The organism is Cellulomonas sp. P4_D11, assembly GCF_056401915.1.
This window is the reverse complement of sequence record NZ_JBFUIK010000033.1, coordinates 1-55869: the sequence shown is the minus strand read 5'-3', so window position 1 is coordinate 55869 and position 55869 is coordinate 1. Positions and strand designations below refer to the sequence as shown.

The 55869-nt window shown below is 73.1% G+C and carries 58 protein-coding genes and 2 pseudogenes (1 of these 60 only partly in view); 31 read left to right on the top strand and 29 right to left on the bottom strand.

Going from position 1 to position 55869, the window contains the following annotated elements; genetic code table 11:
• The 3 genes from AC1DT4_RS16935 to AC1DT4_RS16925 form a co-directional block, all read left to right on the top strand.
• Positions 1-141, top strand: partial view of an amidohydrolase gene (locus tag AC1DT4_RS16935; RefSeq protein WP_477090955.1) — the end only. Its footprint begins 1488 nt before the window's first position; 141 of the gene's 1629 nt are visible here — the last part of the coding sequence; the start codon falls outside the window, past its left edge; it ends in the stop codon at positions 139-141.
• A 399-nt stretch (positions 142-540) separates the two neighbouring features.
• Positions 541-2106, top strand: coding sequence for an apolipoprotein N-acyltransferase (gene lnt / locus AC1DT4_RS16930; RefSeq protein WP_477090954.1), 1566 nt, complete (start codon positions 541-543; stop codon positions 2104-2106).
• Positions 2103-2873, top strand: coding sequence for a polyprenol monophosphomannose synthase (locus AC1DT4_RS16925; protein WP_477090953.1), 771 nt, complete (start codon positions 2103-2105; stop codon positions 2871-2873). Before lnt ends, AC1DT4_RS16925 begins: the two co-directional genes overlap by 4 nt.
• 19 nt (positions 2874-2892) lie before the next feature.
• Here AC1DT4_RS16925 and AC1DT4_RS16920 read toward each other — a convergent pair whose 3' ends face one another.
• Positions 2893-3237 (bottom strand): RNA polymerase-binding protein RbpA, encoded by a 345-nt coding sequence (locus AC1DT4_RS16920; RefSeq protein ID WP_055914529.1) that lies wholly within the window; start codon positions 3235-3237, stop codon positions 2893-2895.
• A 210-nt stretch (positions 3238-3447) separates the two neighbouring features.
• Here AC1DT4_RS16920 and AC1DT4_RS16915 point away from each other — a divergent pair, with 210 nt between their 5' ends.
• Positions 3448-4398, top strand: a complete 951-nt coding sequence (locus tag AC1DT4_RS16915; RefSeq protein ID WP_477090952.1) for an aldo/keto reductase — start codon at positions 3448-3450, stop codon at positions 4396-4398.
• Between the two features lie 3 nt (positions 4399-4401).
• Here the strand turns inward: AC1DT4_RS16915 and AC1DT4_RS16910 are convergent, their stop codons facing one another.
• The 3 genes from AC1DT4_RS16910 to AC1DT4_RS16900 all read right to left on the bottom strand — a co-directional run bounded on the left by AC1DT4_RS16910 (position 4402) and on the right by AC1DT4_RS16900 (position 7770).
• Positions 4402-4905: a hypothetical protein gene (locus AC1DT4_RS16910; RefSeq protein WP_477090951.1), complete on the bottom strand. Its 504-nt coding sequence runs from the start codon at positions 4903-4905 to the stop codon at positions 4402-4404.
• Positions 4906-4994: 89 nt separating this feature from the next.
• A complete protein-coding gene (locus tag AC1DT4_RS16905; RefSeq protein ID WP_477090950.1) occupies positions 4995-5471 on the bottom strand; it encodes a heme-degrading domain-containing protein in 477 nt (158 codons plus the stop codon).
• 4 nt (positions 5472-5475) lie between these two features.
• A complete protein-coding gene (locus AC1DT4_RS16900; protein WP_477090949.1) occupies positions 5476-7770 on the bottom strand; it encodes an LLM class flavin-dependent oxidoreductase in 2295 nt (764 codons plus the stop codon).
• Between the two features lie 85 nt (positions 7771-7855).
• On the opposite strand from AC1DT4_RS16900, the gene AC1DT4_RS16895 reads away from it, so the two are divergent.
• The 4 genes from AC1DT4_RS16895 to AC1DT4_RS16880 all read left to right on the top strand — a co-directional run bounded on the left by AC1DT4_RS16895 (position 7856) and on the right by AC1DT4_RS16880 (position 11706).
• Entirely contained in the window at positions 7856-8305 is a 450-nt protein-coding gene (locus tag AC1DT4_RS16895) for a helix-turn-helix transcriptional regulator (RefSeq protein WP_477090948.1), read from the top strand.
• 5 nt (positions 8306-8310) lie between these two features.
• Positions 8311-8721: a VOC family protein gene (locus AC1DT4_RS16890; protein ID WP_477090947.1), complete on the top strand. Its 411-nt coding sequence runs from the start codon at positions 8311-8313 to the stop codon at positions 8719-8721.
• A 106-nt stretch (positions 8722-8827) separates the two neighbouring features.
• The gene (locus AC1DT4_RS16885) at positions 8828-11218 is read left to right on the top strand and encodes an ATP-binding cassette domain-containing protein (RefSeq protein ID WP_477090946.1); all 2391 of its coding nucleotides are present in this window, start codon (positions 8828-8830) and stop codon (positions 11216-11218) included.
• A gap of 56 nt (positions 11219-11274) precedes the next feature.
• On the top strand, positions 11275-11706 hold the full coding sequence (locus AC1DT4_RS16880; RefSeq protein ID WP_477090945.1) for an iron chaperone: 432 nt from the start codon (positions 11275-11277) through the stop codon (positions 11704-11706).
• Here AC1DT4_RS16880 and AC1DT4_RS16875 read toward each other — a convergent pair.
• On the bottom strand, positions 11687-12022 hold the full coding sequence (locus AC1DT4_RS16875) for an HNH endonuclease (protein ID WP_477090944.1): 336 nt from the start codon (positions 12020-12022) through the stop codon (positions 11687-11689). The genes AC1DT4_RS16880 and AC1DT4_RS16875 overlap by 20 nt on opposite strands.
• A gap of 125 nt (positions 12023-12147) precedes the next feature.
• On the opposite strand from AC1DT4_RS16875, the gene AC1DT4_RS16870 reads away from it, so the two are divergent.
• Complete coding sequence (locus tag AC1DT4_RS16870; RefSeq protein WP_477090943.1) at positions 12148-12711, top strand: GNAT family N-acetyltransferase; 564 nt, start codon at positions 12148-12150, stop codon at positions 12709-12711.
• A 21-nt stretch (positions 12712-12732) separates the two neighbouring features.
• Here AC1DT4_RS16870 and AC1DT4_RS16865 read toward each other — a convergent pair whose 3' ends face one another.
• Positions 12733-13263 carry a GNAT family N-acetyltransferase gene (locus AC1DT4_RS16865; RefSeq protein WP_477090942.1) on the bottom strand — a complete coding sequence of 177 codons (531 nt, stop codon included), beginning with the start codon at positions 13261-13263 and terminating at the stop codon, positions 12733-12735.
• 461 nt (positions 13264-13724) lie between these two features.
• On the opposite strand from AC1DT4_RS16865, the gene AC1DT4_RS16860 reads away from it, so the two are divergent.
• Both AC1DT4_RS16860 and AC1DT4_RS16855 read left to right on the top strand, forming a co-directional pair.
• On the top strand, positions 13725-14228 hold the full coding sequence (locus tag AC1DT4_RS16860; RefSeq protein ID WP_477090941.1) for a hypothetical protein: 504 nt from the start codon (positions 13725-13727) through the stop codon (positions 14226-14228).
• Positions 14229-14257: 29 nt separating this feature from the next.
• Positions 14258-15241 (top strand): ketopantoate reductase family protein, encoded by a 984-nt coding sequence (locus AC1DT4_RS16855; RefSeq protein WP_477090940.1) that lies wholly within the window; start codon positions 14258-14260, stop codon positions 15239-15241.
• On the opposite strand, the gene AC1DT4_RS16850 is transcribed toward AC1DT4_RS16855, so the two are convergent.
• The 3 genes from AC1DT4_RS16850 to AC1DT4_RS16840 form a co-directional block, all read right to left on the bottom strand.
• Complete coding sequence (locus AC1DT4_RS16850; protein WP_477090939.1) at positions 15238-15738, bottom strand: GNAT family N-acetyltransferase; 501 nt, start codon at positions 15736-15738, stop codon at positions 15238-15240. The two genes, AC1DT4_RS16855 and AC1DT4_RS16850, sit on opposite strands and share 4 nt — an antisense overlap.
• Before the next feature lie 35 nt (positions 15739-15773).
• Positions 15774-15935 (bottom strand): hypothetical protein, encoded by a 162-nt coding sequence (locus AC1DT4_RS16845; RefSeq protein ID WP_477090938.1) that lies wholly within the window; start codon positions 15933-15935, stop codon positions 15774-15776.
• Between the two features lie 81 nt (positions 15936-16016).
• On the bottom strand, positions 16017-16670 hold the full coding sequence (locus tag AC1DT4_RS16840) for an MBL fold metallo-hydrolase (protein WP_477090937.1): 654 nt from the start codon (positions 16668-16670) through the stop codon (positions 16017-16019).
• Between the two features lie 109 nt (positions 16671-16779).
• On the opposite strand from AC1DT4_RS16840, the gene AC1DT4_RS16835 reads away from it, so the two are divergent.
• Entirely contained in the window at positions 16780-17544 is a 765-nt protein-coding gene (locus AC1DT4_RS16835) for a ParA family protein (RefSeq protein WP_477090936.1), read from the top strand.
• 53 nt (positions 17545-17597) lie between these two features.
• On the opposite strand, the gene AC1DT4_RS16830 is transcribed toward AC1DT4_RS16835, so the two are convergent.
• The 8 genes from AC1DT4_RS16830 to clsA form a co-directional block, all read right to left on the bottom strand.
• A complete protein-coding gene (locus tag AC1DT4_RS16830) occupies positions 17598-18191 on the bottom strand; it encodes a MerR family transcriptional regulator (protein WP_477090935.1) in 594 nt (197 codons plus the stop codon).
• Between the two features lie 168 nt (positions 18192-18359).
• Complete coding sequence (locus tag AC1DT4_RS16825; protein ID WP_477090934.1) at positions 18360-18884, bottom strand: bifunctional nuclease family protein; 525 nt, start codon at positions 18882-18884, stop codon at positions 18360-18362.
• Between the two features lie 67 nt (positions 18885-18951).
• The gene (gene ftsR, locus AC1DT4_RS16820) at positions 18952-19716 is read right to left on the bottom strand and encodes a transcriptional regulator FtsR (RefSeq protein ID WP_477090933.1); all 765 of its coding nucleotides are present in this window, start codon (positions 19714-19716) and stop codon (positions 18952-18954) included.
• Between the two features lie 40 nt (positions 19717-19756).
• Complete coding sequence (locus AC1DT4_RS16815; protein WP_477090932.1) at positions 19757-20221, bottom strand: FHA domain-containing protein; 465 nt, start codon at positions 20219-20221, stop codon at positions 19757-19759.
• A 143-nt stretch (positions 20222-20364) separates the two neighbouring features.
• Positions 20365-21561: a DUF881 domain-containing protein gene (locus AC1DT4_RS16810; protein WP_477090931.1), complete on the bottom strand. Its 1197-nt coding sequence runs from the start codon at positions 21559-21561 to the stop codon at positions 20365-20367.
• The gene (locus tag AC1DT4_RS16805; protein WP_477090930.1) at positions 21558-21890 is read right to left on the bottom strand and encodes a small basic family protein; all 333 of its coding nucleotides are present in this window, start codon (positions 21888-21890) and stop codon (positions 21558-21560) included. Before AC1DT4_RS16805 ends, AC1DT4_RS16810 begins: the two co-directional genes overlap by 4 nt.
• Positions 21887-22837 carry a DUF881 domain-containing protein gene (locus tag AC1DT4_RS16800; RefSeq protein ID WP_477090929.1) on the bottom strand — a complete coding sequence of 317 codons (951 nt, stop codon included), beginning with the start codon at positions 22835-22837 and terminating at the stop codon, positions 21887-21889. Before AC1DT4_RS16800 ends, AC1DT4_RS16805 begins: the two co-directional genes overlap by 4 nt.
• A complete protein-coding gene (gene clsA, locus AC1DT4_RS16795; RefSeq protein WP_477090928.1) occupies positions 22834-23427 on the bottom strand; it encodes a cardiolipin synthase ClsA in 594 nt (197 codons plus the stop codon). Before clsA ends, AC1DT4_RS16800 begins: the two co-directional genes overlap by 4 nt.
• Positions 23428-23534: 107 nt before the next feature.
• On the opposite strand from clsA, the gene AC1DT4_RS16790 reads away from it, so the two are divergent.
• Positions 23535-23948, top strand: coding sequence for a CoA-binding protein (locus tag AC1DT4_RS16790; protein ID WP_477090927.1), 414 nt, complete (start codon positions 23535-23537; stop codon positions 23946-23948).
• A 283-nt stretch (positions 23949-24231) separates the two neighbouring features.
• Positions 24232-25998, top strand: coding sequence for a DEAD/DEAH box helicase (locus tag AC1DT4_RS16785; protein ID WP_477090926.1), 1767 nt, complete (start codon positions 24232-24234; stop codon positions 25996-25998).
• A gap of 51 nt (positions 25999-26049) precedes the next feature.
• Here AC1DT4_RS16785 and AC1DT4_RS16780 read toward each other — a convergent pair whose 3' ends face one another.
• On the bottom strand, positions 26050-28746 hold the full coding sequence (locus tag AC1DT4_RS16780; RefSeq protein WP_477090925.1) for a substrate-binding domain-containing protein: 2697 nt from the start codon (positions 28744-28746) through the stop codon (positions 26050-26052).
• Between the two features lie 212 nt (positions 28747-28958).
• On the opposite strand from AC1DT4_RS16780, the gene AC1DT4_RS16775 reads away from it, so the two are divergent.
• Both AC1DT4_RS16775 and AC1DT4_RS16770 read left to right on the top strand, forming a co-directional pair.
• Positions 28959-29948, top strand: a complete 990-nt coding sequence (locus AC1DT4_RS16775) for a LacI family DNA-binding transcriptional regulator (RefSeq protein WP_477090924.1) — start codon at positions 28959-28961, stop codon at positions 29946-29948.
• A 200-nt stretch (positions 29949-30148) separates the two neighbouring features.
• Positions 30149-32683: pseudogene (locus AC1DT4_RS16770) on the top strand (glycoside hydrolase family 6 protein); the annotation flags it as partial.
• Between the two features lie 39 nt (positions 32684-32722).
• On the opposite strand, the gene AC1DT4_RS16765 reads toward AC1DT4_RS16770, so the two are convergent.
• Positions 32723-33769, bottom strand: coding sequence for a threonine aldolase family protein (locus AC1DT4_RS16765; protein WP_477090960.1), 1047 nt, complete (start codon positions 33767-33769; stop codon positions 32723-32725).
• Between the two features lie 93 nt (positions 33770-33862).
• On the opposite strand from AC1DT4_RS16765, the gene AC1DT4_RS16760 reads away from it, so the two are divergent.
• Positions 33863-34351 carry a DUF6328 family protein gene (locus AC1DT4_RS16760; RefSeq protein ID WP_477090923.1) on the top strand — a complete coding sequence of 163 codons (489 nt, stop codon included), beginning with the start codon at positions 33863-33865 and terminating at the stop codon, positions 34349-34351.
• A 4-nt stretch (positions 34352-34355) separates the two neighbouring features.
• On the opposite strand, the gene AC1DT4_RS16755 is transcribed toward AC1DT4_RS16760, so the two are convergent.
• The 5 genes from AC1DT4_RS16755 to ku form a co-directional block, all read right to left on the bottom strand.
• Complete coding sequence (locus tag AC1DT4_RS16755; RefSeq protein ID WP_477090922.1) at positions 34356-35126, bottom strand: DinB family protein; 771 nt, start codon at positions 35124-35126, stop codon at positions 34356-34358.
• A gap of 58 nt (positions 35127-35184) precedes the next feature.
• A complete protein-coding gene (locus AC1DT4_RS16750; RefSeq protein ID WP_477090921.1) occupies positions 35185-35589 on the bottom strand; it encodes a Fur family transcriptional regulator in 405 nt (134 codons plus the stop codon).
• Between the two features lie 93 nt (positions 35590-35682).
• Positions 35683-35964 carry an HU family DNA-binding protein gene (locus tag AC1DT4_RS16745; RefSeq protein ID WP_055914607.1) on the bottom strand — a complete coding sequence of 94 codons (282 nt, stop codon included), beginning with the start codon at positions 35962-35964 and terminating at the stop codon, positions 35683-35685.
• 144 nt (positions 35965-36108) lie between these two features.
• A complete protein-coding gene (locus AC1DT4_RS16740; RefSeq protein ID WP_477090920.1) occupies positions 36109-37155 on the bottom strand; it encodes a PHP domain-containing protein in 1047 nt (348 codons plus the stop codon).
• Complete coding sequence (ku, locus tag AC1DT4_RS16735) at positions 37152-38060, bottom strand: non-homologous end joining protein Ku (RefSeq protein ID WP_477090919.1); 909 nt, start codon at positions 38058-38060, stop codon at positions 37152-37154. Before ku ends, AC1DT4_RS16740 begins: the two co-directional genes overlap by 4 nt.
• 92 nt (positions 38061-38152) lie before the next feature.
• Between ku and ligD (AC1DT4_RS16730) the strand changes: the two genes are divergently transcribed.
• The 4 genes from ligD (AC1DT4_RS16730) to AC1DT4_RS16715 all read left to right on the top strand — a co-directional run bounded on the left by ligD (AC1DT4_RS16730) (position 38153) and on the right by AC1DT4_RS16715 (position 41765).
• Positions 38153-39073, top strand: a complete 921-nt coding sequence (gene ligD, locus AC1DT4_RS16730) for a non-homologous end-joining DNA ligase (RefSeq protein WP_477090959.1) — start codon at positions 38153-38155, stop codon at positions 39071-39073.
• On the top strand, positions 39070-39948 hold the full coding sequence (gene ligD, locus AC1DT4_RS16725) for a non-homologous end-joining DNA ligase (RefSeq protein WP_477090918.1): 879 nt from the start codon (positions 39070-39072) through the stop codon (positions 39946-39948). The genes ligD (AC1DT4_RS16730) and ligD (AC1DT4_RS16725) overlap by 4 nt, the downstream gene beginning before the upstream one ends.
• A gap of 90 nt (positions 39949-40038) precedes the next feature.
• A complete protein-coding gene (locus tag AC1DT4_RS16720; protein ID WP_477090917.1) occupies positions 40039-40599 on the top strand; it encodes a Dps family protein in 561 nt (186 codons plus the stop codon).
• Positions 40596-41765: an App1 family protein gene (locus tag AC1DT4_RS16715; protein WP_477090916.1), complete on the top strand. Its 1170-nt coding sequence runs from the start codon at positions 40596-40598 to the stop codon at positions 41763-41765. The genes AC1DT4_RS16720 and AC1DT4_RS16715 overlap by 4 nt, the downstream gene beginning before the upstream one ends.
• Here AC1DT4_RS16715 and AC1DT4_RS16710 read toward each other — a convergent pair.
• Positions 41762-41968 (bottom strand): hypothetical protein, encoded by a 207-nt coding sequence (locus AC1DT4_RS16710; RefSeq protein WP_477090915.1) that lies wholly within the window; start codon positions 41966-41968, stop codon positions 41762-41764. The genes AC1DT4_RS16715 and AC1DT4_RS16710 overlap by 4 nt on opposite strands.
• A 390-nt stretch (positions 41969-42358) precedes the next feature.
• Between AC1DT4_RS16710 and mqo the strand changes: the two genes are divergently transcribed.
• The gene (gene mqo / locus AC1DT4_RS16705) at positions 42359-43843 is read left to right on the top strand and encodes a malate dehydrogenase (quinone) (RefSeq protein ID WP_477090914.1); all 1485 of its coding nucleotides are present in this window, start codon (positions 42359-42361) and stop codon (positions 43841-43843) included.
• A 23-nt stretch (positions 43844-43866) separates the two neighbouring features.
• A complete protein-coding gene (locus AC1DT4_RS16700) occupies positions 43867-44130 on the top strand; it encodes a hypothetical protein (protein WP_477090913.1) in 264 nt (87 codons plus the stop codon).
• Here the strand turns inward: AC1DT4_RS16700 and AC1DT4_RS16695 are convergent.
• The 3 genes from AC1DT4_RS16695 to AC1DT4_RS16685 are packed head-to-tail and all read right to left on the bottom strand — an operon-like array spanning position 44127 to position 45563.
• Positions 44127-44483: a DUF2277 domain-containing protein gene (locus AC1DT4_RS16695; protein ID WP_477090912.1), complete on the bottom strand. Its 357-nt coding sequence runs from the start codon at positions 44481-44483 to the stop codon at positions 44127-44129. The genes AC1DT4_RS16700 and AC1DT4_RS16695 overlap by 4 nt on opposite strands.
• 10 nt (positions 44484-44493) lie before the next feature.
• Positions 44494-45099 (bottom strand): methylated-DNA--[protein]-cysteine S-methyltransferase, encoded by a 606-nt coding sequence (locus AC1DT4_RS16690; protein WP_477090911.1) that lies wholly within the window; start codon positions 45097-45099, stop codon positions 44494-44496.
• Positions 45096-45563, bottom strand: a complete 468-nt coding sequence (locus AC1DT4_RS16685) for an RNA polymerase sigma factor (protein ID WP_477090910.1) — start codon at positions 45561-45563, stop codon at positions 45096-45098. The genes AC1DT4_RS16690 and AC1DT4_RS16685 overlap by 4 nt, the downstream gene beginning before the upstream one ends.
• 62 nt (positions 45564-45625) lie before the next feature.
• Between AC1DT4_RS16685 and AC1DT4_RS16680 the strand changes: the two genes are divergently transcribed.
• The 8 genes from AC1DT4_RS16680 to AC1DT4_RS16645 all read left to right on the top strand — a co-directional run bounded on the left by AC1DT4_RS16680 (position 45626) and on the right by AC1DT4_RS16645 (position 55361).
• Entirely contained in the window at positions 45626-46606 is a 981-nt protein-coding gene (locus AC1DT4_RS16680) for a pirin family protein (RefSeq protein WP_477090909.1), read from the top strand.
• The gene (locus AC1DT4_RS16675) at positions 46603-47088 is read left to right on the top strand and encodes a YbaK/EbsC family protein (protein WP_477090908.1); all 486 of its coding nucleotides are present in this window, start codon (positions 46603-46605) and stop codon (positions 47086-47088) included. Before AC1DT4_RS16680 ends, AC1DT4_RS16675 begins: the two co-directional genes overlap by 4 nt.
• 69 nt (positions 47089-47157) lie before the next feature.
• A complete protein-coding gene (locus tag AC1DT4_RS16670) occupies positions 47158-48840 on the top strand; it encodes an NAD(P)/FAD-dependent oxidoreductase (RefSeq protein ID WP_477090907.1) in 1683 nt (560 codons plus the stop codon).
• A complete protein-coding gene (locus AC1DT4_RS16665; RefSeq protein ID WP_477090906.1) occupies positions 48837-50324 on the top strand; it encodes an ATP-binding protein in 1488 nt (495 codons plus the stop codon). The genes AC1DT4_RS16670 and AC1DT4_RS16665 overlap by 4 nt, the downstream gene beginning before the upstream one ends.
• A complete protein-coding gene (locus AC1DT4_RS16660; RefSeq protein ID WP_477090905.1) occupies positions 50321-50665 on the top strand; it encodes a UBP-type zinc finger domain-containing protein in 345 nt (114 codons plus the stop codon). Before AC1DT4_RS16665 ends, AC1DT4_RS16660 begins: the two co-directional genes overlap by 4 nt.
• Positions 50666-50807: 142 nt before the next feature.
• Positions 50808-51812, top strand: a complete 1005-nt coding sequence (locus tag AC1DT4_RS16655) for an ANTAR domain-containing protein (RefSeq protein WP_477090904.1) — start codon at positions 50808-50810, stop codon at positions 51810-51812.
• Between the two features lie 9 nt (positions 51813-51821).
• Complete coding sequence (locus AC1DT4_RS16650) at positions 51822-53717, top strand: ATP-binding SpoIIE family protein phosphatase (RefSeq protein ID WP_477090903.1); 1896 nt, start codon at positions 51822-51824, stop codon at positions 53715-53717.
• Positions 53718-53810: 93 nt separating this feature from the next.
• The gene (locus tag AC1DT4_RS16645) at positions 53811-55361 is read left to right on the top strand and encodes an esterase/lipase family protein (protein ID WP_477090902.1); all 1551 of its coding nucleotides are present in this window, start codon (positions 53811-53813) and stop codon (positions 55359-55361) included.
• 3 nt (positions 55362-55364) lie between these two features.
• Here AC1DT4_RS16645 and AC1DT4_RS16640 read toward each other — a convergent pair.
• Positions 55365-55869, bottom strand: a pseudogene (locus AC1DT4_RS16640) (anti-sigma factor family protein); the annotation flags it as partial.

The window sequence follows — 55869 nt, the reverse complement described above, 5'->3', positions numbered from 1 at the left end:
GCGGCCGAGGGGCGGTTCTCGTCGTGGAGCGCCGACGCGCGGGCCGGCATCCCGCTCCTGCCGGACCTGTCCCCGGACGCCCCGGCCCCGACGTGCCTGCGCACGGTGCGCGGGGGCGTCGTCCTGCACGACACGTTCTGATCCTGGACGCTCGTCCGACTGGGTGAATTCTGCGCGCGTCGTCGGACGCTCAGCGCCGACCGGAACCGCCCGCTTCGACCTGATCCGACGACACGCGCGACGACACGCCGAACCGAACGGTACAGACGGGACCGATGGTGCGCGGGTGACCTGCAGGGACGGCTCCGACCTGCATCGACGCGACCTTGACAGGCCTGTGGATCTCGGTAGGTTCCTCAGGAGATCCACCGCTGCGACATGCCCACCGATGACGTCGGGCCTGTCGGCAGAGGTAGGGGTAGGGCTCCGACCGGGCCCGCGTGTTCAGTAGACAACGGTCCGTGCGCCTGCACGCCGACCGGTACGAAGGACACGCGGGCCGGTCGGTCGGAGCTCAGCCGACTGACGTACCCTCCTGGGGTGCCCGCCCGTGAACCCGCCCGCTGGTGGACTCTGATCCTGGCCGTCGCGGGCGGCGTGCTCACGCGCCTCGCGTTCCCGGCTCCGGGTTGGTGGGGGGCCGCGTTCGTCGGCGTCGCGCTGCTCTACCTGGCCCTGCGGCGTGACAGCGCGCGCTGGAACGCGCTCGTCGGTCTCGTCTGGGGCCTCTCGTTCGTCGCGCCGCTCATCACGTGGGCCGACGAGGCGGTCGGCCAGGTCCCGTGGATCGCGCTGAGCACGCTCGAGGCGCTCTTCTTCGCCCTCTTCGGTGCCGCGTGGGCGTGGGCGCGCCGGGGTAACGCGGTCTGGCGCAGCGCGGGCCTGCAGGTCGTCGTCTTCGCCATCCTGTTCGTCGCGACCGAGGAGCTCGCCGCCGCGTGGCCGTTCGGCGGCTTCCCCTGGGGTCGGCTCGCGTTCTCCCAGGCGGACTCCCCGCTGGCCCCCCTCGTGTCGCTCGGCGGGACGCCGCTGCTCACGGGCGCCGTCGTGGTGGTCGGGGTGCTGCTCGCGCGGCTCCTGCTGGCCGCGCGTCGCCTGCGGGTGGGGCAGATCGTCGCCTCCGCGGCCGTCATCGCCGCCGTCCTGCTCGTCGGGCTCCTCGTCCCGCTCGACACCCAGGCCGAGAACGGCACGCTCAAGGTCGGCGCCGTGCAGGGCAACGTCCCGGGCACGGGGCTCGACGCGTTCGGGCAGCGGGAGGCCGTGCTGGACAACCACGTGGAGGGCACGCTCGCGTTGCTCGACCAGGTGGAGCCCGGCGAGCTGGACCTCGTCCTGTGGCCGGAGAACGGCACCGACATCGACCCGCAGGTGGACCAGAAGGCGGCGGACCTGATCGACGGCGCGGCCCAGGCCGTCGACGCCCCGATGCTCGTCGGGACCGTCCAGTACCCGCCGAGCGGCGGCCGGTACAACACGGCGGTGCTCTGGGAGCCGGGCATCGGCGTGACCGCCACCTACACCAAGCAGCACCCGGCGCCGTTCGCCGAGTACATCCCGCTGCGGAACCTCGTCCGACCGTTCTCGTCGGCGGTCGACCTCGTCACGCGGGACATGCTCCCCGGCGACAAGCCCGGGTACGTCCCGCTGGACTCGGAGCGACTCGGTCGCACGGTCGGCATCGGCGACGTCATCTGCTTCGAGGTGGCCTACGACGGCATCGTCCGCGAGGCGGTGCGCGCCGGGGGAGAGGTGCTCGTCGTGCAGACGAACAACGCCTCGTTCGGCGTCTCCGACGAGTCGACCCAGCAGCTCGCGATGTCCCGCATCCGCGCGATCGAGCACGGGCGCGCGACCGTCCAGATCTCCACCGTCGGGGTCAGCGCGGTCATCGAGCCCAACGGTGTGGTCAGCCAGCAGACGGGCCTTTTCACCGCCGAGCAGATGGTGGCTAGTCTTCCTCTGCGCGACACGCTGACGCCCGCGACGCGGCTGGGCTCGTGGCCCGCGTGGATCATCGACGCCCTGGCGGTGTGCGTGGTGCTCGCCGGTGCAGCCGGCGCCCGCCGCGTCCGTCGCTCCGACCGGAACGAGTCAGCAGCATGACCTCGTCGCAGCGCGTGCTCGTCGTCGTCCCGACATACGACGAGCGCGAGAACCTGCCGGGCGCGCTCGAGCGCCTCCGCACCCACGTGCCCGACGCCGACGTGCTCGTGGTCGACGACGGCTCGCCCGACGGCACCGGTGAGCTGGCCGAGAAGATCGCCGAGCGCGAGGCGGCCGAGGACGGCACCCGCCGCGTCCACGTCCTGCACCGCGCCGGCAAGCTCGGGCTCGGCACCGCGTACGTCGCCGGCTTCGGCTGGGCGCTCGAGCGCGGCTACGACGTCGTCGTCGAGATGGACGCCGACGGCTCGCACCGCGCGCAGGACCTTCCGCTCCTGCTGGCCGGGATCGCGGACGCGGACCTGGTGCTCGGTTCGCGCTGGGTGCCGGGCGGCAGCGTCCTCAACTGGCCGATGAGCCGGCACGTCCTGTCCCGCGGCGCGAACACGTACACGCGGATCGTGCTCGGCATCCCGCTGCGCGACGCGACCGGCGGCTTCCGCGCCTACCGGGCCGGCCTGCTCGGCTCGCTCGGCCTGGACGACGTCGCGTCGCAGGGCTACTGCTTCCAGGTCGACATGGCGTGGCGGGCGGTGCGCACCGGTGCCCGCGTGGTCGAGGTGCCCATCACGTTCGTCGAGCGAGAGCTGGGCCACTCGAAGATGAGCCGCGCCATCGTCCTGGAGGCGCTGGTCAGCGTGACCCGGTGGGGCATAGCAGAACGCTCCCGCCGGGTGGCGGGAGCGTTCCGTCGTTCGAAGGGCTGAGCGGGGGCTCAGCGGTGCGTCAGGCGCTGCGGCGCAGCTTGCCCGAGCGGAGCAGGTCCAGGCGCTCGTCCAGCAGCTCCTGGAGCTCGCCGACCGTGCGGCGCTCGAGCAGCATGTCCCAGTGCGTGCGCGGCGGCTTGCCGGCCTTCACCTCGGGCTTGGACGCGTCACGCAGGAGCGCCTCCTCGCCGCACCGGCACTCCCACACCACCGGGACGTCGGCCTCGACCGAGAACGGCAGGATGATCGTGTGCCCGTTGGGGCAGTCGTAGTGAGCCTGGAGCCGGGGGGCGAACTCGACGCCGTCCTCGGTCTCCATGCTGTGGGACCCGATGCGCATGCCGCGCAGGGACCGGTTTGCCATCTTGGGGAACCTCCGTGCCGTTGTACGGCCGTCGAGAGTGAGAACTTCCACCGATGTCAACGGTGGTCGCCCCTCCAGTGTTCCAGGTCCACGTGAAGGTCTGGTGAACGCCGGTGGTGCGCGGGGGAGAGGCTTAGGGTTGCCCGGGTGAGCAATCCTTCCACAGCAGCCCCCACGTCCACCTCTCCAGCCTCCCGCACCGGCGGCGAGATGTCCTTCCGACAGCTCGGCGACAGCGGCCTCGTCGTCTCGGTGGCGGGTCTCGGGTGCAACACCTTCGGCGCCACGCTGCCGCCCGAGGGCGTGCCGGCGCTGGTCTCCGCGGCCCTGGACGCCGGGATCACGTTCTTCGACACCGCCGACGTCTACGGCGGTACCGCAGGTCAGAGCGAGGAGCTCCTGGGCGCCGCTCTGGGCAGGAACCGCGACGGCGTGGTGGTGGCGACGAAGTTCGGCATGGACACGGGCGGGCTCAACGGGCCCGACTGGGGCGTGCGCGGCTCGCGCCGCTACGTGCGACGCGCCGTCGAGAGCTCACTGGCGCGCCTCGGCACCGACCACGTCGACCTCCTGCAGATGCACGCGCCCGACCCCGTGACGCCGATCGAGGAGACCCTGGCCGCGCTGCAGGAGCTGGTGACCGAGGGCAAGGTCCGCTACCTGGGCTCGTCGAACTTCGCCGCGTGGCAGGTGGTGGACGCCGACTGGACGGCCCGGACCGCCGGGACGACGCCCTTCGTGTCGGCGCAGAACCGCTACAACCTGCTGGACCGCAGCGCCGAGGCGGAGCTGGTCCCCGCGCTCGAGCAGGTCGGGGTCGGCCTCATCCCGTTCGTCCCGCTGGCGTCGGGACTGCTGACGGGCAAGTACCGCCGCGGGCAGTCGGCGCCCGAGGGCTCGCGGCTCACCCGGATGCCCGACCGGCTGGCGCGGGCCGACTTCGACCGCATCGACGCCCTCGAGGCGCTCGCGCAGGAGTGGGGGATCGACCTGCCGACCGTGGCGCTCGGCGGCCTCGCCGCGCAGCCGGCGGTGGCGACCGTGATCGCGGGGGCCCGCACGCCCGAGCAGCTGCGCGCCAACGTGGCCTCGATCGCGTGGGAGCCCGACCTCGAGCAGCTGGCGGCCATCGACGAGGCGGCGCCCGGCCCCACGTCCTGAGCCTCACCACTCCAGGACCCGGGCTCGGCTCTCGCCGAGCGCGACGACGGCCCACAGGCGGACGCCGGCCTCGTCGGCGGCCCGTCGCAGCGCCGGCACCCACGAGGCCTCGAACGCCCCCCTGTCTCCGCCGGCCGCACGCACGAGCCCGACGACCACCGACCCGCCCTCGTCCTCCGCACGCAGGACGGAGGCGAGCACCTGGAGGAGCTGGCGGGCGACGGYGCGGTCCGCCCGCAGCGGGACGTCCGTGATCGGCAGCACGACCGGCAGGGTGCGGTCGTGGGCGTCGAGCAGGAGGAACCAGAGCGCGGGCGGGCCGGCACGCTCGGGACCGACCAGCTCGAGCAGCACGGCGAGCGCGTCGCCCGCCGAGGTCAGTCGTGCGCCGGGTGCGTCCGGCAGGTCGTCATCGGGCCCGCCGTCGTCCACGATCCACGGCTCGTCGGCCCAGGCGTCGTCCTCGTCGTCGTGCCAGTCGTCGTCGAACCACCCGTGCTCCGTCATGCCGGAGACCCTCGCCCGGCCTGCGCCGTCGGAGCGGTCGGGGCGGCAGTCTGGGGATCCGCGGCCGGTGCGTGGGGGCTGCGGGCGGCTCAGGCCAGGTGGGCCGCGACGGCCTCGGTGACCAGCGCGTGGTCGTCGGCCTGGGGCAGGCCGGACACGGTCACCACGCCGACGATGCCGACATCGCGGACGCGGACCGGGAACGCCCCGCCGTGGGCGGCGAACTGCTGGAGCGGCAGGTCGTGCTGCTCGGCGAACGTCGTGCCCTTGGCCGTGGCGCGCAGGCCGACGAGGAACGACGACGACCCGAACCGCTCGACGACGCGCACCTTGCGCTCGATCCAGCTGTCGTTGTCCGGGGTCGTGCCGGGCCGGGCGGCGTGGAACAGCTGCTGCGTGCCCCGCCGGATGTCGACGGTGACGGGCAGGTCGCGCTCCTGGGCCAGCTCGACGAGGAGGCAGCCGAGGCGCCACGCGTCGTCGTTGGTGAACGTGGTGAAGACGAGGTCGTGCTCCTGCTGCTCGACGTGCGCGATGGTGCTCGAGATGTCGTCCAGGGTGCTCATCCGGTCATCGTGGCACGGAGACCGCATCGGCCTCGGCGATCACCGGGGCGACGCCGAAGTTGCCGTCGAACACGTGCTCGGGGTCGTACTGCGCCTTGAGCCGCCCGATCCGCGCGAGCGTCGCCGGCGGGAACGCCTCGGCGATCCGCGCAGGAGACTGGTCGGTCTCGAAGCTGAGGTACACGCCGTGCAGGTGGGGCGCCAGGAGCTCCCACCAGGCGTCCATCTGCGCGCGGCGCCTGCCCCGGGCGGAGGCGAGCAACGAGAAGTTCTGCGTCCGGTGCGCGTACGCGGTGGCGGCAGGGTCGATGTCGTTGACGGCGCCGCCGACGGCCCGCAGCTGCACCATGTCGGCGTCACCGGCGCTCACCAGCCGCGCGAGGATCTCCGCCAGCTCGGGCGTCACGTGCTCGATGAGCCCGCCGCGGGAGGCGGGGTCGGCGCCGCCCGTGTGCTCGCCGTGTTGCGGGGCCACCGTCGCGGCGTACGGGACCAGCTGCGCCTGCTGCTGGAGCACCGGCGCGAGGTCGAGGAACCGCTCCAGCGCGACGACGGCGGCATCCGTGTCGTCGTCGGCCCACACGAGGATCGCGTAGCCGATCGTCGGGTTCTGGCCGCGCGGGGGCACGAGGGTGAGGAAGCTGGTGAGCTGTCGCGGAGACTCCTCGACCAGCGCGGCCCACGCTGCCGCGAACGCGGCGGTGTCCGTGGCGTCGTACACGATCGTCGCGTGGACGACGTTCCCGACCTCCGCGGCCTCGATCTCCACCGCGGTGAGGATCCCGAAGTTCGCGCCGGCGCCGCGGATCGCCCACAGCAGGTCGGGCTCGTGGTCGGCGTCCGTGCGCACGATCCGCCCGTCGGCCAGCACCAGCTCGGCCGCGACGACGTGGTCCAGCGTGAGGCCGTAGGAACGGCCGAGGAAGCCCTGCCCGCCCGCCGTGACCAGCCCGCCGACGCCGACGTCGCCGTAGTCGCCCGAGCTGATGGCCAGCCCGTGCGACGAGAGGGCCGCGGCCACGTCGCCCCAGCGCGCACCGGCGCCGAGCCGGACGATCCGTCGCTCGCGGTCGAGCACCTCGACCGCGTCGAGGGCGCCGACGTCGATGACGATCCCGCCGTCGTTGGTCGACCGCCCGCTGATCCCGTGGCCGCCGCTGCGCACCGCGAACGGCACCTCCTGGGCGCGTGCGAACGCCAGCGCGTCCCGGACGCCCTCGGGGTCGCGGGGGCGGAGCACCAGGCCCGGGGACCCGGCGTAGACGTACGACGACCGGACGCGCCCGTACTCCCGGTCGCCGGGCTCCACCGCGGTCGCGACGAGAGATGCGGGCACGGCGTCGTAGTCGATCCCCGGACGCCGCTTGGCCAGCGCGATCGAGGGTCGGACCGAGCCCGTCGCGGTGCCGGAGCTCGCGCGGGCCGCAGCGACGGCCTCCCGCAGGGCCGGTGCGACCTCGGCGCCGAACACCGCGATGGCCGACGGGTCGTCGCCACCCAGGATGAACGTCGAGATCCCGTCGTCGAGGACCAGAGGCAGCAGGTCCTCGACCCAGCGCTCGGGCGGCCCCTGGAGGAAGCCGCTGCCGCTGAACGAGCCGCCGCCAAGGTTCAGCAGCCGGCGGATCTCGCGCGGGTCGCGCCCCGCGGACCGCGCGGCGTCGTCGATGCGCTCGTTGCCGGCCGCGAGGTCGCCGTCCTTGAGGTAGCCGAGGCTCGGGAGCCAGCCGTCCGCCTTGCGCCCGACCAGGCCGAGCATGCGTGGCTTGTAGGCACCGAGCCAGATGGGGATGTCGTGGGCCGGCGCCGGGCCGCGCTTGGCGCCGTCGGCGCGGTGGTAGGTCCCGTCGACCCGCAGCGGGCGGCGCTCGTCGGCGTCCCAGATGCCGCGGACGATGTCGATCGCCTCGTCGAGAGCGTCCACGCCCTGGCCGGGGGTGAGTCGCGGCGATCCCATCGCGACGATCGCGTCCCAGAAGGCGCCGGACCCGAGACCGAGCGCGAACCGGCCGCCCGAGAGCAGGTCGAGGCTGGCTGCGGCGCGCGCGAGCACGGCCGGGGGACGCAGCGGCAGGTTGAGGACGTTGCCCGCGACGTGCACGCGCTCGGTGGACGCGGCGACCCAGCTCAGGAGCGTCCACGTGTCGAGGAACGCCGGCTGGTACGGGTGGTCCTGGAACGTCACGAGGTCGAGCCCGGACTGCTCGCTGGCCCGGGCGAGCGCGACGACCTGCTGCGGGTCCTTCGCCGACGGCGTCAGGAAGCTGCCGAAGACGAGGTCATGGCCGTAGTCGGGCATCCGGGCGTCCCTTCCGAGTATTGATTGACGATTCAACTATATACGGACCGGGAACGTGGTGGAGCGGCGTGGCACGATCGGGCAGGTGACCCACGATCCCGCCTTCGAGCAGCGGCTGCGCGATCTCGCGCGGCTGCGCCGGGTCCGCGACCGCATCGACCGCGAGTACGCGCAGCCTCTGAACGTCGAGGCGCTCGCGCGCGGGGCGCACATGTCGGCGGGCCACCTGAGCCGTGAGTTCAAGCTGGCGTACGGGGAGTCGCCGTACTCCTACCTGATGACGAGGCGCATCGAACGGGCGATGGCGCTGCTGCGCCGCGGCGACCTCAGCGTCACCGAGGTCTGCTTCGCCGTCGGGTGCTCGTCGCTCGGCACCTTCAGCACCCGGTTCACCGAGCTGGTCGGGATCCCGCCGAGCGCCTACCGTGCGCGGACCGCACCGCCCAGGCCCGAGCTCCCGGCGTGCATCGCCAAGAAGGTCACCAGACCGGTCAGGAATCGAGAAGCCGAGCCCGTGGAGCCGCAGCTAGCGTGACTGCCATGGACATCAGCATCCACTACACGTTCCTCCCGCAGACCGACCCGGACGCCGCGCTCGCGTTCTACCGCGACGCGCTCGGCTTCGAGGTCCGCAACGACGTCGGGTACGAGGGGATGCGCTGGATCACGGTCGGCCCGGTCAACCAGCCGGGGACGTCGATCGTGCTGCACCCGCCGGCAGCCGAGCCGGGCATCACCGACGACGAGCGTCGCACCATCCTCGAGCTGATCGCCAAGGGCAGCTACGGCGCGATCACCCTGGCCACCGACGACCTCGACGGCGTCTTCGACCGGCTCCAGGCCAGCGACGCCGAGGTCGTCCAGGAGCCCACGGACCAGCCGTACGGCGTCCGCGACTGCGCGTTCCGCGACCCCGCGGGCAACCTCGTCCGCATCAACGCCCTGGCCTGACGCCGGCCGAGCGAGAACGGGTCGGTCCGGCCCGAAACATGGTGAGATCGAACGAGGCGACGCCCGACGGGGTGCGATCGCGCCCCGCCCGACAGACGGAGACACGATGAGCATCGACACGAGCACGGGGACGCGTGCGCCCGTGCGCCACCCTGCCGACAGCCACGACCTGATCCGTGTCCAGGGCGCCCGGGTCAACAACCTCAAGGACGTCAGCGTCGAGCTGCCGAAGCGGCGGTTGACGGTGTTCACGGGGGTGTCCGGCTCGGGCAAGAGCTCGCTGGTCTTCGGCACCATCGCGGCCGACTCGCAGCGCATGATCAACGAGACGTACAGCGCCTTCGTGCAGGGGTTCATGCCGACGCTCGCGCGGCCCGACGTCGACGTGCTCGACGGACTGACCACCGCGATCATCGTCGACCAGGAGCGGATGGGCGCCAACATCCGCTCGACCGTCGGGACCGCCACCGACGCGAACGCGATGCTGCGCATCCTGTTCAGCCGGCTCGGGCAGCCACACATCGGCTCGCCCCAGGCGTTCTCCTTCAACGTCGCCTCGATCTCAGGGGCGGGCGCGGTCACCATCGAGCGCGGGGGCTCCACGACGAAGGAGCGCCGCAGCTTCACCATCACCGGTGGCATGTGCGCCCGCTGCGAGGGCACGGGCAAGGTCAGCGACATCGACCTCACCCAGCTCTATGACGACTCCAAGTCGCTCAACGAGGGCGCCCTGACCATCCCCGGCTACAGCATGGACGGCTGGTACGGCCGCATCTTCGCGGGCTGCGGGTTCTTCGACCCGGACAAGCCGATCCGCGAGTTCACCAAGCGGGAGCTGCACGACCTCGTCTACAGGGAGCCCACGAAGATCAAGGTCGAGGGCATCAACCTCACCTACGAGGGGCTGGTCCCGCGGATCCAGAAGTCGTTCCTCTCCAAGGACGTCGAGGCGCTGCAGCCGCACATCCGGGCGTTCGTCGAGCGCACGGTCGTGTTCGGCACCTGTCCCGACTGCGGCGGGACCCGGCTCAACGAGGGTGCGCGCTCGTCCCGGATCGGCGACGTCAACATCGCCGACGCCTGCTCGATGCAGATCAGCGACCTCGCCGAGTGGGTGCGCGGCCTCGACGAGCCGTCGGTCGCGCCGCTGCTCGTGTCCCTCCAGGAGACGCTCGACTCGTTCGTCAGCATCGGCCTCGGCTACCTGTCGCTCGACCGGCCGTCCGGCACGCTCTCGGGCGGCGAGGCGCAGCGCATCAAGATGATCCGCCACCTCGGCTCGTCGCTGACCGACGTCACCTACGTGTTCGACGAGCCGACCATCGGGCTGCACCCGCACGACATCCAGCGCATGAACGAGCTGCTGCTGCGGCTGCGGGACAAGGGCAACACGGTGCTGGTGGTCGAGCACAAGCCCGAGACGATCGTCATCGCCGACCACGTGGTCGACCTCGGACCGGGCGCGGGCACCGCCGGCGGCACCATCTGCTTCGAGGGCACCGTCGACGCCCTGCGGACCAGCGGCACGCTCACCGGCCGGCACTTCGACGACCGCGCCCAGCTCAAGGACGCGGTGCGCACGCCGACCGGCACGCTGGAGATCCGCGGCGCCACGGCCCACAACCTCCAGGACGTCGACGTCGACATCCCGCTCGGGGTGCTGGTCGTCGTCACCGGCGTCGCCGGCTCGGGAAAGAGCTCGCTGGTCCACGGGTCGATCCCCGCCGGCGCGGGCGTCGTGTCGATCGACCAGGGCGCCATCAAGGGTTCCCGCCGGAGCAACCCCGCGACGTACACCGGCCTGCTCGAGCCGATCCGCAAGGCGTTCGCCAAGGCCAACGGCGTCAAGCCGGCCCTGTTCAGCGCCAACTCCGAGGGCGCCTGCCCCACCTGCAACGGCGCGGGCGTCATCTACACCGACCTCGCGATGATGGCGGGCGTGGCCACCCCGTGCGAGGAGTGCGAGGGAAAGCGTTTCCAGGCGTCGGTGCTCGAGTACAAGCTCGGCGGCCGCGACATTAGCGAGGTGCTGGCGATGTCGGTGGTCGAGGCTGAGGAGTTCTTCGGCGCGGGGGAGGCGCGGACCCCGGCGGCCCACGCGATCCTCGACCGGCTCGCCGACGTCGGGCTGGGCTACGTGAGCCTGGGGCAGCCCTTGCCGACGCTGTCCGGCGGCGAGCGCCAGCGGCTCAAGCTGGCGACGCACATGGGGGAGAAAGGCGGCATCTACGTCCTCGACGAGCCGACGACCGGCCTCCACCTGGCCGACGTCGAGCGCCTGCTCGGCCTGCTCGACCGGCTGGTCGACTCCGGCAAGTCGGTGATCGTCGTCGAGCACCACCAGGCGGTCATGGCCCACGCCGACTGGATCGTCGACCTCGGCCCCGGCGCGGGTCACGACGGCGGCCGCATCGTCTTCGAGGGCACGCCCGCGGACCTCGTCGCCGCCCGCTCCACGCTCACCGGCGAGCATCTCGCGGGCTACGTCGGCGCCTGAACCACCCACCCGGGAGAGTGGTCCGCCACCCTCCACCGTCTGAGAGGAAGCGAGCCATGGCAGAGACGAAGAAGGGCACCACGTCCGAGGGGTTCTCGGCCGAGGAGCGCGCCGCGATGAAGGAGCGCGCCAAGGAGACGCGGGGCAAGAAGTCCGGCGACGGCGAGGCAGACCTGCTGGAGAAGATCGCCGAGATGGGCGACGCCGACCGCGCGATGGCGGAGCGGATCCACGCCGTCATCACCGCGGCCGCCCCCGACCTCGAGCCCAAGACCTGGTACGGGCAGCCGGCCTACGCCAAGGACGGCAAGGTCGTCGTCTTCTTCCAGGCAGCCTCGAAGTTCAAGACGAGGTACGCGACCCTGGGCTTCAACGACGCGGCCAAGATCGACGACGGCACCATGTGGCCGACCGCCTTCGCCCTGACCTCGCTGACGGCCGCCGACGAGAAGAAGATCGCCGCGCTGGTCACGAAGGCGGTGAGGTGACCGCCTCGGGCTCGACGGCCGCCGGGAAGCGCCGGGCGAGCTCGGTGCGGAGCTCGACGTAGCGCGCGAGGAACGCGCGCTCGTCGAGGCGCTTCCGGCGGATCCAGCCGGTGACCTCGTCGTTGCACTTGCTCGTGTTGCACGACCGGCACGCGGGGACGACGTTCTCCAGCGTGTAGCGACCGCCGCGGGAGATCGGCAGGACGCAGTCGCGCTGCATCGGTCCGTCGGTGGCGCCGCAGTACGCGCAGCCCGCCCAGGCCTCCTGCAGCGCGGCCCACTGTTCCGGCGTCAGGTCGTGCTCCACGCCGTCCATGCGGCGCTTCCGGCGCCGCGCCGCGCGGGCTCTGCGACTCCCACCGACGGCCATGCCGGGAGCGTACGGTCGACCGGCCGCAGGTCGGAGCAGGCGCTCCGGCCGCACGACAGACAGGGAGGACGATGAACCCCATCGAGCTGGAGACGGGCGCACACCTCGACGCGCTCGAGCCGTGGCGCGCGGCGGAGTTCGCCGCCCACATGGAACGCGCGCGCGAGCACATCCGTCCGTGGGTCGGGCCGTCGTTCCTCAGCGACGACGTCGACGGCGCGCACGCCACCCTGACCCGGTACGCCCAGCAGCTCGCGCTCGACGGGCCGCGCATCTACGGCATCTGGGTGGAGGGCGTCCTGGTGGGCGGGGTGATGTTCGTGGCGTTCTCCGCGGCCGCCGGCGTCTGCGAGGTGGGCTGCTGGTCGGAGCCCGCGGGGGAGGGGCACGGGCACATCACCGCCGCCGTCACGCACCTCCTGCAGTACGCGTTCGAGGTGCGAGGGCTCCACCGCGTGGAGTGGCGCTGCCGCAGCGACAACCTTCGCAGCATCGCGGTCGCCCGACGGCTCGGCATGGTGCACGAGGGTGAGCTGCGCGAGGCATGGCTGGTCGACGGCACGTTCCACGACAAGTCGGTCTGGTCGCTGCTGAGCCACGAGTTCGACGAGCAGAGCCGTCCGCAGCGCGGCTAGGTGACGACGTTCTCGCCAGAGTCAGAGCTCCCGGACGGTCAGCAGGCTCCGACCGTGGATCGACGTGCGCTCCACCCGACCCGTCTCGCGGAACCCGAGCTTCTCCAGGACTCGCCGCGACGCCACGTTCCAGTCCCAGACCGACGCCCACAACCGAGGAACGTCCGCCTCTGCCGCCGAGTCGACCACGGCGTGCCCTGCCTCGGTGGCGTAGCCGACGCCGTGGACGGCGCGCAGCAGCTCGAACGCAAGCTCGGGCTCGTCCGGCGAACCGTTCCCGTGGGCCGTCAGCCCGCAGTACCCGATGACGTTGCCCGTGTCCTTCCGCGCCACCGCGCGCAGCCACGGCCCGGCCTCGTCACCCTCGACGCGGATCTGCGCCGCGATGTCCTCGACGGTCGGCCGGCCCTCGGCATCGATCCGCCGGTGCACCGGAACCCGTGGGTCCCGCTCGGTCCACAGCCGGTGGTAGACGCCCGCCTGGCTCGCGCTCCGGGGCCCGAGGACGAGGCGATCGGTCTCCAGGACGTCGGGGAGGCGGATCAGGGGCATCCCTGAATTATGTCAGCCAAGCCCACGCGCCCGCGATCGTCGGCGAGCCACGCGGCGGGGTTCTCGTCGTCACCGAGCTCGATCGCCCGATCGCGCACGGCCGCACCCTTCGAGGACTCGAGTCGGATACGGGAGCCATCACGCCGCGCGGCCCATGATTGCCTCGTGGTGATCGTCCGGCGTGCGCCCGAGCCAGACACGGATCAGCTGGAGAGACCCGACGTCTGGAAGCATCCGCAGCCATTCGCGCAGCGTGGAACAGGCTCGTCGCGTGGATCCTGAGGCACAGTCCCGCGAAGCCAACTCAGACACAGGTCTACGCCGATAATGCACATTATGACATTCCAGCGATCGTGACCCGCTCGACCCACCTGATCGGCTCCCCTACTTCCCTACCCCGGAGATCCCGGCACGCGGCGATCTGACCGAGCGCCGGCCGGGACTGTGCGAGGCTCCGTGCCGTGAGGGTTCTCCGACGCGTGCTCGGCGACGCCGACGCCGTCGGGTCGCCGCCGTCCATCCGGGTCGACGGCCCCCACGAGGCGTTCCTCGTCTACCCGGTCCTGCGCGGGACGGTGCCCGGGGCGCTCTTCCACGCCTGCAGCGTCAGGGTGCGGGAGCCGCTCACGCCACGCGAACGACGCAAGCGCGTGGTCGAGGATCGTCAGGCTGCGAGGCAGGTGCTCACCAGCACGTCGCTGGTGTCACGGGCAGTGCTGCTCCTGCCGGTCGTGCTTCTGTTCATCCCTGTGATGCTCGCGGACGCCTGGGACACGTGGGCCGCCCAGCTGGTCCTGGCGGTGCTGGCGGTCCTGATCCTGGGCGCTGCGACGGCTGCGGTCCGGCTGCTGGCGCTGCAGATCGCGTCCGAAGCCCGCTCCCGTCCGCTCGAGCCGTGGAACGGCGACCTGGTGTGGCAGTCCGTCGCGATCGCCGCGGCCTGGGTGCTCGTCTCGTTGCCGTGACTCCCCCGGACTCCGCGTAACGTGCGCTCGTGCGCTACATCATCATCGGGACGGGTGCGGTCGGCGGGGTCATCGGCGGGCTGCTCGCCGCGGCTGGACGCGACGTCGTCCTCGTCGCCAGGAACCGTCAGCTCGAGGCGCTGAGCGCCGATGGTCTCGAGGTCGCCACGACCGACGGCATCCATCACGTGCACCCGGCCACGGCGGCCGGGCCGGACGCCGTGGACCTCCGGCCGGACGATGTCCTCGTGCTCGCCGTGAAGAGCCAGGACTCGGCCGCCGCGCTGCAGGCCTGGGCGGACCGGCCCGTGGCGGGTGGCGGCACGGCAGCGACCCAGCTCCCGCTGGTGTGCGCCCAGAACGGCGTCGACAATGAGCGGGCCGCCCTGCGCAGGTTCGCCCACGTCGTCGGCATGTGCGTGTGGCTGCCTGCGACGCACCTGGAGCCCGGCCGGGTGTCGGCGGGCAGCACACCGGTGCCCGGGGTCCTCTGGCTCGGGCCCGTCCCTGTCGGTGGTCCGGCTCCGACGGCGATCGCGGCCGACCTCGTGGCCGCGGGGTTCCGGGCGCCGGTCGTGGACGACGTCATGGCGTGGAAGTACTACAAGCTGATGTCGAACCTGGGCAACGCCGTCGAGGCCTTGTGCGGCACGGTCTCCGACGGCCCCGCCCGTCAGCTGACCGCCGCAGCCACCGCGGAGGGTCGGGCGGTCCTGGCGGCGGCCGGCGTGCGGGTGGTCCCCGATGCCGAGCACGACGCGGCCCGCGCCGACTTCCACATGGGTCGCCTGCCCGGCGAGGACGGCGGTGGGTCGTCCTGGCAGTCCCTCGCGCGCGGGACCGGCTCGATCGAGGCGGACTACCTCAACGGCGAGGTCGTGCTCCTGGGTCGCCTGCACGGCGTCCCGACGCCGGTCAACGGGATGCTCCAGCAGCTCGCGCGGCAGGCCGCCGCGGCGGGCACCCCGCCGGGCACGTTCGACGCCGCCGAGCTGCTCGAGCTCGTCGGCTAGGACGCCTCCGCCGCGCGGAGCGTCAGCACGTACCGCTCCTCGGTCTGCGACGGGTCGCGCGGCAGCACCTGCCGCTCCCCCGTCCGCGTGAACCCGGCGCGCACGTACAGGTCGCCGGCGGCGTGGTTCCCGTCCACCAGCCACAGCGAGACCGTCCGGGCTCCCTCGGCGATCGCTGCGGTGCGGACGGCGTCGAGGAGCGCCCACCCGACGCCGTGCCGGCGCGCCTCCGCAGCCACCCAGAGCGAGACGACATGCCGGTCGTCCACCGGCGACCCCGGCTCCTGCATCATCGTCACGATCCCGCGGCCCGCGCCGTCGTCGTCCACGGCGATCCAGGTGGTCGACGTGCGCAGGCGCATCCGCCAGTGCGACTCGACGAACCGCTCCTCACGCGCCAGCGACGCACCGAAGACGTCCGGGTCCTCCCGGAGGGCGCGCAACCGGACCTCCTGGACGAGTCGCCAGTCGTTCTCCCCCACCTGTTGGACAATCACCTGCACAGGATGCCTCACGTCCGGCGACGAAGCCCTCAGGGCTCGTCGCGCGCCGTCACCTGATCGGCAGGCGAACCGCCGTGACCCTCCGGATCGGGCACCGACCGGGCGGCGTCGGCGATCTCCTCCTCCGGGCGCGGCGGGACGTTCTCGTCGTACTCGAGCTCGGGCACCTCGTGCCCCACGGACTCCGTCACGGCGGTCTCCTTCCGACGGGTTCACGCTACGGTCGGGCGACCCGACGCGAAAGCGGTCATCGGGTCGGGAGCGGGCGCGTCCTACAGGTCGAGGTCGATGCCCTCGCCGGAGTCGAGCGAGATCGGGTCGCCCGCGCCACCGATGCGCCCGAGCAGGTTGATCGCCATGCCCTGCCCGATCGCGCTGAGCAGGGCGTCGTGGATCACGACGAGCTGCCCGGGGTTGACACGGCGCACGAAGTCGACGACCTCCCCCAGCTTGAGCCACGGCGCGCCGATCGGCGTGCACAGGACGTCCACATGGGCGTCGCCCGTGTCCACGTACGCGTCGCCCGGGTGCAGGACCCCCGCCACGAGGTACCCGACGTTGTGGACGCGCGGCACGTCCTGGTGGATCAGCGCGTGCCACTCCCCCAGCACCTCGACGTCGAAGCCGCCAGCCGTGAAAGCGTTTCCCGCGCTGACCGCGTTCACCTTGCCCGACGGCGCGCCGGCGCCGACGAGGGCGTCGACCACCGACTGCGGTGCCCACACCTCCACGCCGCCCGCCTGGATCGCCGCGACCAGCGGTTCGGTGGCCAGGTGGTCGGGGTGCTCGTGCGTGACGAGGACCGCGGAGACGCCGTCGAGGGCGCCGGGCAGGTCGGAGAAGACCCCGGGGTCGATGACCAGACGGTCGTCGCCGCGGTCGAGGCGGATGCAGGCGTGTCCCCAGCGGCTCAGTCGGATGCTCATCTGCCCAGTCTGTCCTGACCTGCGGGTCCGTGCCCCCGGAACCGCCACGCGAGTGGTTCGTCGTCACCCGTTTTCGTCGCGGACCCGTCGCCCGGCTACGGTGTCGCACGTGCTGGTGCTCGGGGTGTGCAGTCTCAAGGGTGGCGTGGGCAAGACGTCGATCACCCTCGGTCTGGCGTCGGCTGCGCTCGAGCGCGGCCTGCGCACTCTGGTCATCGACCTCGACCCCCAGGGCGACAGCACGATGGCGCTCGGCGCGCGCCCGCAGACCGGTGACGTCGCCTCGGTCCTCGACGATCCCGGCGAGGCGACGATGTCCGCCGCGACCGTGCTGTCCTCGTGGGCCGACGACGGCCTCGACGTGCTGGCGGGGTCGGAGCGGTCCGCGGCGCACGACCGGCTCGAGGGCGACGACATCGACCGCCTCCGCTACGCGCTCTCGTGGGTGCACGGCTACGACCTCGTCCTCGTCGACTGCCCCCCGTCGCTCGGTGGCCTGACCCGGACCGGCCTGGCCGCGTGCGACCGCGCCCTCGTCGTCACGGAGCCCGGCCTGTTCGCCGTCATGGCCGTCGGCCGGGCCATGCGCACGATCGACGAGCTCAGACGCGGCCCGGCCCCGGCACTCCAGCCGCTCGGCATCGTCGTCAACCGGGTCCGCGCCCGTTCCCTCGAGCAGGCGTTCCGGCTCGAGGAGCTGCAGACGCTCTACGGCCCCCTCGTGCTCACCCCGCCGGTCCCGGAGCGCGCCGCGCTCCAGCAGGCCCAGGGTGCCGCCCAGCCCGTGCACGCCTGGCCCGGCGCCGCGGCGGCCGAGCTGGCCAGGACGTTCGACGCGCTGCTCGACCGCGCGCTGCGGGCGCCCCGCCACTGACGACGCAAGAGCGGCCGCCCCCAGGGACGGCCGCTCTCGACGGGGTCGGTGGATCAGCCGGCGGTACGCGCCTGACGACGCATCGCGAGCTCGTCGTGCGGCGACGCCTCGACGACCAGCTCGTCGTCCTCGTCGGCGCGCTCGGACGGCAGCTGCGCGAGCGTGCCCTCCACCTCGCGCCAGACGCGGCCGACGGCGATGCCGAAGACGCCCTGCCCGCCCTGCACCAGGTCGATGACCTCGTCCGCGGACGTGCACTCGTAGACGCTCGCGCCGTCGGACATCAGCGTGATCTGCGCCAGGTCGTCGACCCCGCGCTCACGCAGGTGGCTCACGGCGGTACGGATCTGCTGGAGCGAGACGCCCGTGTCCAGCAGCCGCTTGACCACCTTGAGGACGAGGATGTCCCGGAAGCTGTACAGGCGCTGCGTGCCCGACCCTGTGGCTGGGCGGATCGACGGCTCGACCAGGCCGGTCCGCGCCCAGTAGTCGAGCTGGCGGTACGTGATGCCGGCGGCGCGGCACGCGGTGGGACCGCGGTAGCCGGTCGCCGTGTCGAGGTCGGGGAGGTCGTCGTCGAACAGCATGCCCTGAGCGCGCTGCGGGACTGCCCCGCTGACGCTCTCGGCACTCTCGGTGCTGGTCACGAATCCTCCACTCGTCGCTAGCCGGTCGGCGGACGGCTCCCCCGGCTGGTTGCCAGACTAGGCCCGTGGCGCGGCAGACGCCATGACACCCGCCGGGCGTGTCGCGACCGGCGAGTCTCACCTTCGACCTCAACGCGAAGGTTTGCGCCCAACAGCCACGAGCAACCGTCAGCGACCCTCGGCCCCCGGCTCGTCCTCCGGCTCGGCGCCCGTGCTGAAGTCCTCCGGGGTCACCAGGTCGAGGAAGCGGCGGAACCGCTCGAGGTCCTGCTCCGAGGTGGTCGTCCGCACCTCCACGCCGGCCACCGCGACGACCTCGGCCGAGCACAGCACCTGGCAGCCGAAGCGCAGGGCGAGCGCGATCGCGTCCGACGCGCGCGAGTCGACGCGCGGACCGGTCCGGAGCACGAGCTCGGCGTGGAACACCCCGTCCTCGAGGCTGGTGATCTCCACGCGCGTCAGCCCGGAGCCGGTGGCGATGAGCACGTCGCGCAGGAGGTCGTGCGTCATCGGTCGCGGCGGCACGATCCCGGCCTGCGCAGAGGCGATCGCGCTGGCCTCCGTGGGGCCGATGAGGATGGGCACGAGGAGCTCGGAGTCGGGGTCGAGCAGGAGCACGACGATCTCGTCGTCGGCCAGGTGCTGGCGCACCCCGACGACCTCGACCGGTACGAGCTCGGCGTCCTCCCCCATGGCGCCCACGCTACGACGCCGACGGCGATCCGGCGCCCCCCGGAGGCCGGGAGTCTTGTCGGGCTCGTTACGGTGCGAGGTCGGCGACGGCCGCACGCACGAGGGCGGTGTGCATCTGGTTGCAGAGCTCGCCCACCTCGGCAGCGAGCGTGCCCGCCCGGGCTCGCGACGACGCGCTGCGCTGTCCGCGCCACGGGGCGACGACCTGCTCGACGAGGTCCGCCTGCCGGTCGGCCGCCGTGCGGAACTGCCGCAGGTGGCGCGGGTCGATGCCGTGCTCGGCCAGCGCCGCCGCCGCGACCACGATCTCGCGTGCCCACGGGTCGAAGGACGTCGTGCCGCGCGTGCGCAGCAGCCCGGCCGCGACGAGGTCCTCGACGAAGCCGACCTCCACACCGGACTCGCGCGCGAGCGCGTCGACGGTCCAGCGCGTCCCGGCCGCCTCCCGCACGCCGTCGCGGGTAGCCAGACGAGCGCGCGGCGCGGGCTCGTCCTCCTCCCCGGCGTCCAGCGCGGCGAGACGGTCCCCGATGACCTTCAGCGGCATGTACCGGTCCCGCTGCTGGCGCAGCACGAACCGCAGCCGCTCGATGTCGGCCGGCGAGTACTGCCGGTAGCCGGCCGCCGTCCGGACGGGCTCGACCAGACCCTGCTCCTCGAGGAAGCGCAGCTTCGACGTGGTGACGGCGGGAAACTCGATCTGCAGCGCGGCCAGCACGTCGGAGATGCGCATCGAGGCGCGGCGGGAGATCCCCCGCGGCCACGGCTCGTGCTCGACGGCGGGCGCCGCGTCGGCCTCGACCGGCGCGCGTTGCGCTCGGGCACTCGTCACGTCGTGCTCCCCGTCGGGTCGAGCGTCTGCTGCAGGCCGCTCACGCGCCGGCCGGGTCGCGGTGCGGGCTCGGGTGGAACGTCATCCGGTACTTGCCGATCTGCACCTCGTCGCCCGCGCGGAGCACCGACTGGTCGATGCGCGTGCGGTTGACGTAGGTGCCGTTCAGCGAGCCGATGTCCCGGACCGCGAACGTCTGCCCGTCGCGCACGAACTCCGCGTGCTTGCGGGACACCGTCACGTCGTCGAGGAAGATGTCGGCGGACGTCGAGCGGCCGGCCACGGTGCGCTCGGCGTCGAGCAGGAACCGTGCGCCGGCGCTCGCGCCACGCTGCATCACGAGAAGAGCCGACGTCGGCGGGAGAGCGTGCACGGCGGCGACCTCGTCCGGCGTGAGCCCGACCGGCGCCGACGCCTCGATCTCGACCGGTTCGATCGCGCCGAAGCTCATCGTCGTGTCGGCTCCGTAGGCGGGACGTCCGTCCTGCGGGTCCTCGCCGCTCATGCCACCTCCCGGGCCCGTTCCTCGCGTCGACCACCGACGTTCCTCGGGGTCAGCCACACCCTATGCGGACCGAGCCGGTCGGCGCAGCACGTCCTCGGCGCAGGTCCGGAGCCAGATGGGGGCCGGGCAGGAACAGACCAGGATCAATCGCCCGCCGGAGGCACCGGCGTCGCATAGACCGGGTCCGGCACGTCGCGGATCGCGTCGACCTCGACCTTGTCCGCGCTCTCGACCGTCCCCCGGCCACCGTTGTTGCGCACCTGCGCCATCGCGCCGCCGGGGATCTGCAGCGCGGGCGCGATGATGTCGGGATCCCCGATGGCGATCCAGCGGTACGGCGCCGTCAGGGCGACCCCGTCGAGGACGACCGCTCCCCCGGACCCCGTGAACGAGCTGCTCGCGGTGACCCGCTGGTCGTTGAGCTGCACCGCCTCCGCGCCCGCGTTGCGCAGCTCTTCGAGCATGTTGAGCATCGTGATCGGCTTGATGAAGCCGTCCGGCTCGACCAGCGTGACGATCACGCCGGGTCCCTCGGCGGGCAGCCGACCGGTGAGGATCCCCTGGGTCTCTGCGCTGCGCCGCAGGGCGTCCAGTGCCGCCTGGCGGCGGTCCGAGCCGGACAGCAGGTCGTCGCGCTCCCGGGCCAGGTCCGCCGACTCGCGCGCGAGCTGGTCGCCACGGTTCGTCGTCTCGTCGAGGATGCGCACCAGGTCGCCCTGCCGCATCCCCGCCAGGTCGGCGCCGCTCGACTGCCGGACCTGCGCGACGAGCGCGAAGCCCAGGACCGCGCAGAGCACGCCCGCGAGGACCTGCGCACGGGTCAGACGGGGGCGCAGCGCACGGCCGAGGACCACCCAGCCGCTCGGCGGCTCTGCGTCGCTCGGGTCGGGCTCGGTGCTGGCGTGGGTGTCCAGACGCTCGCTCACGGCACGGGCGTCAGATACGACGGCGGCACCGGCATCGACCGGGGCGACGGGCTCGTCCGCGCCGAGCGCGTCGGGATGGAACACCCTCGGGCCGGGGGCGTCGTCCGGGTCCGCGACGACCAGCGCCGGCTCCCGCTCGAGAGCCGCGGGCGCTCCGGGTGTCGTGGCCGGGAGCGGTGCGTCGTCGTCGCCTCCCGAGGGCTCGACGGGCGGCAGGCCCAGCGGCGGCTGGAGGTCGTTCACGTCGTCGGCACGAAGGGGCTCGTCGTCCGGCACGACCGGCGGCAGGCTCAGCTGCTCGTCGTCGGGCTCGCCGTCCGGCACGACCGGCGGCAGGCTCAGCGGTTCGTCGACCGGCGCACCGTCCCGCGTGCCGACGTCGTCCCGCTCTTCGTGCGCCGGGGTCACGGTCATGCCTTGAACAGGTGCCGGCGGATCGACGCCGCGTTGGAGAAGATCCGGATCCCGAGGACGACGACGACGGCGGTCGACAGCTGCATGCCGACGCCGAGCTGGTCACCCAGGAACACGATCAGCGCCGCGACGACTACGTTGGACAGGAACGAGATGAGGAACACGCGGTCGTCGAAGATCCCGTCGAGCATCGCGCGCAGGCCGCCGAACAGCGCGTCGAGGGCCGCGACGACAGCGATGGGGAGGTACGGCTGCAGTTCGGTGGGGACGGTCGGCTGCAGGAGCAGGCCGCCGACGACGCCGACGATCAGACCGATGACTGCGATCACGTGCCGTCCCTCCCTGTCGGACCTGCAGACCCTGCCACACCGATCTCGTCGGGCGCACCTCCCGGATCGTCCGGAGCGCTCACGGCCGGTCCGGTGCTCTCGGGGACCTGGGCCTCGTGCAGAGCGACCAGGCCGGTGCCCGGCAGGTCGAGCGAGCTCTGCGACGTCAGTTGGACGCCGATGCCGTAGGTCGTGCGCAGCGTCGCCAGGTGCTGCCCGGCGCTCGCGCGGGCCAGCGAGGTCTGCATGCCGACCGCGTCGCCGATCGCCTCGACGGTGTACGGGCTGCTCAGGGCGACGAGGTCCACCAGCACGGCGTCGCCCGCGCTCCGGATGGCGGTCATGGCCGTGAGGCGCTCCCCGTTCACCGCGATCGCCTCGGCACCGGCAGCCCACAGCCCGTTGACCACGACCTGCAGGTCCACGTCCTGCACCCGGAGCTCGGGATCCTCGGTGTCGGGGTCGTCGGAGGCGGCGTCCGTGAGCACGACGCGCAGCCCGGCACCGGTCACCGGCATCACCCCGGACTCCACCGAGTCGGCCATGATCTGGTCGCGCACGCCCTGGCCCTCGTCGCCGAGCAGCTGCGCCTGCAGCGTGGCGATCTGCGCCGTCATCGCGGTGATCTCCGCCTGCGTGGCGTCAGCCTCGGCGTCGCGCTGCCCGATCTGCTCCTCCAGCAGGGTGCGCGCGGCCTGCACCGACCCCGCCGGCTGCCGGAGGGCGATCGTCGCCGCCGTCGCCCCGAGACCCAGCGCGATGGCGAGCGCGACGAGACCGGCGGTCGACCTCACCGTTCGGCGCGGGCCCGTCCCGGCCGCCCGGCGTGCGGCCGCCTCGGCGTAGCCGGGGTCGAGCGGCCGCCGGTACACCTCGGTGAGCAGCGTCATCGACGCGTCGGGCGTGCGCGGCGCCTCGCGCTCGCCGCTGCCGTGGCGGGCGCTCACGCGGGCGCTCCGCCCCGGTCGCTCGCACGCAGCAGGTGCCGGGCCTGCGCGAGGTACAGGACTGCCGAGAACCAGTAGAGCGCGACACCCCACAGGGCACACGCCCACCCGGCCACGCCGGCCACGGTGCCGACCCACGAGTCCCACTGCGCGAGCAGGAGCAGCGGGAAGGCGTACAGGAGGGCGAACGTGCCGGCCTTGCCCGCGAGGTGGACCTGCAGGGGCGCGTAGCCGGCGCGCGCGAGCACGACGAGCATCCCGGCGAGGACCACGTCGCGCAGGACGAGAACGGCGAGCAGCCACCAGGGCACGACGTCGCGCCAGGCCAGGGCGACGAGGGTCACGATGATGAAGAGGCGGTCCGCGGCCGGGTCGAGCAACTGCCCGAGCCGGGACACCTGGCCCAGCCGACGGGCGAGGACGCCGTCGAGCCAGTCGCTGGCCCCTGAGACCGCGAGGACCGCGACGGCCCAGCCGTCCTCGCCGCGCGCGAGGAGCACGGCGAACACGGGGACCAGGAGCAGTCGCACGAAGCTGATGGCGTTCGGGACGGTCAGCACGCGCGCGGAGACGACGTCGTTGCTCGCCACTGCCTCCCCCGTCGCCGTCCCGTCCTGCGGCGTCGATCCTATGCGGCCCGCGGGACCGCCCAGGACGATGGCGCGCGAGCCGTTCGCCCGGGTGCGAGAGTTCCCTCATGGCGCACCGCAACGACCCCGACGTGATCACCCGACTCCTGAGCACCCCGGGCCGCTGGGCCGTGGTCGGGCTGTCCAGCAACAGCTCGCGCGCTGCGTACGGGGTCGCGCGCTACGTCCAGTCGATCGGGCACACGATCGTCCCCGTCCACCCGCGCGGCGAGACCGTCCACGGCGCGGCCGGCGTCACGACGCTCGAGGACGTCGACGGCCCGGTCGACGTGGTCGACGTGTTCGTCAACAGCAACCTGGCCGGCGACGTCGTCGACCGGGCGATCGCCATCGGCGCGGGCGCCGTGTGGCTGCAGCTGGGGGTCGTCGACGAGGACGCGGCGGAGCGCGCGCGTGCCGCGGGGCTCGACGTCGTCATGGATGCATGCCCGGCGATCGAGGGTCCGCAGCGCGGCCTCTGACCGGCCTCAGGGAGGTCCCCGTGACCCTGTGCGCGACGTCACGCGCGACCTGCCTGCCGCCCGGCGCGTCCGCCCGGTAGACTCCCCGGTGAATCTGGAGTTCGTCGCGTCCCCCTTCGAGGCGTCGCCACCACCGCTGAGGCGGTCGGGGCCCGCCTCGCGTCGTGTGGTCTAGGCATCGCGTGAGCGGTTGCCACTGGGTGGTCAGGGGCTGCGACCCGCTGTTCGCCGACCTGGTGCACGGTTCAGGGCTCCGCCCCGCGATGATCGGTACCCCCTCTTCATGAGTTCTGTTGCGCCCTCTGCCATGCCCGAGAACGGCACCTTCGACGAGCTGGGTCTGCCCCCGGCCCTCCAGGCCGCGATCGCGGACCTCGGCTTCACCACTCCTTCCGCCATCCAGGCGCAGGCCGTCCCCGCCCTGCTGAGCGGCCGCGACATCGTCGGCGTCGCCCAGACCGGGACCGGCAAGACCGCCGCCTTCGGCCTGCCGCTGCTGGCCGCGATCGACTACGACCTCCCGGCCGTGCAGGCCGTCGTGCTCACCCCGACGCGCGAGCTCGCGATGCAGGTCGCCGACGCCATCCAGTCGTTCGCGACGCACCTGCCCGGCCTGAACGTGCTCGCGGTCTACGGCGGCTCGCCGTTCCTGCCGCAGCAGCGCGCGCTGTCCCGCGGCGCGCAGGTCGTCGTCGGCACCCCCGGCCGCGTGCTCGACCACCTCGACCGCCGCACGCTGAAGATGGACCAGGTCCGCTTCCTCGTGCTCGACGAGGCCGACGAGATGCTGCGCATGGGCTTCGCCGAGGACGTCGACAAGGTCCTGTCCGCCGCGCCCCGCGAGCGTCAGGTCGCCCTGTTCTCCGCGACGATGCCGCCCCAGATCCGCCGGGTCGCCGAGCAGCACCTGAACCGCCCGGTCGAGATCACCGTCTCGCGCCAGGCGTCCACGGTGACGAGCGTCCGCCAGACGTACGCCGTCGTCCCGCACCGCCACAAGACCGGTGCGCTCGCCCGCGTGCTCGCCGTGTCCGAGGCCGACGCCGCCATCGTCTTCGTCCGCACGCGCGGCGCGGCCGAGGAGGTCGGCAGCGCGCTGATCGAGCGTGGCATCTCTGCCGCGTACATCTCCGGCGACGTCGCCCAGACCGAGCGCGAGAAGATCGTCGACCGCCTGCGGACCGGCGCCCTCGACGTCCTGGTCGCCACGGACGTGGCCGCGCGTGGCCTCGACGTCGACCGCATCGGCCTCGTCGTCAACTTCGACGTGCCGCGCGAGCCCGAGACCTACGTGCACCGCATCGGCCGGACCGGCCGCGCGGGCCGCGAGGGCGAGGCGCTGTCGTTCGTCACGCCGTCGGAGCAGTCGCGTCTGCGCCAGATCGAGCGCACCACCCGCCAGTCCCTCCAGCAGGTCGAGATCCCCTCGCCGGCCGAGGTCTCCGCGCACCGGGTGCAGGCCCTGCTGGCCCGCACGGGTGCCCGCGCCGAGCTCGGTCGCCTGGACCTGTACCGCGAGGCCATCGCGGTGCACCTGGCCCAGAACCCGGACGTCGACCCCGTCGACCTGCTCGCCGTGGTCACGGCGCTCGCGGTCGGCGACGAGGGTCCGCAGGCCGTGCAGCACGGTGACGACCTCGACGACGCCCTGTCGCGCGCCCACCTCACCGGTGGCGGGCGCGAGCGGGACGCCGAGCGCAGCTACGACCGTCCCGAGCGGGGCGAGCGTCGCCGCGCCGACACGCACATCGCCGGGGGCTCGCCGCGCTGGCGCGTCGCCGTCGGGCACCGTGACGGCCTGCAGCCGGGCGCGCTCGTGGGCGCGCTCACCGGCGAGGGCGGCCTGACCGGCAAGGACGTCGGCAAGATCGACATCTTCGGCAGCTTCGCGCTGGTCGACATCCCGGCCGGCCTCTCGGCCGACGTGATCGACCGGCTGGCCCGCACGCGCGTCGCCGGCCGCCCGCTGCGCATCCGCCTCGACTCGGGCCCGCGCCCGGGCCACGGCGCCTCGCGCCCGACGCACGGCCCGGCACGCGGCCGCAGCTGATCGCCCCTTGCGAACGCCCCGTCTCCCGTTCTCGGGGGGCGGGGCGTCGCCCTATCTGAGGACCGACCCGGGCCGCGCCTCGGGCCGGCCCGGGCGGGACGCACCGCGCAGGAGGGTGATGTCGGCCTCGCGGAGCACCTCGCCGACGTCCCGGAACCCCCGGATGCTGCCGAGCACCCCGACGGCGACCCGCGAGCCCAGCTCCTGGCGCAGCTGGTCGAGCAGGAGCGACAGGCGGGCCGGGAGGCCACCCGGGCCGACGTCGTCGAGCAGCACCACGAAGTCGTCCTCGGCGATCCGGGCGGGCGTGTCGCCCTCGCGCAGCGGTCGCCGCAGCCGCCGGACGAGCTCGCGGTGCAGGTCGAGGCGCGCGTCGCCGTCTCCGTCCAGCCGGCTCTGGGTCGGGATCGACGGCCCGTCCAGCACCCGGACCAGCGCCAGCGCGCAGTCGTAGCCGGGCGCCCGTCGGGTCCGCAGGACGGCCGCGCCGAGCCGGTCGAGGAACAGGAGCCGGTTGACCAGGCCGGTCTCGGGGTCGCGCAGGGCGTCACGCTGCAGGGCGATCTCGGCCTCCTTGCGCTCCGTGACGTCCACCAGCGCGCCGACCAGCCGGGCAGGGCAGCCCGCGTCGTCCAGCACGGTCACGGCACGGCAGAGCATCCACCGGTAGTCGCCCGACGACGTCCGCACGCGATGCTCGAGCTCGAGCGGTGAGCCCGCGCCGGCCAGCTGCGAGGCGATCGCCGCCGAGAGCTCGTCCCGGTCGGCGGGGTGCACCCGCTCGAGCCACTCCCCCGGCGAGTCCCCGATGACGTCGTCCGCGTAGCCGAGCGTCTGCTTCCAGCGCGGCGAGTAGTACACGGTGCCGGCCGACACGTCCCAGTCCCAGGTGCCGTCGTGCGCCGCCATCGAGGCGAGCGCGTACCGCTCCTCGCTGGCCCGCACGGTGTCGGCCAGCGACCGCTCCCGGGCGGCCGCCTGCTCGAGCGCCCGACGCTGCTCGCGCAGGTTGGCCAGCAGCCGCTCCTGGTCCAGGGCCACGGCGAGCAGGGCGGCCCAGTGGTTGAAGCGGTCGCGCGCGCTCGTGGCCCGCGTCTCCACGGTGCCGTCGATCGCCAGCAGGCCCCAGTCGCTGCCCCCGAAGGTGACGGGCACGACGAACGTCAGCTCGTTCGAGCCGACGGTGCCCGCGCGGGTCAGGGCGGCCGGCGGGAACTGGCTCGCGGTCGTGCGGACGCCGACGAGGCGCGACAGGGTGCCCGACGTGTCGTGGACGCCGACGACCTCCATCTCGCGGTCGCCCGGTCCCCGGTCCGCGCCGAGCCAGAGCCCGAGGCAGGCGTGGCCGCGCACCCCCCGCGGCAGCCAGCCGAGGGCCCGCGGGCTGGCGCCGTCGCCGCGCAGCAGGTCCATGTCGACCTCGTACTGGTCGACGATGGTCCGCTCCAGCTGACCGCTGCGGGCGAGCATCGAGCGCGTGCACCCCTTCGTCACGGCGAGCAGGACCTCGGTGACCACGCGTCGCACCGCGGCCTCGTGCTGCGGATGAGAGAGCGCTTCCACGACATCGGACTCGACGCCCCGCAGGCAGGTCACCAGCTGCTCGAGGGCCTCGGGGTGCGGCTGCATCGCGGCCGTCAGGTCCGCCAGCCGGCCCAGGGTCGGCGCGCCGGGCGGCGTGCCCCGCTCGGCGGCGGTCTCGATCGGCTCGACCACGGCGTGCCACCACGCCTCGCGCGGCGCGGCGCCCGGGCGCCGCGCGCCCCCGACGCCGGAGGGGCCGACGAACGCGCTCTCGGCCAGCGCGCGCAGCACCTGGTAGCCGCTGCGACCGCCCGGGGCCGCGGGCCGCGCGGCCTGAGCCGACTCCGTGCAGCCGCACGACTCGCGCACCACCAGCGTCGAGGGCGCCCGGTACTCGCCGCCGGGCACCTCCTCGCCGCGCATCCGGGACAGCAGGAGCGCGACGGCCGTCTCGCCGACGCGGTCGTAGTGCGCGTCGACCGTCGACAGCCGAGGGGTCACCCGTGCGCCCGAGTCGGCGTGGTCGAAGCCGATGACGGCCTGGTCGCGGGGCAGGACGAGGCCCGCCGCGCGCAGCGCGCGCTGGAAGCCGATGGCGTTGCGGTCCGTCGCGGCGACGACCGCCGTCGTCGGCGTGCCGAGCGCGAGCATGCGCGCGGCCGCGTCGGCTCCGCCCTGCTCGTGGTTGTCCGACGCCTCGTAGCTCCAGGACTCAGGTGCCTCGAGGCCGTGCTCGGCCAGGGTCGCGCGGTAGGCGGCGAACCGCTCGCGCATGTCGCGCTGCGTCAGGCACCCGACGAACCCGATGGAGGAGTGGCCGTGCCCGATGAGGTGCTCGACCGCAGCCTTGACGCCGCCGAGGTTGTCCGGCAGCACCACGGCGTCGTCGGCGGACTGCGGCTCCTCGCTCACGAGGACGACCGGGAGACCCCACTGCTGGACCGAGGCGAGCCGGTCGCTGCGCAGCGCCTTGCCGACGACGACGAGCCCGTCCACCGCACCGAGGGCGACCGGAGCGTCGAGGATCGACTCGTCCGGGTACCGCTCCCGGTCGAGCCCCGCCGGGTACGTCTGGACCGCCACGACCCTGTGGCCGGCCGCGCGTGCGGCGCGTGCGACCCCGGCGATCAGGGCCCCGAAGTAGAACCCGCCCACCACCGGCGAGAGGACACCGATCGTCCGTCGGGCCGTCGGCGAGACCGGCCCGCGTCGCACTGTTCCCATGACCCCACATCCCTCGCCCACGTCGTCGGAGCCGAGATGATGCATTTCACCCGCATCGGGCGACACACTAGGTGATCGTGGTCACACCTGCATATGACTCCGGAGCACCCGCCTCTTCCGCGTCACCGTCGACGCCGACGTCCGGGCCGTCCTCCCCCACCCCGGCGCCGGCCCCTGTGGCGGCCCCTGCGCGCCGCCCGACCATCACCGACGTGGCCCGCGCGGCGGGCGTCTCGATCGCCGTCGTCAGCTATGCCCTGAACGGTCGCCCGGGGGTCTCGGCCGCGACCCGGGAGCGCGTCCTGCGCGTCGCCGACGAGTTCGGCTGGCGGCCCAGTGCCGCCGCCCGGTCGATGCGCACGGGTCCCCGCGCGATCGGTCTCGTCTTCGACCGCGGCGCCGCCGGACCGGTCGCGCAGGCGACCGGCGTCCTCGAGTTCGTCATCGCGCTGCAGGAGGTGCTGGCCGCCCGCAACCTCGCCCTCGTGCTCCAGATCGTCGACGGACCGGAGGCGGCCGTCGCGCTCTACGGCGAGTGGTGGGCCGAGCGCCGTTTCGACGTGATGGTCGTGACGGACGTCCTCGTCGAGGACCCGAGGACCGACGCGCTGCGCCGGCTGCGCGCCCCCGGGGTGGTCGTCGGTGCAGGTCAGAGCGATACGGACCTCGCCACGGTGACCCTCGACGACGCCGACGCGTTCCTCCGCGTCGGCCGCTACCTGCTTGAGCTGGGCCACCGCCACGTGGCTCTGGTCAGCGGTCCGAAGGAGCTGGTGCGGACCCGGGCACGCCTCGGGGCGCTCGCCGGCGTGCTCGACGCAGCAAGCGGGATCCTCGTGCACGAAGCCACCGGAGGGACCGCCGAGGAGGCGGCCGTGGCCACCCGACGCCTCCTCACGGGGGGCCGCGCGCCGACGGCGATCGTCTACGACTCGGACCAGATGGCGGTCGCGGCGCTCGACGTCGCGCGCCGGACGGGGCTCGCGGTGCCGTGGGACCTGTCGGTCGTCGCCGGCTCCGACTCGGCCCTGTGCCGGCTCGCCACGCCCTCGATCACGACCCTCCCGTCGGCCCAGCGCGACCTTGGCACTGCGACCGGCGAGGCCGTCCTCGCGGTCCTCGACGGCGACCTGCGCGCGCGTCGCCAGCTCCAGATCGGGGGGCTCGCCGTGCGGGGCAGCACCGGTCCCCGATCAAGATGAGAACGCTCTCATGCGAGTCACAGTTTGATAACCCCGACGAGCCTAAACGTTTCGCCCCGTGCCGCCCTGAAAATCCGCGTGGTGGTCTACGAGCCAGTCGCCGTGGACTTCCCCGGGCGACCTGCGCCCGGGCGGGACGGCCGGCCGGGCACGCCGAACGACACCCGGAGGACTACGTGTCCACACACGGCAAGAGAGCGGTGACGCAGCGCGTGCGCACCGCCGCCACCGCAGCGGCAGCGATGGCGCTGATCGCGGCACCGCTGTGCCTCACCACCAGTGCGAGCGCCGCCGAGGCGCACGTCGACAACCCCTACGCCGGCGCCACCCAGTACGTGAACCCCACCTGGGCAGCGTCCGTTGAGAGCGCTGCCACGCGGGCCGGCGACGCCACGCTGGCCGCCAAGATGCACACGGTGGCCAAGCAGCCGACCGCCGTCTGGATGGACCGCATCAGCGCGATCGCCGGCAACGCGGACGGCAACGGCCTGAAGTTCCACCTGGACAACGCGCTCGCCCAGAAGGGCTCGGGGCCGATCGTCGTCAACCTGGTCATCTACGACCTGCCCGGCCGCGACTGCTTCGCCCTCGCGTCCAACGGCGAGCTCCCCGCGAGCGACGCCGGGCTCGCGCGCTACAAGACGGAGTACATCGACGCCATCGCGGCGTTGCTCTCGGACAGCAAGTACCAGAACCTTCGGTTCTCGCTCACCATCGAGCCCGACTCGCTCCCCAACCTGGTCACCAACAACTCCGAGCCCCTCTGCCAGCAGGCCGGCCCGTACTACCGGGCGGGCGTGAAGTACGCGCTCGACAAGTTCCACGCCATCCCGAACGCCTACAACTACATCGACATCGGCCACTCCGGATGGCTCGGCTGGGACAGCAACGCCGGCCCTGCCGCGCAGCTGTTCGCCGACGTCGCCAAGAGCACCACGGCCGGGTTCGCGTCCGTCGACGGCTTCGTCTCCGACACGGCCAACACGACCCCGCTGGTCGAGCCGAACCTGCCCGACTCCAGCAAGCAGGTGGGCAGCGGCCAGATCAAGTCGGCCGACTTCTATGAGTGGAACCCCGACCTCGACGAGGTCGACTTCACCGCCGACATGTACACGCGACTCGTCTCGGCGGGCTTCCCGTCGTCGCTGGGCATGCTGATCGACACGTCGCGCAACGGCTGGGGCGGCCCGAACCGTCCGACCGCCGCCTCGACCAGCACCGACCTGAACACCTATGTCAACGCGTCCAAGGTCGACAAGCGCGTGCACCGCGGCGCGTGGTGCAACCCGCTCGGCGCCGGCATCGGCGAGCTGCCGCAGGCGAGCCCGTCCGGCTACACGGCGTCGCACCTCGACGCCTTCGTCTGGATCAAGCCCCCAGGCGAGTCCGACGGCGCGTCGACGGACATCGCCAACGACCAGGGCAAGCGGTTCGACCGCATGTGCGACCCGACCTTCGTGTCGCCCAAGCTCAAGAACCAGCTCACGGGAGCCACGCCCAACGCGCCGCTGGCCGGCCAGTGGTTCGAGGACCAGTTCAAGACCCTCGTCGCCAACGCCTACCCCGTCATCTCGGGCGGCACGACTCCCCCGGTCGACACGACGGCACCCTCCGTGCCCGCCGGCCTGACCGCCGGGACCCCCACGTCGACGAGCGTCCCGCTGTCGTGGACCGCGTCGACCGACAACGTGGCCGTGACCGGCTACGACGTCTACCGCGGCACCACGCTGGTAGGCACCTCCACCTCGACGAGCTACACCGTGACGGGCCTGACGGCCTCCACGGCGTACTCGTTCACCGTCCGGGCCAAGGACGCCGCCGGCAACGTCTCGGCGGCATCGTCGGCGGTCTCGGCGACGACGGCGTCCGGCACGGTCACCGACACGACCGCGCCCTCGGTGCCGACGGGTCTCGCGGCCGGCACCACGACGACCACCACGGTCCCGCTGACGTGGAACGCGTCGACGGACAACACCGGCGGCACGGGCGTCGCCGGCTACGAGGTCTACCGCGGCACCACGCTCGTGGCGACCACGACGACGACGAGCTACACGGTGACGGGCCTGACCGCCGCCACCGCGTACTCGTTCACCGTCAGGGCCAAGGACCTGGCGGGCAACGTCTCGGCGGCCTCGGCCGCGGTCTCGGCCACCACCAGGACGGCCACGACGACGGACACCACGGCGCCCTCGGCACCGACCGCCCTGGCGGCCGGCACGACGACGACCTCGACCGTCCCGCTGACGTGGACCGCCTCGACCGACAACGTCGGCGTGACCGGCTACGACGTCTACAGCGGCACCACGCTGGTGGGCTCCACGACCTCGACGAGCTACACGGTGACCGGTCTCGCGGCCGCCACGGCGTACTCGTTCACGGTCCGGGCCAGGGACGCCGCCGGCAACGTCTCGACGGCGTCGGCGGCGGCCTCTGCCACCACCAAGACGGCGTCGACGACCAGCAGCTGCTCGGTCAAGTACACGGCCAACAGCTGGAACACCGGCTTCACGGGCTCGATCAGGCTGACGAACACCGGGAGCACCGCGATCAGCGGCTGGACGCTCGGCTTCTCGTTCGCCAACGGCCAGGCGGTCACGCAGGGCTGGAGCGCCGACTGGGCGCAGTCCGGAGCGGCCGTCACGGCGAAGGGCCTCTCGTGGAACTCCACGCTGGCGCCCGGAGCCTCGACCGACATCGGGTTCAACGGCTCGCACACGGGCACGAACAACGCGCCCAGGCGGGGACCCTCCGGCAGGAGGGTCCCCGCCCGGCTGTCAGGAGACGGCGTCCTTCACCGCGGCGACCAGCTCGTCGACGTCCACCTCGGTGGTGTCGAACGAGCACATGAGCCGCACCTCGCCCGTCTCGACGATCCAGTCGTAGAACCGCCAGCGCCGGCGCAGCACGTCCGCGACGCCGGCGGGGAAGATCACGAAGATGCCGTTGGCCTGCGTCGGCCGGGTGACCTGGACGCCGGGCAGCCCCTCGATCCCGGTGCGCAGGCGGGCGGCCATGGTGTTCGCGTGCCGGGCGGACCGCAGCCACAGGTCGCCCTCGAACAGCGCGATGAGCTGCGCCGACACGAAGCGCATCTTCGACGCCAGCTGCATGTCCATCTTGCGCAGGTACGTCAGCCCGCCGTCGGCGGCGGGGTCCAGCACCACGACGGCCTCGCCGAAGAGGAGCCCGTTCTTGGTGCCGCCGAGCGAGAGCAGGTCGACGCCCGCATCGGTGGTGAACGCGCGCAGCGGGACGTCGAGGCTCGCCGCCGCGTTGGAGATCCGTGCGCCGTCGAGGTGCAGCTTCAGGCCGAGCTCGTGCGCCTGGTCGGCCAGGGCGCGGACCTCGTCCGGCGTGTAGACCGTGCCCAGCTCCGTGGCCTGCGTGATGGACACGACGCCCGGCTGCGCCCGGTGCTCGTCGCCGAAGCCCCAGGCCTGCGTGGCCACGAGCTCGGGCGTGAGCTTGCCGTCGGGCGTCGGGACCGGGAGCAGCTTGATGCCGCCCACCCGTTCGGGCGCGCCGTTCTCGTCGGTGTGGATGTGCGCGGTCTCCGCGCAGACGACGGCTCCCCAGCGAGGCAGGACGGACTGCAGCGACAGGACGTTCGCGCCGGTGCCGTTGAACACCGGGAAGGCCGAGGCCTGCTCGCCGAAGTGCTGCTGGACGACCTCCTGCAGCCGGGACGTGTAGACGTCCTCGCCGTACGCGGTCTGGTGCCCGCCGTTGGCCTCCCCGATCGCGGCGAGCACCTCGGGGTGCACCCCCGCGTAGTTGTCGGAGGCGAAGTCGCGGCGGTCGGCGTCATGCAGTCGGGTCACGGGCAGCAGTCTCTCCCGACGACGTCGCTGCCTGCGAGTGCGACGTGCCGGGCGTGTGCGGCATGATCCGTGCAACCACCGAGGAGGCCGACCGTGACCGAGATCGACGCCGCTCCCGACGACGGCCGTGCCGAGTCGCACAACGAGCGGGCCGACCGGAACTGGAACGAGCTGCTGCAGGAGCTGCGCGTGACGCAGACCGGTACGCAGATCCTCACCGGCTTCCTGCTGACCATCCCGTTCCAGCAGCGGTTCGGCGACCTCGACGCGTACCAGACGGACCTCTACCTGGTGCTCGTGGTGCTCGCCGTGGTGGCGACCGCCCTGTTCGTCGCCCCCGTGAGCCTGCACCGCGCGCTCTTCGGCCGCCGGCTCAAGCCCGAGCTGGTCACCGCGGGCGGGTGGTTCGCGCGGGCGGGCCTGGTGGTCCTGGCGCTCGTCATGGCGGGCAGCGCGATGCTGATCTTCGACGTCGTGCTGTCCCGCGACGCCGGCCGGGCCGTGGGGGTCGCGTCGCTCGTGCTCCTGGTCGTGTCCTGGTGGCTGGTCCCCCGCCTGATCGCCAGGCGAGCGCGGGACTAGGTCGTCACGCTTCGCGGCTCTCGAGCACGGCGAGGTCGCGCTCCGCGTACCGGCGGTGCCACCACTCCTCGTTGAGGACGACCCGCAGACACTGCCGGGGGGTGAGGACCTCGCCCTCGTCGGGCCAGCCGGGTCCCACCAGCGGCTCGCCCGGGACGTCGAGCTGCTCGTCCGTCAGGCCGTCGACCACGCCCCGGACCAGCGCCGTCGCCGCCAGGCGGAGCGCCAGCGCGTCGTCCAGGCTGGGCCGGGCGTCCCGGTCGTGCGGCACGCCCTCGCGGGGCTCCATCTGGTCCCACGGGAGGGACAACGCGTGCCAGGGGCTCCGGTCGCCGAGCACGCCCCGACCGACCCACGACTCCGACGCGAACGCGAGGTGGCGGAGGGTCTGGACGAAGGACCACTCCTCGCCGACCGACTCGTGCAGCTGTGCCTCGGGCAGCAGGCGCGCCCGCGCGACCGTGTCCGCCCACACCCGCTCGTTGACGTCCCACGCGGCGCGGAACCCGTCCGCGGTGGTCGGCCGGAACAGCGGGCGCTCGGGGTGGCGCCGGTCCAGCTCGGCCTCGACCAGCGGCACCACGTCGACGCCGTTGACCAGCAGGCTCTCGATCTCGCCGTCGATCGTGGTGCCCGAGACCTCGATGTCGCGCATCACCACGCCGTGCAGCGCGACCGCGCGGAACGTCGAGCCCGTGAAGTCCACCCTGGTGAAGCGGGAGCCGGTCAGGTCGACGCTCTCGAGCTGCGTGCCCTGCTGATCCTCGAGGTCCATGCGGCACACGCTAGAGCCGGGGTCCGACAGTGACCTCCCGGGCGCCGGCCGGAGCCGCTCAGGACGCCGCGGCTGCCCGGCAGGAGGCGCAGGTGCCGACGAGCTCGATCGTGTGCTCGACGTCGTCGAACCCGTGCGCGGCGCCCACCTGGGCGGCCCACGCCTCGGCCTGGCCGGCCTCGATCTCGACCGTCCGCCCGCAGGACCGGCACACGAGGTGGTGGTGGTGGCTGCGCTGCTCGCACCGGCGGTAGACCGACTCGCCGTCCTCGGTGCGCAGCACGTCGACGTCCCCGTGCTCGGACAGGCTCTGCACGGCGCGGTAGACGGTGGCCAGCCCGACGCTCGACCCCCGGGCGCGGAGCATCTCGTGCAGCTGCTGGGCGCTGCGGAACTCGTCCACGTCCTCGAGCAGGTCGAGGATCTCGGCGCGCTGGCGCGTCTGCCGCGGGATCACCACCATGAGGTCGACCGGCCTTCCTGAGAGTCGTTCCCAGTATAGCGCGACCGGGCCCCCGATCCCGGAGGATCGAGGGCCCGGTCGGTGTGGCTGGGGTCAGCCCTGGACGGCGCGCTTGAGGGCGCTGCCGGCCGTGAGCTTCACGCGGTAGCCCGCGGGGATCTCGAGCTTCTCACCCGTCTGGGGGTTGATGCCGGTGCGGGCACCGCGCTCGGCGCGGGCCACGGCCAGGAAGCCGGGGATCGTGACGGCCTCGCCGGCGGCGAGGTTCTCGACGAGGACCTCCTGGAAGGCCTTGAGGGCCTTGTCCGCGTCGGTGTTGGTGAGGCCGGTCTTGGCCGCGACGGCCTGGACGAGCTCGGTGCGGTTCACGCTCACTGGATGTGCTCCTCTGTGTTCACTCGGACTGCAGGCCCACTTCCGGGCCTTGTACCCGGGCGCGCGGCAGGACCGCGGCAACCGGGGACGATCGGCTGACACTAACCCGGGAAACCGTGGGATCCGTGCACCGGGCGTGTCGCGTCACCTGTGCGTACGCGCCAGGAGGTCCTCGACGGGCAGCGTGGTGATCACCCGTTCGGGTGGCAGGTCGTGCTGCGCGGCCCGTGCGCAGCCGGCCAGGAGCCAGTCCAGCTGGCCCGGTGCGTGGGAGTCCGTGTCGATCGAGAAGTCGCAGCCGGCCTCGATGGCGACCGCCAGCAGCTCGTGCGGAGGGTCGAGCCGGTCGGGTCGGCAGTTGATCTCCACGGCGACGCCGTGCTCCGCGCAGGCGTCGAACACGGCGCGCGCGTCGAACTCGCTCTGCGGGCGGCTCTTGCCCTTGATCTGCCGGCCGGTGCAGTGGCCCAGGACGTCCGTGCGCGGGTTGTTGACCGCCGCGATCATCCGCCGCGTCATCGGTCCGGACTCCATCCGCAGCTTGGAGTGCACCGACGCCACGACGACGTCGAGCCGGTCGAGCAGGTCGGGTTCCTGGTCGAGGCCGCCGTCGTCGAGGATGTCGACCTCGATGCCGCTGAGCACCCGGAACGGCCCGACCACGCGGTTGAGGGCCGCGACCTGGTCGAGCTGGGCCCGCAGCCGGGACGCCGACAGGCCGTTCGCCACCGTCAGCCGCGGCGAGTGGTCCGTGATCGCCAGGTACTCGTGGCCCAGCTCGAGGGCGGCCAGCACCATCTCCTGGATCGGCGTCGCACCGTCGCTCGCCTCGGTGTGGGAGTGCAGGTCCCCGCGCAGCGCCGCGCGGAGCCGGGCCGCCGCCGGATCGACGGCGGCCCCGAGCGAGGAGGTGTACTCCGCCTCGAGCGTGTCGAGGTACTCGACCGGCTTGCCGCGCACGACGTGGGCGACGACGTCGGCCGTCCGCGACCCGACGGAGGGCAGGTCCGCCAGCGAGCCGGACGCGGCGAGCGCGACGAGCCGGTCCGCCGGCTGCTTCTCGACGCTGACCGCCGCCTTGCGGAAGGCCTCGCTGCGGTACGGGCTCGCCTGGGCGCGCTCGAGCAGGAAGGCGATCCGGCGCAGCGCGGCGACCGCGTCCGCCTGGAGCTGGGTGGACGAGGGGCTCACGACGCCTTGCGACGCGTCTTGCGCGGGGTCGGCTCGTCCTCGTCGCCCTTCGGCTTCTTCGCCTTGGCCTTGGCCGCCGGCTTCTTCTCCTCCTCCGCCGGAGCGTCACCCCGCGCGCCTCGGGCCTTCTCCACGCTGCGCTGCAGGGCCGCGAGCAGGTCGACGACGTCGCCGCCGCCGTCGGCACCGGCCTCCTCCCCCGGAGGCAGGGGCACGGCGCGGGTGTTGCCGGTGGACACCTTGGCCTCGATGAGCTGCTCGAGGGCCCCCGCGTACCGGTCCTCGTACTGGGAGGGGTCGAAGTCCGCGGCCAGCGACTCGACCAGCGACGCGGCCATCGCGAGCTCCTGCGGGCGCACGGCGACGTCGTCGTCGAGCACCGGGAAGTCGGCCGCACGCACCTCGTCTGGCCAGAGCAGGGTCTGCATGACGATGACGTTGTCCCGCACGCGCAGGATCGCCATCGACTCGCGCTGGCGGAGCGCCACCTTGACCACGGCCACCCGGTCGGCCTGCTCGAGCGCTCCCCGGAGCAGCGCGTACGGCTTGGCGGCGGTCTTCTCCGGCTCGAGGTAGTAGGTCTTCTGCAGCAGGATCGGGTCCACCTGGTCGATGGGCACGAACTCGAGCACCTCGATCTCGCGCTCGGTGGACAGCGGCAGGGAGGCGAAGTCCTCGTCCGTGAGCACCACGAGCTCACCGTCGTCCGTCTCGTAGCCCTTGGCGATGTCCGACATCTCCACCGGCTCGTTGTCGATGCTGCAGAACTTGCGGTACCGGATCCGGCCGCCGTCCTCCTTGTGCACCTGGTGCAGGGTGACCTCGTGCTCACCCGTGGCCGAGTACAGGCGTACAGGCACGTTGACCAGCCCGAAGGCGACCGCACCCTTCCAGATCGCTCGCATGGCCGTGTCCTGTCGTCGATGGCTGCTGGGCGTGTCGATAACCGGCCGCGCCTCGCGCGGCCTCCTATGGGCAGGATGGACCCGTGGAGCCCATGCTCGCCACCCCTGCAACCGGTCCGGCGGAGCTTCCGCGCGGCCCCGGGTGGGCGTTCGAGGTCAAGTGGGACGGCGTCCGGGCGCTGGCGGACACCACGTCGGGCCGCCTGCGCCTGTGGAGCCGTAACGAGCGCGAGATCACCCCGGCCTACCCCGAGCTGGCCGGACTCGGGTCGCTGCAGGGTGCGGTCCTGGACGGCGAGATCGTGCTCATGGCCGACGGGATCCCGTCCTTCAGCGCCCTCGCGGAGCGCATGCACGTCCGCGACCCGCGCCGGGCCGAGGCGCTCGCCGCCCACCGCCCCGTGACGTTCCTCGTGTTCGACGTGCTGGAGCTGTACGGCGTCGACCTCACGCGCAGCACCTACGACGAACGCCGCGAGACGCTGACGCGCCTCGAGCTGCCCGAGCGCGTGCAGCTGTCTCCGGTGTACCCCGACGGCGCCGAGCTGTGGGAGGTCACCAAGGCGCTGGGCCTCGAGGGCGTCGTCGCCAAGCGGCGGTCCTCGGTCTACCAGCCGGGCCGTCGGTCGCCCGACTGGATCAAGGCCCCGCACCGGCGCACGCGGACGGCGCTGGTGGGCGGGTGGCGCGAGGAGACGAACGGCTCCGGCCGCCTCGGCGCGGTGCTGTTCGGAGCACGCGACGCCGACGGGGCGCTGCGCTATCTGGGCCGGGCCGGCAGCGGGCTGACCGGCAAGCGCGCGACCGAGCTGCTGAGCCTCATGCAGGCGCGGGCGGACTCGCCGTTCGACGACGAGGTCCCGCCGATCGACGCGCGGGGCACGCGCTGGGTCGAGCCGGTGGTCGTCGTCGACACCCTCTACCTGACCCGGACCCCGACCGGACGTCTGCGCCAGCCGGTGGTCCGGGCCGTGCGCACCGACACCGACGCGGACCCCTGGGAGCAGCCATGACACCGGAACGCCAGATGGTCGACGTCGAGGGGCGCCAGGTGCGCGTGAGCCACCTGGAGAAGGTGATGTACCCCGCCACCGGCACCACCAAGGCCGAGGTGATGAACTACCTGGTCCAGGTCGCCCCGGCGCTCCTGCCTCAGCTGCGGGACCGTCCGGTCACCCGGATCCGGTGGCCCGACGGGGTGGCCGGCGAGAAGTTCTTCGAGAAGAACACGCCCCGCGGCGCGCCCGACTGGCTGCGCCGGCAGACGATCCGGGCCGCGCCCGGCGCCGAGGACGAGGGTGCCGAGCTGGAGCTGCCCTTCCTCGACGACCTGGCCGGGCTCGTGTGGGCGGCGAACCAGGGTGCGCTGGAGCTGCACACGCCGCAGTGGCGGGTCGGGCCGCGCGGCAAGATCCACAAGCCCGACCGGCTGGTGGTGGACCTCGACCCGGGCGCGCCCGCCGGGCTGTCCGAGTGCGCGGAGGTGGCCCACCTGGTCGCGGACCGGCTGCGCGAGGACGGGTTCGAGACGACGGTGCCGGTGACGTCGGGCAGCAAGGGGATGCAGCTCTACGCGCCGCTGCCCGGCACGCAGACGGTGATGGAGATCCGGCAGTACGCCCGCGACGTCGCCTACGAGATCGCCGCGGCGAACTCACGGCTCGTCGTCGCCGTGATGAAGAAGGACCTGCGCGGCGGCAAGGTGCTCATCGACTGGTCGCAGAACCACCCCGCGAAGACGACGATCACGCCGTACTCGCTGCGCGGGCGGGACACGCCCCACGTCGCGGCGCCGCGCTGGTGGGACGAGATCGGCCCCGGGCTCACCCAGCTGGGGCCCGACGAGGTGGCCGCGCGTTACGCCGAGCGCGGAGATCCGTTCGCCTGAGCCGTCTCGGATGGCGGGCCGTTCCCACCTTTGGCAGCGTGGACGTCAGCCGGGAAGAGTCTCCCGCCCACCTGCACCGAAGGAGCCGTCATGGCGCTGCCGAAGTACACCGTCCCGTCCCTGACCCCGAAGGAGGGCGCCGACACCGCCGCGATCCTCCAGGAGCGGCTCGACGCCCTCAACGACCTCGCGCTGACGCTCAAGCACATCCACTGGAACGTCGTGGGGCCGCACTTCATCGCGGTGCACGAGATGCTCGACCCGCAGGTCGACGCGGTCCGGCTCATGGTCGACGCCATCGCTGAGCGCATCGCCACGCTCGGCGTCGCGCCGGTCGGCACCCCCGGCGCCCTGGTGAAGAACCGCACCTGGGACGACTACTCGATCGGTCGCGACAGCGCGATCGCCCACCTCGGCGCGCTGGACGTCGTCTACACCGGGGTCATCGAGGCGCACCGCAAGGCCGCCAAGGACACCGAGGAGCTCGACGACGTCACCAACGACCTGCTCATCGGCCACCTGCACGAGCTGGAGCTCTTCCACTGGTTCGTCCGCGCGCACCTCGAGTCCGCGGGCGGCGCTCTGACCACCGGCGGCTCGGAGACCGAGAAGTCGTCCGCGCGGAAGGCGTCCGTCAAGGACGACGCGTGACGGTTCCCCCCAGCGCCCGGCCCGTCGTCGGCACGTCCGGCGGCGGGCCGGTGCTTCGTACCGCCCGGCCGGCCGGGCCCACGTCGTCGGTCCCCCGCACGCACCTCGCCGCGCGGCTGGAGGACGGGTTCGACCGCGCGGTCGCGCACCAGCTGCGCCGCCGTGGGTGGACCGTGCGCATCGAGCCGTACGCCGGCTACGGCGCGCCGGGCTGGGTGCGCGTGATGGCCCGCACCATGCTCGCGGCGCCTCACGTCGGCGACGCGGACCTGCCGGGTGCCGGGGCGAGCGCCCAGGCGGGCGCCCGCTCGGCGAGCACCGTGCGCGGGTGGCGCAGCTTCGCGACGGCGCAGATCTCGGGCGCCGAGCTCGAGGTGCAGGTCGGCGACCGCACCCACCGGGTGGTCACCGACCGCGGCGGGTACGTGGACGCCGTCCTCGAGTCGGACCTCGCGCCCGGCTGGCACGACGTGCTGCTGACGACCGTCGACGGCAGGACCGCGACGGCGCAGGTGCAGGTCATCGGCCCGGAGACGCGCTACGGCATCGTCAGCGACATCGACGACACGGTCATGGTCACGCGCCTCCCCCGCCCCTTCGTCGCGGCCTGGAACGTGCTCATGCGGCACGAGAACGCCCGCGAGCCGGTGCCCGGGATGGCACGGCTGTACGCCGGGCTGCGGGCGGGCGGGGCAGAGGTCCCCGTCGTCTACCTGTCGACGGGCGCCTGGAACGCGGCGCCCACGATCGCCCGGTTCCTGCGCCGGTGGCGCTACCCCGCCGGCCCGCTGCTGCTCACGGACTGGGGTCCCACCAACAGCGGGTGGTTCCGCAGCGGCCCCGCGCACAAGGTGGCCCAGCTGCGGCGGCTCTTCGCCGAGCTGCCCGACGTGCAGTGGGTGCTGGTGGGCGACGACGGCCAGCGCGACCCGCAGATCTACGCCGGCGCCGCGCAGCGCTTCGCCGACCACGTCCGCGCGATCCTCATCCGGCAGCTCACGTTCAGCGAGCACGTGCTGGCGCACGGCGTCCCGGCGCCCACCTCCGAGGCGCTGCGCGCCGAGCAGCAGGCCGCGCGCCGACAGGACGGGATCCCGGTCCTCCAGGGTCCCGACGGCCAGACGCTCCAGCAGCTGGTGCGGGAGTACGGGCTCGACCTGAGCTAGAGGCGCTCGGGGTCGTCCCACTCGTCGTTGCTGGAGATGGGCTCGTCGTCGGCCTCGAGCTCGACGGCGGTGAGCGACCGCGGTCCGCGGTCGGGGTGGCCACCGGAACGGGCATCGGCGGCATCGAGCTCGGCCTGGGCACGCTCACGGTCGGCGAGGTGCTCGGCGGAGGGGTCGGACGTCAGGTCGCGGTCGCGGCTCATCCTCCGGTTCTACCGCTCGCCGCGCTCGCACGCACGCGCGGACCACCCCCTGGTCGACGACGTCCCGTCGCGGGCTGAACGATTCGCTCCCTGCTACGGGGTCGAAGCGCATCGATACGGTCGCGGCGGTCGTCGCCCGGCGGCGTCCCACGTCCTGCCCGGCGGTCTGCACGTCGTCGAAGGTCGGCGGCGTCCGCGGGATCTTCCGCTCGACCGACGCCCGCGCCACCTGGGTCCGGATCAACGGAACCACCTGCGCGAACGGCTGAGCCGCGGGGTGGACGGCGCGTGACACGGACCCGCCTCCACCCCGCTCGACCGAGCCCGCGTGGGGAAGATCACACGCTGCCGGGATGGGAGGTATCTCGACGTCAACATACGATCCTGAACGTGCCAGAACGCGAAGAGATCGTCGACGTCGTCCTCGTCGGGGGCGGGATCATGAGCGCGACCCTCGCCGCGCTGATCACCAGCCTCGAGCCCACCTGGACGGTCGAGATCCACGAGCGGCGCCCGGCTCTCGCCGAGGAGAGCTCGAACGCCTGGAACAACGCCGGCACCGGCCACGCCGCCCTCTGCGAGCTCAACTACACGCCCGAGCGGGCGGACGGCAGCATCGACATCTCCAAGGCCGTCACCATCAACGAGCAGTTCGAGCTGTCGCGCGAGCTGTGGCACCACCTGGCGACCCACGACCGCCTGCCCGGGGGCGACGGCTTCCTGTCCAGCACGCCGCACATGACGTTCGTGCGGGGCGCGGACAACGCCGACTACCTGCGCCGCCGGTTCGAGACGCTGCGCAAGCACCCCCTCTTCTCCGACCTCGAGTTCAGCACCGATCCCGAACAGATCGCCCGGTGGGCGCCGCTCCTCGTGGACGACCGCGACCCGGCCGAGCCCATCGCTGCCACCCGCGCGGCCGCCGGCACCGACGTCGACTTCGGCCGCCTGACGCGCGCAATGATCGCCGACGCCACCGCCCGCGGCGCGCGCCTGCACCTCGAGTCCGAGATCACCAGGCTCCGCAAGAAGAAGGACGGCACGTGGTCGCTGCGCGTGGCCGACCGCCGCTGGAACGGTCACCTGCGCAGCCGCAAGGTCGCCGCGCGGTTCGTGTTCATCGGCGCGGGCGGCGGTGCGCTGACCCTGCTGCAGAGCTCGGGCATCCCCGAGGCCAAGGGCTTCGGCGGGTTCCCCATCAGCGGCCAGTTCCTCAAGACCACCAACCCCGAGATCGTTGCGCGGCACCAAGCGAAGGTCTACGGCAAGGCGGACATCGGCGCGCCCCCCATGTCGGTCCCCCACCTGGACACCCGGGTGGTCGACGGTGGCACCGCGCTCCTGTTCGGGCCGTACGCGGGCTGGAGCATGAAGTTCCTCAAGAACGGCTCCTGGACCGACCTGCTGCGCTCGATCCGGCCGGGCAACATGGTCCCCATGCTCGCCGTCGGCCTGCGGAACCTCGACCTGGTCAAGTACCTGGTCGGCGAGGTCACCGCGACCGACACCGACCGGCTCCGGACGCTCCGCGCGTTCATGCCGACGGCCCACCCGCGCGACTGGGAGCTCATCACCGCGGGCCAGCGCGTCCAGGTGATCAAGAAGGACAAGGCCCAGGGCGGCGTGCTGGAGTTCGGCACCGAGCTGGTCACCTCGTCCGACGGCTCGATCGCGGGCCTGCTGGGAGCCTCGCCCGGCGCCTCGACGGCCGTGGCCACCATGCTGGACCTGCTCGAGCGGTGCTTCCCGGAGCGTGCCGACGCCTGGCAGCCCCGCCTGCGCGCGATGATGCCGAGCCTCGGCGGCGGCGAGTGGGACGAGTCGTTCGAGCTCGACCAGCTGGTCGACGACGAGCAGATCCGGGCGGAGAACTGAGCCTCCTGCACCAGGATGGGGTCATGAGCGATCCCGTCGAGGCTGTGAGCGCCGAGATGCGCCACGCCAAGGTCCGCGCCGCCACGGAGCACACGACCGTCGGTCAGGTGACGACCACCGACGACGGCCGGGTGACCATCGCCTGCGCGTGCGGCATGGAGCTCACCAACGGTCCGACGTGGTCGCTGGACGAGCACATCCGCCTGCACCGCGCCGAGGCCCGGTTCCTCGCCCTCGCCGCCGTCGCTCCCGACGGCATCCCCCGGCTGGTGCGCTGGCCCCTCTAGACCCCGGCGTGCTCGTGCACGTGCTCGAGCTCGTCCTCGTCGTCGTGCCCGTGCGGCAGACCGAGCTCGTGCGCCCGCTCGTGCGCCTCCCGGGCGGCGATCCGCGCCTGCACGTCGGCGCGGCGCAGCGGCGGGACGGTGGTCGGCGGCTGACGGCGGGCGGGCAGCTCGTCCAGCAGCCGGGCGGTGATCGCCGCGACCTGGCGGACGGCGTCCTCGAAGGGCTCGCGGGTCGCGTCGCTGAGCGACTGCACCCCGGTCACCTTGCGGACGTACTGCCGCGCGGCGGCCTCGATCTCCTCCGAGGTGGCGGGCGGCTCGAGCCCTCGGAGCGTGGTGATGTTCCGGCACATGGGAACGACGCTACGCCGCCGCCCCGACACGCGTCTCGAGCTCCAGGAGCGTGAGCTTGGCGTCCGGTCCCCCGGCGTACTGCCCGGGCGAGCCGTCCGAGCGCACCACCCGGTGGCACGGCAGCACCACGGGCAGGGGGTTGAGCGCGCACGCCGTGCCGACGGCCCGGACCGCGCGGGGGCTGCCGGCCAGCGTGGCCATCGCCGCGTAGCTCGCGGTCCGGCCGTAGGCGATGTCGGGCAGGTGCAGGACGACGTCACGGCGGAACCCGCGCAGGAGCTGCAGGTCGAGCGGCACGTCGAAGGTGGTCCGCCGCCCGGCGAAGTACTCGTCCAGCTCGCGGGCGACGTCGTCGAGCTGCTGCGGCGCCTCCAGGACGCGGGGACTCACCGACGTGGCCAGGGCGGAGAGCACGGCGTCGTGGTCCTGGACGGCGAACGCGACCCGGACGAGCCCGCGCGCGGTCCGCGCGAGCAGCAGGGTGCCGACCGGGCTGTCGACGGTGCGGTAGGCGATGTCGAGCAGCCCGTCGGCCGCGGCCCGTGCCGTCAGGTCGCGGTGCAGGCGTGCGAGGTCGGCCCCGGACACGTCCGGGAACAGGTCGTCGGTGGTCATCGGTCCTCCTGGGTCATGGTCCGGCGCAGCGTCGCGACGCCGTCGGACCCGGCGCGGCGGGCGGCGGCGGGAGTGCCGCCGACGAGGGCGGCGACGTCGTCGTAGGGCAGGCCTCCGAGGTGGTGGTACGCGACCACCTGGCGCTGCTTTGTCGGCAGGGCGGCCACCGCCGACCAGAGATCGAGGTCCCGGCCGGGCGGCTGCTCGGCCCGGTCGGGGACGTCGGCGACGGGCAGCGCGTGCCTGGCGGCGCGACGCACCACGTCGATCGCCTTGCGGTGCGCGATGGTCACCAGCCACGCCTCGACGTTGGCGTCGGCCGGCAGGTCGGGATAGGCGCGCAGGGCCGCGAGGAAGGTCTCCGACCAGGCGTCGTCGGCGTCGACCGGGCCCACCACCGCGCGGCACACGCGCAGCACCGTGGGTCCGTGGACGACGACCACGCGCTCGAAGGGTTCCTTCACGCTCACAGTCTGCAGACGCTCGAGGGCCCCCATGTGTGAGGTCCGACTTTTACAGTGGCTCCATGACGAACCTCGAGGTGCGGCCGGTGCCGGAGGTGTGCGACCTCGTGCCCTCGCACGGACCCGTGGTGGAGCTGCACGAGGCGCGCGACGTGCCCCTCGGCGGGGTGCGCGCGATGCGGGTGCGCCGGACCCTGCCGCAACGCGCGCTGCCGACGGTCGGCGCCTGGTGCTTCCTCGACGAGTTCGGCCCCCAGCACGTCGACATGCGGGTGCTCCCCCATCCCCACACGGGCCTGCAGACGGTGACGTGGCCCGTCGCCGGCGAGATCCTGCACCGCGACAGCGTCGGGTCCGAGGCCGTGGTCCGGCCGGGCCAGCTCAACCTCATGACCGCCGGGCACGGGGTGGCGCACTCGGAGTTCTCACTGGGCACCGAACCGCTGCTGCACGCCGTGCAGCTCTGGGTCGCCCTGCCCGACGGGGTCGCCGACGGTGCGGCGGGGTTCGTCCAGGTGGGCGACCTGCCCGTGTGGGAGGCGCCGCGGGCCCGGGCGACGGTCTTCATCGGCGACCTGGACGGGACGTGGTCGCCGGCGCGGGTGCACACCCCTCTGCTGGGCGCGGAGGTGGTGCTCGACGCGCACGCCGACATCGAGGTGCCGCTGGTGCGCGGCTTCGAGCACGCCGTGCTCCTGCTCGGCGGCACGGCGGAGGTCGCGGGCACGCCGCACACCACGAGCGGGCTCCTCTACCTGGGCGACGGCCGCGACTTCGTGCGCCTCACCTCGCGCGACGGCGCCCGGCTCCTGCTGCTGGGCGGGGCGCCGTTCGCGCACGACCTGGTCATGTGGTGGAACTTCGTCGGCCGGACGCACGCCGACGTCGCGCAGGCGCGCGCCGACTGGGAGTCCGACGGACGGGCCGACCGGTTCGGCCTGGTCGCCGGGCACGACGGCGCCCGCATCCCCGCCCCCGAGCTGCCCAACATCCGCCTGCGACCGCGCCGCCGGCTCGCGCCCGCGCCGAAGGAGACCCCGTGACCGACCTCTCCCACCTGCCCGCCCGCTCCCGCGTCGTCGCGACCGCGCTCGCCGAGGCCGGGGTGCGCGGCGACGTCGTGGAGCTGCCGGACTCGGCGCGCACCGCCGCGGAGGCCGCCGCGGCCGTGGGGGTCGAGGTCGGGGCCATCGCCAACAGCCTCGTGTTCTGGGCCGACGACCACCCCCTGCTCGTCCTGACGAGCGGCCGGCACCGGGTGGACACCGCCGCCCTCGCGCGGCAGCTGGGCAAGACGCACGTGGGCCGGGCCACGCCCGACCAGGTGCGGTCGGCCACGGGACAGGCGATCGGGGGCGTCGCGCCGCTCGGCCACCCCCATCGTCTCGAGACCGTGGTCGACGTCGCGCTGGCCGACTACCCGCAGGTCTGGGCCGCAGGCGGGACGCCGCACACGGTCTTTCCGACGACCTTCGACGAGCTCGTCCGGATCACCGGCGGTGCCGCGCTGGCGGTCGGAGACTGAGGCCCGTCGCACGACGGATGCGCGGCAGGCACGGATCTGCACAGACTGGGCACGACGAGAGGGGACCACGTGGGTCAGGTAGCAGGGGAACCGCAGCGCAAGCCGGCGCTGCTCACGGTCGACGACGACCCGGCGGTCTCCCGTTCGGTGGCCCGTGACCTGCGCCGACGTTACGGGGACGCGTACCGCGTGGTTCGCGCGGACTCGGGTCCGGAGGCCCTGGAGGCCCTGCGCGAGCTCCGGCTGCGCGGCGAGCAGGTCGCCGTCCTGCTGGCCGACCACCGCATGCCCGTGATGACCGGCATCGAGTTCCTCGAGCAGGCCATGGACATCTATCCGCAGGCGCGGCGCATCCTGCTGACCGCCTACGCGGACACGGACGTCGCGATCGACGCGGTCAACGTGGTCGACCTCGACCACTACCTGCTCAAGCCGTGGGACCCGCCGGAGGAGAAGTTCTACCCGGTGATCGACGCGCAGCTCGAGGCGTGGACCGCCAACCCGCCGCGGACCGTCGCCGAGACGAAGGTGGTCGGCCACCGCTGGTCGGCGCGGTCGTCGGAGGTCCGCGAGTTCCTCGCGCGCAACCAGGTCCCGTACCGCTGGTACGCCAGCGACAGCCCCGAGGGCCGCGTGCTCCTCGACGCCGCGAAGACGGACGACTCGGCCCTGCCGGTCGTCGTCACCACCGACGGGACGGTCCTCGTGGCGCCCACCGACGGCGACCTCGCGGCGCAGGTCGGCCTGTCGGTGAGCCCGTCCGAGCGGTTCTACGACCTCGTCGTCATCGGCGGCGGCCCCGCCGGGCTGAGCGCCGCGCTGTACGGCGCGTCGGAGGGCCTGCGCACGGCGCTGGTCGAGCGCAGCGCCACCGGCGGGCAGGCCGGGCAGAGCTCCCGCATCGAGAACTACCTCGGCTTCCCCGACGGCGTCTCCGGCGCCCAGCTGACGGAGCGCGCGCGTCGGCAGGCGCTCAAGTTCGGCGCCGAGATCGTGATGACCCGCGACGCCGTCGGGCTGGAGGTGCACGGCTCCGGACGGTCGGTGCGGTTCGACGACGGCAGCACCGTCGACGCGCACACGGTGATCGTCGCCAGCGGCGTGGCGTACCGCGAGCTCGACGGTCCGGGGATCGGCGCCCTCACCGGGCGCGGCGTCTACTACGGGTCGGCGCTCACGGAGGCGACCGCCTGCTCCGACCAGGACATCTACGTGGTCGGCGGCGCCAACTCGGCCGGCCAGGCGGCGATGTACCTGTCCCGGCACGCCCGGTCGGTGACTCTCGTCGTGCGGGCGGCGTCGCTGGAGCAGTCGATGTCGCGCTACCTGATCGAGCAGGTCGAGCAGAACCCGAAGATCGTGGTGCGGGTCCACTCCGAGGTGATCGAGGCGTCGGGCGACGACCACCTCGAGCAGATCGTGCTGCGCGACACCGTGACGGGCGAGAAGGAATCCGCGGACACCGGCTGGTTGTTCGTGTTCATCGGGGCCGCCCCGCTGACCACCTGGCTCGACGGCACCGTGACACGGGACCAGCACGGCTTCGTCTGTGCGGGTCACGACCTGCTGGTCGAGGGCAAGGTGCCGGACACCTGGCCCCTCGACCGGCCTCCGTACCACCTGGAGACGAGCGTCCCCGGGGTCTTCGCGGCCGGCGACGTACGCGCCGAGTCCGCCAAACGCGTGGCCTCCGCCGTGGGCGAGGGCGCCATGGCCGTGATGCTCGTCCACCGCTACCTGGAGCAGCTGTGACCACCACTCAACCGACCGCGGCACCGCTGGCGACGACCACGCGCACGCACCTCGCGTGCGACATCGACGAGCTGCGGACCATGTTCCTGTTCGAGCGCCTGAGCGACGAGCAGCTGCTCTGGCTGTGCGGGCACGGTCACGTCGAGCACATCGACCCCGGCGTGCTGTACCGCGAGGGCGACCCGGCCACCGACTTCTACGTCATGCTCTCCGGCTCCCTGGCGATGTACCGGCGGGTGGGCGTGGACGACGTCGAGATCGCCCGGACCGCGCAGGTCGGCGTCTACGCCGGCGCGTGGGCCGCCTACCTGGGCGACCGGGTGCCGCAGACGTACACGCAGACCCTGCGCGTGCTCGAGCCGTCGCGGTACTACGTGCTCGCCGCCGCCGACTTCGCGGCGTTCATGAACGACTGGTTCCCCATGGCCGTCCACCTGCTCGAGGGGCTGTTCTTCGGGCAGCAGAGCTCGCAGGCCGCGATCGGGCAGCGCGAGCGGCTGCTGGCGCTGGGCTCCCTGTCGGCCGGGCTCACCCACGAGCTCAACAACCCCGCCGCGGCGGCCACGCGAGCGACGGCGACCCTGCGGGAGCGGGTGGCCGGCATGCGCCACAAGCTCGCGATGATCGCCTCCGGACCGTACGACCGCGAGCAGCTGGGGCAGATCATCCACCTGCAGGAGAAGGCGGTCGCGGCCCTCGCCCGGGCGCGCGCGTCCGGGGTCGTGCCGTCGCCCCTCGAGGTGTCGGACCTCGAGGACGAGCTCGGCGACTGGATGGACGACCACGGGATCAGCGGCGGGTGGGAGCTCGCCCCGAGCTTCGTCGCCGCCGACCTCGGCGTGAAGTGGCTCGACATGGTCGCCTCCTGCGTGGGCGACGAGGTGCTCGAGGGCGCCGTGCGGTGGCTCTCCTACACGCTCGAGACCGAGTCGCTCATGAACGAGGTCGAGGACGCCACGGGGCGGATCTCGAGCCTCGTCGGGGCCGCGAAGCAGTACTCGCAGATCGGCCGGGCGCCCGACCAGACGGTGGACATCCACGAGCTGCTCGACAGCACGCTCACCATGCTCGAGCGCCAGCTGGGCGACGGGATCACCGTGGTGCGCGACTACGACCGGACCCTGCCGCCCATCCACGTCTTCGCGGCCGAGCTCAACCAGGTGTGGACCAACCTCATCGACAACGCGGCGCAGGCGATGGACGGGCACGGCACCCTCACGCTCACCACGCGGCGGGTCGAGGACTGGCTGGAGGTCGTCGTCGCGGACACCGGCCCGGGCATCCCCGACGCGGTCGTCGGGCGGATCTTCGAGCCGTTCTTCACCACCAAGCCCGTGGGCTCCGGTACCGGGCTCGGGCTCGACATCTCGTGGCGGATCGTCGTCGGCAAGCATCACGGCGACCTCTCCGTCGCGTCCGAACCGGGCGACACGCAGTTCCTCGTCCGGCTGCCCTACACCTCGACGGAAGGACCGACCCCGTGAGCCAGACCGCCATCGACCCGACCGTCCCGCCCAGCGGCACCGGCTGCGTGGAGTGCGACGCGACGGAGGGGTGGTGGTTCCACCTGCGGCGGTGCGCCACCTGCGGCCACATCGGCTGCTGCGACACGTCCCCCTCCCAGCACGCGACGGCCCACTTCCGGGCCACCGGGCACCCCGTGGTGCGGACGTTCGAGCCGGGCGAGGACTGGTTCTGGGACTACCCGGCCGACGACTACGTCGAAGGTCCCCCGCTCGCAGCCCCCGAGCACCGGCCCGCCGAGCAGACCGTTCCGGGCCCCGCCGGCCGCGTTCCCGACAACTGGCGGCGACTCCTGCACTGACGGCTGTCGACGGGCTGAGCGAGCGATCCTGACGTACGCTGCGGGACGCAGCCGCCGGGCCCGATCGTCCGTCGGACGCACGGGTTCAGCCACGAGCCCACGAGAGAGCTCCCGCCCCGACCGGGGCATCGCGGAGGACGCCGTGCCCATCCCGAACCACACGCCCGCCCAGGTAGGTCGCTTCCGATACACGGCAGCGACGGGTCGGTGGTGGTGGTCCGACGGCATGTTCACCATCCACGGCATGGCTCCCGGCGACGTCGTGCCGACCCTCGCCCTGATGTCGCGACACATCCACCCGGAGGACCGCGGCCGCGTGCTGGACGCCATCGGGCAGTGCGGAGTCGACGGCGCCCCGTTCGGCTGCCAGTACCGGTTGCTCGACCTGGGTGGGGCGGAACGCACCGTCACCCTGACCGGCGCGGGCGAGGACGACGACTCCGGGCTGCGCGCCGTGACCGGCTTCCTCGTGGACGTCACGGCGTCCCAGCGCGACGCGGTCGCGCACCGCGTCAACGAGGAGCTCACCCAGGCACTGCGGTCCCACGCCGTGATCGACCAGGCCAAGGGCGCGTTCATGCTCGGCTACGGGATCGACGGCGATGCCGCGTTCGAGCTGCTCCGGTGGGGCTCGCAGCAGCGCAACGTCCGGCTCCTCACCCTCGCCGAGCGACTGGTCACCGCGGTCGAGGTGGGCGGCGGCCTCGGCTCGGACACGCGGCAGCGGCTCGACGACTTCTTCTTCGCCAGCCTCACCGACGCCCTCGCCGAGACGGTCCCGGCGCGGACGAGCCCGAGCCTCGACGTCACGTTCGACACGGCAGGGGACGTGCCGGTGGTCCGCATCGGCGGACCGGTCGACCTCGCGACCGCGCACGAGCTCACCGCGGCCGTGACCCAGCTGATGATCAAGGCACGGGAGGTGGGCGCGATGGTGGTCGACCTGCGCGACGTCTCCCACCTCGGGTCCGTCGGGGTCTCCGCCCTGACCGCCGCCCACCGGCGAAGTGCGGCCGCAGGTGTGAGGATGCGCATAGTGCTCTCCCCCGGTGCCAGCCTCGGACTCGCGGGAGCGCACGGCCTGGACGTGATCAGCGCGCCGCAGACTGCGACGCCGGCGCGGAGCCAGGCGATCCCCACGAGCTGAGGAGGGCGGATGGCGTCCGACGGGTACGTCGACCAGGACGCTGTCCTTCGTGCGTTCGACGCCTCCCCCGGGTTCCAGATCGTCGTCCGCGCCCCCGACCTGCGCATCGTCGCAGCCAACCGCGGGGCCCGGGACACCTTCCAGCGCGGCGCCCTGCTCGACGTGAGCCTCCACGACCTGCGCGACCCCGGGTTCCAGGCCGTCGTGACGGCGCTCACCGAGGCGCTCCGGACCGGGGAGCCGTCCCACGACGACCAGGTGCCGGTGGTGGCCGACTGGTCCCATCCGGCCTCGGGGATCTGGCTCGACCTGACGATCACCCCGTGGCGCGACGAGGCGGGGGCGGTGGTCGGGGCGGTCGCGGCGGGCGTCGACGTCACGACGCGCCTGCGCGCGACGCAGCTGGAGCGTGCCGGCGCAGCGACGGCCGACCAACGCCTCGCGCGGGCTCGCGAGGTCGTCCTGCGGCTCCAGGGCGCGCTGCTGCCCTCGACGGTCCCACTGCTCCCGCGCGTCGACGTGGCCGCGACCTACCTGGTGGCCGGGCTGGAGCAGGCCGCCGGCGGGGACTGGTTCGACTCGGCGACGCTCCCGGACGGACGGGTGTCGCTGACCGTCGGCGACGTGGTCGGCCACGGCGTCGAGGCCTCCGCGATCATGAGCCAGCTGCGCGCGGTGCTCGCCGCCCGGCTGCTGGAGGGCGCGGGCATCCTCAGCGCCCTCGAAGCCGTCGAGGCCTTCGCCGGGCGGGTCTCGGGCGCCTTCGCGGCCACCCTGTGCGTCGCGCTGCTCGACCCGCACACGGGCGACCTCGAGTACGCCACCCGCGGGCACCCGGCCCCGCTCGTCGTCGGTCCCGAGGGTGCCCACCTGCTCCAGCCGACCGGCGACGGCCCCCTCGGGTCCCGCACCGAGGGCAGGGTGGCCACCGCGAACCTTCCCGACGGGCACGCGATCCTGCTGTTCACCGACGGGCTCGTCGAGAACAACCACCGCCCCCTGCGCGACGGGCTCGCGGAGCTGCGGCGCACCGCGTCCGACGCGTACCGCGACGGCTCGGACGGCGGGTCGGTGGCGGGACGGATCTGCCAGCAGGTGCCCCGGGTGCTCATCGACGACGGCTTCACGGACGACGTGACGCTGCTGGCGGCCCACCGACGCCCGGCACCGGCCCCGCTCGAGCTCACCGTGACCGCCGACCCCGGGCAGCTGGCGGGGGTTCGCGGCGCCATGGACACGTGGGGTTTGGGCTTCGGTCTCGGGGCGAGAGACCGGTCCGCGCTCGTTCTGGGCGTGAGCGAGGTGATGGCGAACGCGGTCGAGCACGCGTACCGCGACACGGACGGCGGCACGGTCGAGATCCGCGCCGTGATCCGCGACGACGCCATGGTCGAGGTCGTCGTGCGCGACCACGGGCGGTGGCGCGAGCCCGACACGGATCCCGGTGAGCGCGGCCGCGGCTTCAGCATGATGGCGTCCGCGGGACTGGAGGTCGCCGTCGAGACCGGACCGGACGGGACCGCGGTGACGCTGGAGTGCCCGGCCCGTCGGCCTGCGCCGGTCGACCAGGCGGACGCCGTCTCGGACGCGGTGACGCGGGCCGCCGCACCGCTCGCGCTCAGCACCGACTCGTCGGGCGGCCACCTCGTCCGCGTCGGCGGTTCCGTCGACCACCGTGCGGCCGCCGCCCAGGTCGAGGCCGAGGTCCTGCGGATGTCGCGGAACGGCCTGGTGCCGGTGACGGTCGACCTGGGCGACGTCGTCCACCTCGGTAGCGCCGGCGTGCGCGTCCTCGAGTCCTTGCTCCGGACCACGGACCAGCTGCAGGTCGTGGCGCCTCCGGGCACGCCCGCGGCGCAGACCCTCGAGGTGGCGGGCACGCCCTTCCTCTCGTCACGGCCCTGATCCGCTGGAAGGATCTCGTATCGACGGCCGCGCTACCGGCTCCTTCACAGCGTCGCGAGGGCGATGAGCGTCGGACCGCAGACGGAGGTTCAGATGGGCGACCAGACCGGCGGCAGGCTCCCGGTGATCTACGTGCGCGGCTTCGCCGGAGGACCGTCCGGCATCAACACCGCCGTCGACGACCCCTTCTACGGGTTCAACGAGGGGTCGGTCCAGGTGCGGGTGGACGACACGGACCGCCCCGCGTTCCACCAGTTCGAGAGCCCGCTGCTGCGCCTCATGATCGACCACGGCTACCAGCTGCTGGTCCAGGGCAACCAGAGCGCGTACCTCGAGCAGCGGAACGACGGCACGATCGACCCGGCGACGATCTGGGTGCACCGGTTCTACGACGAGTTCGCCCCGAACCTCACCAAGGACCCGAACGCCTTCAGCATCGAGCGCGCGGCCGAGAGCCTGTTCGACCTGGTGACGCTGGTCCGGAAGAAGACCGGGGCGCCGCGCGTGTTCCTGGTGGCCCACTCCATGGGCGGCCTGATCGTCCGGTCCATGATCCAGAAGGTCGCACCCGAGAAGACGGACGGGTCACCGGACGCCGCGAAGGCGTTCGTCGACCGGGTGTTCACGTATGCGACGCCGCACGGCGGGATCGAGTTCGCCATCGGGTTCGGCGCCCTGGAGAAGCTGCGCGACCTGACCGGGCTCGCCGGCGCGGACATCTTCGGCCCGGCGCGGATGTACCAGTACCTGACGCCGGAGCGCTCGACGAAGAAGCGCGTGCCGGACGGCTGGGACGCCACGGTCATGCCCGAGGACGGGTTCCCCAAGGACCGGTTCTTCTGCCTCGTGGGCACCAACCCCACCGACTACACGTCCGCCTTCGGGCTGTCCGCCAAGGCGGTCGGGGCGCGCAGCGACGGCCTGGTCCAGATCGAGAACGCGTACGTCAAGGACACCCCCCGCGCGCTCGTCCACCGCAGCCACTCCGGCCGGTTCGGCATCGTGAACTCCGAGGAGGGGTACCAGAACCTGCAGCGGTTCCTCTTCGGCGACGTCGAGGTGCGGGCCCAGCTGACGGACGTGGTGGTGCCGGGGACGCCCGACGACGACACGGTGTGGCAGCTCGAGACGTCGCTGTCGATCCGCGGGCTCCCCGTGGTGCTGCACGAGCAGAGCACCGCGCACCTGTGTCCCATCCAGCTCGAACGGCCGAAGGCCACCGATGCGCCGAGCACGCCCATCCCGCTCGTGCGGACCTACCTCTCGACCGCGGCCACGCGGCCGGACGTGCCGACCATGCGCCACGTCCTCCAGCTCAGGCTGATCTCGTTGCGCAAGAAGGACCACCTGCTCTCGTTCCTCGACCACCTGGAGCAGACGGCCGACTGGTCCGACGTGCTCGTGGTCGACATCGAGTTCCACCCGGACGGCACGCCGCCACGCTCGTGGGCCGTGTGGAACTCGTCGCTGACGACCGCCATCCGCGACTGGGTGCCCGACAAGGCCAGCGACCAGCAGCTTCAGGACCTCGACTCGGCCACCGGGAGCTGGCTGGCGAAGATCCAGCTGCCGGTCGCGGCCCGTCACCTGCTCGGGCAGGAGGCGGCCATCAGCATCGCCGTCAACGGCCGCCTCCCCGCCTGAGCCTCACGTCTGCGCGGCGGCCAGCGGCTCGTCGGAGCCTTCCACGCGGATCTCCACCCGGCGGATGGTGTCCGTGGCGATGCTCGACGACGCACCGAGGCCGCGCGCACCGACGTTGCGGGCGAGCCAGGTCGCGACGACCGTGCTGGTGCCGTCGTCGTCGACCAGGACAAGCTCGTACGTCGGACCGTCGCCGTCCGGCCACGCCGCCACGGGGTAGCGGCACTCCCAGTCGATCCGGGTGCCCCAGCCCTTCTCCTCCAGCGTCAGGTCCGCGCTGACCGCGACGTCACCGACCGGCTCCAGCTCCAGCGCGGTGACCTGGGACGCCGACGACGCCGTGGACGACGGCAGGGCCTCGGGCGTGCCGGCGGGCCGGTCGACCAACGCGCCGGCGACGCCACCGATCACCAGGAGCGCGGCCGCCGCGGCCGCGAGCCCGGCCATGCGGTGGCGCCGGACGCGGTGGGCGGCGCGGGCCAGCGACGCCAGCTCGACGACCTCGGCC

Coding starts and splice junctions, on each gene's coding strand:
- AC1DT4_RS16925 (WP_477090953.1), top strand. CDS start 2,103: ATGACCTCGTCGCAGCGCGTGCTCGTCGTCGTCCCGACATACGACGAG.
- AC1DT4_RS16920 (WP_055914529.1), bottom strand. CDS start 3,237: ATGGCAAACCGGTCCCTGCGCGGCATGCGCATCGGGTCCCACAGCATG.
- AC1DT4_RS16915 (WP_477090952.1), top strand. CDS start 3,448: ATGTCCTTCCGACAGCTCGGCGACAGCGGCCTCGTCGTCTCGGTGGCG.
- AC1DT4_RS16905 (WP_477090950.1), bottom strand. CDS start 5,471: ATGAGCACCCTGGACGACATCTCGAGCACCATCGCGCACGTCGAGCAG.
- AC1DT4_RS16900 (WP_477090949.1), bottom strand. CDS start 7,770: ATGCCCGACTACGGCCATGACCTCGTCTTCGGCAGCTTCCTGACGCCG.
- AC1DT4_RS16890 (WP_477090947.1), top strand. CDS start 8,311: ATGGACATCAGCATCCACTACACGTTCCTCCCGCAGACCGACCCGGAC.
- AC1DT4_RS16885 (WP_477090946.1), top strand. CDS start 8,828: ATGAGCATCGACACGAGCACGGGGACGCGTGCGCCCGTGCGCCACCCT.
- AC1DT4_RS16880 (WP_477090945.1), top strand. CDS start 11,275: ATGGCAGAGACGAAGAAGGGCACCACGTCCGAGGGGTTCTCGGCCGAG.
- AC1DT4_RS16875 (WP_477090944.1), bottom strand. CDS start 12,022: ATGGACGGCGTGGAGCACGACCTGACGCCGGAACAGTGGGCCGCGCTG.
- AC1DT4_RS16870 (WP_477090943.1), top strand. CDS start 12,148: ATGAACCCCATCGAGCTGGAGACGGGCGCACACCTCGACGCGCTCGAG.
- AC1DT4_RS16865 (WP_477090942.1), bottom strand. CDS start 13,263: ATGCCCCTGATCCGCCTCCCCGACGTCCTGGAGACCGATCGCCTCGTC.
- AC1DT4_RS16840 (WP_477090937.1), bottom strand. CDS start 16,670: ATGAGCATCCGACTGAGCCGCTGGGGACACGCCTGCATCCGCCTCGAC.
- AC1DT4_RS16825 (WP_477090934.1), bottom strand. CDS start 18,884: ATGGGGGAGGACGCCGAGCTCGTACCGGTCGAGGTCGTCGGGGTGCGC.
- AC1DT4_RS16815 (WP_477090932.1), bottom strand. CDS start 20,221: ATGAGCGGCGAGGACCCGCAGGACGGACGTCCCGCCTACGGAGCCGAC.
- AC1DT4_RS16810 (WP_477090931.1), bottom strand. CDS start 21,561: ATGACCGTGACCCCGGCGCACGAAGAGCGGGACGACGTCGGCACGCGG.
- AC1DT4_RS16790 (WP_477090927.1), top strand. CDS start 23,535: ATGGCGCACCGCAACGACCCCGACGTGATCACCCGACTCCTGAGCACC.
- AC1DT4_RS16785 (WP_477090926.1), top strand. CDS start 24,232: ATGAGTTCTGTTGCGCCCTCTGCCATGCCCGAGAACGGCACCTTCGAC.
- AC1DT4_RS16780 (WP_477090925.1), bottom strand. CDS start 28,746: ATGGGAACAGTGCGACGCGGGCCGGTCTCGCCGACGGCCCGACGGACG.
- AC1DT4_RS16755 (WP_477090922.1), bottom strand. CDS start 35,126: ATGGACCTCGAGGATCAGCAGGGCACGCAGCTCGAGAGCGTCGACCTG.
- AC1DT4_RS16750 (WP_477090921.1), bottom strand. CDS start 35,589: ATGGTGGTGATCCCGCGGCAGACGCGCCAGCGCGCCGAGATCCTCGAC.
- ku (WP_477090919.1), bottom strand. CDS start 38,060: ATGCGAGCGATCTGGAAGGGTGCGGTCGCCTTCGGGCTGGTCAACGTG.
- ligD (WP_477090959.1), top strand. CDS start 38,153: ATGCTCGCCACCCCTGCAACCGGTCCGGCGGAGCTTCCGCGCGGCCCC.
- ligD (WP_477090918.1), top strand. CDS start 39,070: ATGACACCGGAACGCCAGATGGTCGACGTCGAGGGGCGCCAGGTGCGC.
- AC1DT4_RS16720 (WP_477090917.1), top strand. CDS start 40,039: ATGGCGCTGCCGAAGTACACCGTCCCGTCCCTGACCCCGAAGGAGGGC.
- AC1DT4_RS16710 (WP_477090915.1), bottom strand. CDS start 41,968: ATGAGCCGCGACCGCGACCTGACGTCCGACCCCTCCGCCGAGCACCTC.
- AC1DT4_RS16700 (WP_477090913.1), top strand. CDS start 43,867: ATGAGCGATCCCGTCGAGGCTGTGAGCGCCGAGATGCGCCACGCCAAG.
- AC1DT4_RS16695 (WP_477090912.1), bottom strand. CDS start 44,483: ATGTGCCGGAACATCACCACGCTCCGAGGGCTCGAGCCGCCCGCCACC.
- AC1DT4_RS16690 (WP_477090911.1), bottom strand. CDS start 45,099: ATGACCACCGACGACCTGTTCCCGGACGTGTCCGGGGCCGACCTCGCA.
- AC1DT4_RS16680 (WP_477090909.1), top strand. CDS start 45,626: ATGACGAACCTCGAGGTGCGGCCGGTGCCGGAGGTGTGCGACCTCGTG.
- AC1DT4_RS16650 (WP_477090903.1), top strand. CDS start 51,822: ATGGCGTCCGACGGGTACGTCGACCAGGACGCTGTCCTTCGTGCGTTC.
- AC1DT4_RS16645 (WP_477090902.1), top strand. CDS start 53,811: ATGGGCGACCAGACCGGCGGCAGGCTCCCGGTGATCTACGTGCGCGGC.